Annotated in this window: 54 protein-coding genes and 1 tRNA gene (1 of these 55 cut by a window edge); 21 read left to right on the top strand and 34 right to left on the bottom strand. The window is 67.7% G+C overall.

Going from position 1 to position 55,848, the window contains the following annotated elements; all coding sequences use genetic code 11:
- The first annotated feature begins 80 nt into the window (after window positions 1-80).
- Window positions 81-1,334: a DNA polymerase IV gene (locus PSV00_RS01800; RefSeq protein ID WP_300444068.1), complete on the top strand. Its 1,254-nt coding sequence runs from the start codon at window positions 81-83 to the stop codon at window positions 1,332-1,334.
- A 471-nt stretch (window positions 1,335-1,805) separates the two neighbouring features.
- On the opposite strand, the gene PSV00_RS01795 is transcribed toward PSV00_RS01800, so the two are convergent.
- Window positions 1,806-2,147, bottom strand: coding sequence for a hypothetical protein (locus PSV00_RS01795; protein WP_300444066.1), 342 nt, complete (start codon window positions 2,145-2,147; stop codon window positions 1,806-1,808).
- Between the two features lie 687 nt (window positions 2,148-2,834).
- Between PSV00_RS01795 and PSV00_RS01790 the strand changes: the two genes are divergently transcribed.
- Together PSV00_RS01790 and PSV00_RS01785 are read left to right on the top strand one after the other, a co-directional pair.
- Window positions 2,835-3,293, top strand: coding sequence for a RidA family protein (locus PSV00_RS01790; protein WP_300444064.1), 459 nt, complete (start codon window positions 2,835-2,837; stop codon window positions 3,291-3,293).
- Complete coding sequence (locus tag PSV00_RS01785) at window positions 3,290-4,435, top strand: GNAT family N-acetyltransferase (RefSeq protein ID WP_300444061.1); 1,146 nt, start codon at window positions 3,290-3,292, stop codon at window positions 4,433-4,435. Before PSV00_RS01790 ends, PSV00_RS01785 begins: the two co-directional genes overlap by 4 nt.
- Here the strand turns inward: PSV00_RS01785 and PSV00_RS01780 are convergent.
- Window positions 4,427-5,023 (bottom strand): DUF4287 domain-containing protein, encoded by a 597-nt coding sequence (locus PSV00_RS01780; protein ID WP_300444058.1) that lies wholly within the window; start codon window positions 5,021-5,023, stop codon window positions 4,427-4,429. The two genes, PSV00_RS01785 and PSV00_RS01780, sit on opposite strands and share 9 nt — an antisense overlap.
- A 153-nt stretch (window positions 5,024-5,176) precedes the next feature.
- On the opposite strand from PSV00_RS01780, the gene PSV00_RS01775 reads away from it, so the two are divergent.
- Window positions 5,177-5,482 (top strand): CsbD family protein, encoded by a 306-nt coding sequence (locus tag PSV00_RS01775; RefSeq protein WP_300444056.1) that lies wholly within the window; start codon window positions 5,177-5,179, stop codon window positions 5,480-5,482.
- 71 nt (window positions 5,483-5,553) lie between these two features.
- Here PSV00_RS01775 and clpA read toward each other — a convergent pair whose 3' ends face one another.
- Together clpA and clpS are read right to left on the bottom strand one after the other, a co-directional pair.
- Complete coding sequence (clpA, locus tag PSV00_RS01770) at window positions 5,554-7,860, bottom strand: ATP-dependent Clp protease ATP-binding subunit ClpA (protein ID WP_300444055.1); 2,307 nt, start codon at window positions 7,858-7,860, stop codon at window positions 5,554-5,556.
- Between the two features lie 12 nt (window positions 7,861-7,872).
- On the bottom strand, window positions 7,873-8,205 hold the full coding sequence (gene clpS / locus PSV00_RS01765) for an ATP-dependent Clp protease adapter ClpS (RefSeq protein WP_300444052.1): 333 nt from the start codon (window positions 8,203-8,205) through the stop codon (window positions 7,873-7,875).
- Window positions 8,206-8,377: 172 nt separating this feature from the next.
- Between clpS and PSV00_RS01760 the strand changes: the two genes are divergently transcribed.
- The gene (locus PSV00_RS01760) at window positions 8,378-8,866 is read left to right on the top strand and encodes a nuclear transport factor 2 family protein (protein ID WP_300444050.1); all 489 of its coding nucleotides are present in this window, start codon (window positions 8,378-8,380) and stop codon (window positions 8,864-8,866) included.
- A gap of 64 nt (window positions 8,867-8,930) precedes the next feature.
- Here the strand turns inward: PSV00_RS01760 and phaP are convergent, their stop codons facing one another.
- On the bottom strand, window positions 8,931-9,422 hold the full coding sequence (gene phaP / locus PSV00_RS01755) for a phasin family protein (RefSeq protein WP_300444048.1): 492 nt from the start codon (window positions 9,420-9,422) through the stop codon (window positions 8,931-8,933).
- Between the two features lie 274 nt (window positions 9,423-9,696).
- On the opposite strand from phaP, the gene PSV00_RS01750 reads away from it, so the two are divergent.
- The gene (locus PSV00_RS01750) at window positions 9,697-11,082 is read left to right on the top strand and encodes a D-alanyl-D-alanine carboxypeptidase family protein (RefSeq protein WP_300444046.1); all 1,386 of its coding nucleotides are present in this window, start codon (window positions 9,697-9,699) and stop codon (window positions 11,080-11,082) included.
- A gap of 5 nt (window positions 11,083-11,087) precedes the next feature.
- Here the strand turns inward: PSV00_RS01750 and PSV00_RS01745 are convergent, their stop codons facing one another.
- The 7 genes from PSV00_RS01745 to gor all read right to left on the bottom strand — a co-directional run bounded on the left by PSV00_RS01745 (window position 11,088) and on the right by gor (window position 18,258).
- Window positions 11,088-11,507: a molecular chaperone DnaJ gene (locus PSV00_RS01745; RefSeq protein ID WP_300444045.1), complete on the bottom strand. Its 420-nt coding sequence runs from the start codon at window positions 11,505-11,507 to the stop codon at window positions 11,088-11,090.
- Between the two features lie 4 nt (window positions 11,508-11,511).
- On the bottom strand, window positions 11,512-12,339 hold the full coding sequence (locus tag PSV00_RS01740; protein WP_300444043.1) for a division plane positioning ATPase MipZ: 828 nt from the start codon (window positions 12,337-12,339) through the stop codon (window positions 11,512-11,514).
- 117 nt (window positions 12,340-12,456) lie between these two features.
- Window positions 12,457-13,092, bottom strand: coding sequence for an SPOR domain-containing protein (locus PSV00_RS01735; RefSeq protein ID WP_300444040.1), 636 nt, complete (start codon window positions 13,090-13,092; stop codon window positions 12,457-12,459).
- A 101-nt stretch (window positions 13,093-13,193) separates the two neighbouring features.
- Window positions 13,194-13,964, bottom strand: coding sequence for a chorismate mutase (locus PSV00_RS01730; protein WP_300444037.1), 771 nt, complete (start codon window positions 13,962-13,964; stop codon window positions 13,194-13,196).
- A 236-nt stretch (window positions 13,965-14,200) separates the two neighbouring features.
- On the bottom strand, window positions 14,201-14,782 hold the full coding sequence (locus PSV00_RS01725) for a prephenate dehydratase domain-containing protein (protein ID WP_300444035.1): 582 nt from the start codon (window positions 14,780-14,782) through the stop codon (window positions 14,201-14,203).
- Between the two features lie 2 nt (window positions 14,783-14,784).
- The gene (locus PSV00_RS01720; RefSeq protein WP_300444033.1) at window positions 14,785-16,155 is read right to left on the bottom strand and encodes a class II 3-deoxy-7-phosphoheptulonate synthase; all 1,371 of its coding nucleotides are present in this window, start codon (window positions 16,153-16,155) and stop codon (window positions 14,785-14,787) included.
- Window positions 16,156-16,860: 705 nt separating this feature from the next.
- Entirely contained in the window at window positions 16,861-18,258 is a 1,398-nt protein-coding gene (gene gor / locus PSV00_RS01715) for a glutathione-disulfide reductase (protein WP_300444031.1), read from the bottom strand.
- 260 nt (window positions 18,259-18,518) lie between these two features.
- Between gor and PSV00_RS01710 the strand changes: the two genes are divergently transcribed.
- A complete protein-coding gene (locus PSV00_RS01710) occupies window positions 18,519-19,475 on the top strand; it encodes a hypothetical protein (protein ID WP_300444030.1) in 957 nt (318 codons plus the stop codon).
- A 13-nt stretch (window positions 19,476-19,488) separates the two neighbouring features.
- On the opposite strand, the gene rpiA is transcribed toward PSV00_RS01710, so the two are convergent.
- A complete protein-coding gene (gene rpiA, locus PSV00_RS01705) occupies window positions 19,489-20,175 on the bottom strand; it encodes a ribose-5-phosphate isomerase RpiA (protein ID WP_300444029.1) in 687 nt (228 codons plus the stop codon).
- Entirely contained in the window at window positions 20,172-21,548 is a 1,377-nt protein-coding gene (gene glmU / locus PSV00_RS01700; RefSeq protein ID WP_300444288.1) for a bifunctional UDP-N-acetylglucosamine diphosphorylase/glucosamine-1-phosphate N-acetyltransferase GlmU, read from the bottom strand. Before glmU ends, rpiA begins: the two co-directional genes overlap by 4 nt.
- Window positions 21,549-21,603: 55 nt before the next feature.
- On the opposite strand from glmU, the gene PSV00_RS01695 reads away from it, so the two are divergent.
- The 6 genes from PSV00_RS01695 to PSV00_RS01670 all read left to right on the top strand — a co-directional run bounded on the left by PSV00_RS01695 (window position 21,604) and on the right by PSV00_RS01670 (window position 26,477).
- Window positions 21,604-22,317, top strand: coding sequence for an HAD-IA family hydrolase (locus PSV00_RS01695; protein ID WP_300444027.1), 714 nt, complete (start codon window positions 21,604-21,606; stop codon window positions 22,315-22,317).
- Window positions 22,318-22,384: 67 nt separating this feature from the next.
- Window positions 22,385-22,459, top strand: a tRNA-Val gene (locus PSV00_RS01690).
- A gap of 272 nt (window positions 22,460-22,731) precedes the next feature.
- On the top strand, window positions 22,732-22,959 hold the full coding sequence (locus PSV00_RS01685) for a hypothetical protein (protein ID WP_298748091.1): 228 nt from the start codon (window positions 22,732-22,734) through the stop codon (window positions 22,957-22,959).
- A 15-nt stretch (window positions 22,960-22,974) separates the two neighbouring features.
- Window positions 22,975-23,976 carry an endonuclease/exonuclease/phosphatase family protein gene (locus PSV00_RS01680; protein WP_300444025.1) on the top strand — a complete coding sequence of 334 codons (1,002 nt, stop codon included), beginning with the start codon at window positions 22,975-22,977 and terminating at the stop codon, window positions 23,974-23,976.
- Window positions 23,977-24,526: 550 nt separating this feature from the next.
- Window positions 24,527-24,739, top strand: coding sequence for a hypothetical protein (locus PSV00_RS01675; RefSeq protein ID WP_300444023.1), 213 nt, complete (start codon window positions 24,527-24,529; stop codon window positions 24,737-24,739).
- Between the two features lie 244 nt (window positions 24,740-24,983).
- Window positions 24,984-26,477, top strand: coding sequence for a Fic family protein (locus tag PSV00_RS01670; RefSeq protein WP_300444021.1), 1,494 nt, complete (start codon window positions 24,984-24,986; stop codon window positions 26,475-26,477).
- Window positions 26,478-26,535: 58 nt separating this feature from the next.
- Here the strand turns inward: PSV00_RS01670 and PSV00_RS01665 are convergent, their stop codons facing one another.
- The 12 genes from PSV00_RS01665 to PSV00_RS01610 form a co-directional block, all read right to left on the bottom strand.
- Window positions 26,536-26,961, bottom strand: a complete 426-nt coding sequence (locus PSV00_RS01665) for an AlpA family transcriptional regulator (protein WP_300444019.1) — start codon at window positions 26,959-26,961, stop codon at window positions 26,536-26,538.
- A 189-nt stretch (window positions 26,962-27,150) separates the two neighbouring features.
- Window positions 27,151-27,432, bottom strand: coding sequence for a hypothetical protein (locus tag PSV00_RS01660; protein ID WP_298748079.1), 282 nt, complete (start codon window positions 27,430-27,432; stop codon window positions 27,151-27,153).
- The gene (locus PSV00_RS01655) at window positions 27,429-28,040 is read right to left on the bottom strand and encodes a lytic transglycosylase domain-containing protein (RefSeq protein WP_300444015.1); all 612 of its coding nucleotides are present in this window, start codon (window positions 28,038-28,040) and stop codon (window positions 27,429-27,431) included. The genes PSV00_RS01660 and PSV00_RS01655 overlap by 4 nt, the downstream gene beginning before the upstream one ends.
- Entirely contained in the window at window positions 28,034-28,546 is a 513-nt protein-coding gene (locus PSV00_RS01650) for a S26 family signal peptidase (RefSeq protein ID WP_300444013.1), read from the bottom strand. Before PSV00_RS01650 ends, PSV00_RS01655 begins: the two co-directional genes overlap by 7 nt.
- Window positions 28,543-29,706 carry a TrbI/VirB10 family protein gene (locus PSV00_RS01645; protein ID WP_300444011.1) on the bottom strand — a complete coding sequence of 388 codons (1,164 nt, stop codon included), beginning with the start codon at window positions 29,704-29,706 and terminating at the stop codon, window positions 28,543-28,545. Before PSV00_RS01645 ends, PSV00_RS01650 begins: the two co-directional genes overlap by 4 nt.
- Window positions 29,703-30,773 (bottom strand): P-type conjugative transfer protein TrbG, encoded by a 1,071-nt coding sequence (trbG, locus tag PSV00_RS01640; protein ID WP_300444009.1) that lies wholly within the window; start codon window positions 30,771-30,773, stop codon window positions 29,703-29,705. Before trbG ends, PSV00_RS01645 begins: the two co-directional genes overlap by 4 nt.
- Window positions 30,752-31,435, bottom strand: coding sequence for a conjugal transfer protein TrbF (trbF, locus tag PSV00_RS01635; protein ID WP_298748064.1), 684 nt, complete (start codon window positions 31,433-31,435; stop codon window positions 30,752-30,754). The genes trbG and trbF overlap by 22 nt, the downstream gene beginning before the upstream one ends.
- 1 nt (window position 31,436) lies before the next feature.
- Window positions 31,437-32,855, bottom strand: coding sequence for a P-type conjugative transfer protein TrbL (gene trbL / locus PSV00_RS01630; RefSeq protein ID WP_300444007.1), 1,419 nt, complete (start codon window positions 32,853-32,855; stop codon window positions 31,437-31,439).
- A gap of 12 nt (window positions 32,856-32,867) precedes the next feature.
- A complete protein-coding gene (locus PSV00_RS01625) occupies window positions 32,868-33,614 on the bottom strand; it encodes a conjugal transfer protein TrbJ (protein WP_298746804.1) in 747 nt (248 codons plus the stop codon).
- Window positions 33,565-36,057, bottom strand: coding sequence for a conjugal transfer protein TrbE (trbE, locus tag PSV00_RS01620; protein ID WP_300444005.1), 2,493 nt, complete (start codon window positions 36,055-36,057; stop codon window positions 33,565-33,567). Before trbE ends, PSV00_RS01625 begins: the two co-directional genes overlap by 50 nt.
- A complete protein-coding gene (locus PSV00_RS01615) occupies window positions 36,011-36,274 on the bottom strand; it encodes a VirB3 family type IV secretion system protein (protein ID WP_292098465.1) in 264 nt (87 codons plus the stop codon). Before PSV00_RS01615 ends, trbE begins: the two co-directional genes overlap by 47 nt.
- Window positions 36,274-36,594: a TrbC/VirB2 family protein gene (locus PSV00_RS01610; protein WP_292098464.1), complete on the bottom strand. Its 321-nt coding sequence runs from the start codon at window positions 36,592-36,594 to the stop codon at window positions 36,274-36,276. Before PSV00_RS01610 ends, PSV00_RS01615 begins: the two co-directional genes overlap by 1 nt.
- Before the next feature lie 456 nt (window positions 36,595-37,050).
- Between PSV00_RS01610 and PSV00_RS01605 the strand changes: the two genes are divergently transcribed.
- Together PSV00_RS01605 and PSV00_RS01600 are read left to right on the top strand one after the other, a co-directional pair.
- The gene (locus tag PSV00_RS01605) at window positions 37,051-37,875 is read left to right on the top strand and encodes a type IV toxin-antitoxin system AbiEi family antitoxin domain-containing protein (RefSeq protein ID WP_300444003.1); all 825 of its coding nucleotides are present in this window, start codon (window positions 37,051-37,053) and stop codon (window positions 37,873-37,875) included.
- The gene (locus tag PSV00_RS01600) at window positions 37,862-38,779 is read left to right on the top strand and encodes a nucleotidyl transferase AbiEii/AbiGii toxin family protein (RefSeq protein WP_300444002.1); all 918 of its coding nucleotides are present in this window, start codon (window positions 37,862-37,864) and stop codon (window positions 38,777-38,779) included. Before PSV00_RS01605 ends, PSV00_RS01600 begins: the two co-directional genes overlap by 14 nt.
- Before the next feature lie 184 nt (window positions 38,780-38,963).
- Here the strand turns inward: PSV00_RS01600 and trbB are convergent, their stop codons facing one another.
- From trbB to PSV00_RS01580, 4 genes are read right to left on the bottom strand one after another with little or no spacing between them, the layout of a single operon-like run.
- Window positions 38,964-39,920, bottom strand: coding sequence for a P-type conjugative transfer ATPase TrbB (gene trbB / locus PSV00_RS01595; protein ID WP_300444000.1), 957 nt, complete (start codon window positions 39,918-39,920; stop codon window positions 38,964-38,966).
- On the bottom strand, window positions 39,920-40,360 hold the full coding sequence (locus PSV00_RS01590) for a hypothetical protein (protein WP_300443997.1): 441 nt from the start codon (window positions 40,358-40,360) through the stop codon (window positions 39,920-39,922). Before PSV00_RS01590 ends, trbB begins: the two co-directional genes overlap by 1 nt.
- Window positions 40,347-42,224, bottom strand: coding sequence for a type IV secretory system conjugative DNA transfer family protein (locus PSV00_RS01585; RefSeq protein ID WP_300443994.1), 1,878 nt, complete (start codon window positions 42,222-42,224; stop codon window positions 40,347-40,349). Before PSV00_RS01585 ends, PSV00_RS01590 begins: the two co-directional genes overlap by 14 nt.
- Window positions 42,225-42,854 carry a GntR family transcriptional regulator gene (locus tag PSV00_RS01580; protein WP_300443992.1) on the bottom strand — a complete coding sequence of 210 codons (630 nt, stop codon included), beginning with the start codon at window positions 42,852-42,854 and terminating at the stop codon, window positions 42,225-42,227.
- Between the two features lie 232 nt (window positions 42,855-43,086).
- Here PSV00_RS01580 and PSV00_RS01575 point away from each other — a divergent pair, with 232 nt between their 5' ends.
- From PSV00_RS01575 to PSV00_RS01565, 3 genes are all read left to right on the top strand, one after another.
- Window positions 43,087-43,572: a helix-turn-helix transcriptional regulator gene (locus tag PSV00_RS01575; RefSeq protein WP_300443990.1), complete on the top strand. Its 486-nt coding sequence runs from the start codon at window positions 43,087-43,089 to the stop codon at window positions 43,570-43,572.
- 736 nt (window positions 43,573-44,308) lie between these two features.
- Window positions 44,309-44,950, top strand: a complete 642-nt coding sequence (locus PSV00_RS01570) for a lasso peptide biosynthesis B2 protein (RefSeq protein ID WP_300443988.1) — start codon at window positions 44,309-44,311, stop codon at window positions 44,948-44,950.
- A gap of 1 nt (window position 44,951) precedes the next feature.
- Window positions 44,952-46,682 carry an asparagine synthase C-terminal domain-containing protein gene (locus tag PSV00_RS01565; RefSeq protein WP_300443986.1) on the top strand — a complete coding sequence of 577 codons (1,731 nt, stop codon included), beginning with the start codon at window positions 44,952-44,954 and terminating at the stop codon, window positions 46,680-46,682.
- Here the strand turns inward: PSV00_RS01565 and PSV00_RS01560 are convergent.
- The 4 genes from PSV00_RS01560 to PSV00_RS01545 all read right to left on the bottom strand — a co-directional run bounded on the left by PSV00_RS01560 (window position 46,618) and on the right by PSV00_RS01545 (window position 53,643).
- Window positions 46,618-49,122, bottom strand: a complete 2,505-nt coding sequence (locus PSV00_RS01560; protein ID WP_300443985.1) for a prolyl oligopeptidase family serine peptidase — start codon at window positions 49,120-49,122, stop codon at window positions 46,618-46,620. The genes PSV00_RS01565 and PSV00_RS01560 overlap by 65 nt on opposite strands.
- A 6-nt stretch (window positions 49,123-49,128) precedes the next feature.
- Window positions 49,129-52,068 (bottom strand): TonB-dependent receptor, encoded by a 2,940-nt coding sequence (locus PSV00_RS01555; RefSeq protein WP_300443983.1) that lies wholly within the window; start codon window positions 52,066-52,068, stop codon window positions 49,129-49,131.
- Window positions 52,069-52,144: 76 nt separating this feature from the next.
- Window positions 52,145-53,125, bottom strand: coding sequence for a FecR domain-containing protein (locus tag PSV00_RS01550; protein ID WP_300443981.1), 981 nt, complete (start codon window positions 53,123-53,125; stop codon window positions 52,145-52,147).
- Between the two features lie 14 nt (window positions 53,126-53,139).
- Window positions 53,140-53,643 (bottom strand): RNA polymerase sigma factor, encoded by a 504-nt coding sequence (locus PSV00_RS01545; RefSeq protein ID WP_300443979.1) that lies wholly within the window; start codon window positions 53,641-53,643, stop codon window positions 53,140-53,142.
- Window positions 53,644-53,739: 96 nt separating this feature from the next.
- Here PSV00_RS01545 and PSV00_RS01540 point away from each other — a divergent pair, with 96 nt between their 5' ends.
- The 3 genes from PSV00_RS01540 to PSV00_RS01530 form a co-directional block, all read left to right on the top strand.
- Entirely contained in the window at window positions 53,740-53,970 is a 231-nt protein-coding gene (locus tag PSV00_RS01540; protein ID WP_300443977.1) for a helix-turn-helix transcriptional regulator, read from the top strand.
- Between the two features lie 63 nt (window positions 53,971-54,033).
- Window positions 54,034-54,285 (top strand): helix-turn-helix transcriptional regulator, encoded by a 252-nt coding sequence (locus tag PSV00_RS01535; protein WP_300444285.1) that lies wholly within the window; start codon window positions 54,034-54,036, stop codon window positions 54,283-54,285.
- A gap of 164 nt (window positions 54,286-54,449) precedes the next feature.
- Window positions 54,450-55,848, top strand: partial view of a TM0106 family RecB-like putative nuclease gene (locus PSV00_RS01530; protein WP_300443975.1) — the beginning only. 1,991 nt of this gene lie beyond the right edge of the window; the window shows 1,399 of its 3,390 coding nt (coding positions 1-1,399); it begins with the start codon at window positions 54,450-54,452; its stop codon lies beyond the right edge, outside the window.

Genomic DNA, 55,848 nt, shown 5'->3' with positions numbered 1-55,848 from the left:
AGGCTTTGCGCCTTCTTCGCGTGCACTCTGATCCGTCCAGTCTTAAGTTGACGTGAAAGCTGGACCGGAGATCCGCCGTCGTGACCCTGCGGGCCATCTGCCGCGACTGCCTGTGGACCGGGGACCGGCACACCGTGCGCTGCCCGGCGTGCGATTCCCGGCGCGTCATCAGCCACGACCAGCTGGCCGACCTGACCATCGCCCACCTCGACTGCGACGCCTTCTACGCCTCGGTCGAGAAGCGGGATCGTCCCGAACTGCGCGACCGGCCGGTAATCATCGGCGGGGGGCGGCGCGGCGTGGCCTCGACCTGCTGCTATATCGCCCGCCAGTACGGCGTCCATTCCGCCATGCCCATGTTCAAGGCGCTGAAGGCCTGCCCCGAGGCCGTGGTGATCAAGCCCGACTTCAGCAAATACGTCTTCGAGAGCCAACGCATCTTCGACGCCATCGGCCGACTGACGCCCCTGGTCCAGACGCTGTCGCTGGACGAGGCCTGGATCGATCTGTCGGGCACGGAACGATTGAATGGCGGTCCGCCGGCGCTGCAGTTGATCCGTCTGCAAAAATGGATCGAGGACGAGATCGGCCTGTCCGTGTCGATCGGCCTCGCCTCCAATCGTTTCCTGGCCAAGATCGCCTCCGAACTGGACAAGCCGCGCGGGTTTTCCGTCCTCGGCACCGAGGCCCCGGCCCTGCTGGCCCCGAAGCCGGTCAGCATCCTCCCGGGCGTGGGGCCTGTCTTTTCGAAGACACTGCGCAGTGACGGCTATGCCACGATCGGCGATCTGGCCGCCGCCGATCCGCGGGACCTGATCAAACGCTATGGCGAAGGCGGCCTGCGTCTGTATGAGCTCGCCCACGGTCGCGACGCGCGCGCCGTCAATCCGGTCCACGACCGCAAGGGCATGAGCGCCGAGACCACCTTCAACGAGGACCTGATCACCGCTGCGGGCCTGGAGACCGAACTCTGGCCACTGTGCGAGAAGCTGGCGTCCAAGGCCCGTCGCGACGGCGTGGCCAGCCGGGTCATCGTGCTCAAGCTGCGCCGCACCGATTTCCGCATTGTCACCCGTCGGCTCAGCCTGGCCGAGCCGGTGCAGACGGCCCGGGCCCTGTTCGCCGCCGGTCGCGCCCTGCTGACCCCGGAACTGGGCATCCCGTACCGGCTGATCGGCATCGGCCTGGGCGACCTGGTCGAGGCGGCCGAGGTGCCGTCAGTCCTGTTCGAAAGCGCCGAGTCGCGGATGCTGAAGACCGAAACGGCGATCGACCTCCTGCGGGCCAAATTCGGCAAGAATGCCGTGGTCGCGGGCCGGTCCCTGAAGCGCTGAGCCTGTCGTCCAGCGCCGCGGCCTAATGGCCCGGCAACCTGTTATTGCAGGCATTCGAAATCAGCAGCCGCCGGGTCTCTCGGACAGCCTCCTCCTCCATATCGCGCCAGGCACGACGGGTGTCACACACCTGACGACTCGTCGGCAGGCGACTGGCCGCTCGCCCCACGGGCCGGAAAACGACCTGGTCCAGACAGGCCTTCTCCTCCGGAGACTCAGCGTTGGCAGACGCGCCCCCGACATCAGATGCGGTCGCCGCGCCAGTCGATGGTCCTGCTGGTGCCTGCGGCGTCAGCTGCGGTGCCGCCAGGACACCACCGGTCCAAGAGAATGATGCCGCATCATGGCGGCCAAACACCAGTCACGAGCCACCCATCCACTCCGGCATGAGCAGTCAGAACACCACCGTTCCTCCGAATCCGCCAACGCTACAAGCCAGCTCGGGCCCGATCCACGCGTCGGTGCCGGTGACTACTGGGGCCGATTCGCTGAGGGACAGGGCGGGTTGAATCGGTCGCGGTTCTGGGTGCGAGCGGCGGCTGCCGCCTGCTCGTCATCCACGACACGCCATTCGCGACGCGTCTTGCAGACACGGGCGCGGGACTGGAGACGGCTCGCGGCCCGCCCCTGGGCCCGGCAGACAACCTCGTCGAGGGTGGCCGTCTGCTCCGCCGTCTCGGCGACCTCGACGGATTCCGTTACAGCGGTCGCAGCGCCCTGCACCTGAGGCTGGTCCGCTGTCTGCGCCTGGGCGGCGGCGGCAAGGAACAGCGGCACAGCCACGACGGCGGCGGCAAGACGAAAAACACGCATTCATGATCTCCAAAAGTCCCCGCAACCCTAACAGCGAATTCCGGATCGACAACTGCGCATGACCCGCACCTGTCCGTATTTGTACGGTGTGATTTCCCCGTTCGGATCCAATTGCGGCGTCGCCAGCGAACGCCCCCCTCAGGAACGACCGCCGGACTGGCTGGAACCTGGTGTCTCAGGGTCGATTCCGCCGCGTCCCTCACTCCGGCCGGCCAAGCGGATCCTCGCGCGGACCATCCTGGCCCATGTTCTGCAATCGCCTCGTCTCAGCGGCTGCTGCTTCGTCAAGGTCACGCCAGGCGCGTCGGGGTCGCATACTCGCGCCCGGCTCCGCAGGCGACTGGCGGCCCGTGGCGCTGCCCGACAGACGACCCGATCCAGAAATGCCGTCTCCTCGGCCGTTTCAGGAACGGCCGCCGGCTCGGTCGCCTGGGGGGCGGCGGCAGCCGCGACCGCCGTACCGGGATCCTGAACCCGGGCGGCGACAGCTGGACTGCCCTGCGCCGCCGGGATCAGCGAAGCCGTGAACACGCCAGATACCAAGAACCAGTGACGCATGGCCGTCTCTTGGTGACAAGAAATCAGCCCGGCACACAACCTGGCTATTTCGGGATACCAGACCGGAAGCGCACCTTCCCTCGCTCCGTCCGAAGGGCTAAGTCGGGCCCACAGACACGGAGCCCTGCCATGACCGTCGCCACCCGCCTCGCCGACCTCGGTATCAGCCTGCCGGAACCCGCCAAGGCGGTCGCCAACTACGTCCCCTATGTCCAGACCGGCAATCTGGTGCACATCTCCGGCCAGCTGTCGAACGACGCCTCGGGCGGCATCAAGGGCACGGTCGGCGACGACGTCTCGCCCGAACAGGCCCAGGCAGCCGCCCGCATGTGCGGCGTCAATCTTCTGGCCCAGATCTCGGCCGCCCTGGACGGCGATCTGGAACGCGTCGTCCGCATCGTCAAACTGGGCGGCTTCGTCCAGGCTGCCGGGGATTTCACCGCCATTCCCGCCGTCATTAACGGCTGTTCCGACCTGATGGTCGAGGTGTTCGCCGACAAGGGTCGCCACGCCCGGTCGGCCGTCGGCGTCTATCGCCTGCCGCTCGGCTTCGCCGTCGAGGTGGACGCCATCGTCGAGGTGAAGTGAGCGTCACGCTAACGGTTCACGACGGGATCGCCGATATCGGCGCGGCCGCCTGGGACGCCTGTGCGGGCCCGACCGGCGATCCCTTCGTCTCCTACGACTTCCTGCACGCCTGCGAGGCGTCAGGCAGCGCGACCCCGGCCACGGGCTGGGCCCCGCGCCATCTGGCCTTACGGAATGAAACGGGGACAGTCCTCGGCGTCATGCCCCTCTATCTGAAGGGCGACAGCCAGGGCGAATATGTCTTCGACCACAGCTGGGCCGACGCCTTCGAACGCGCCGGCGGCCGCTACTATCCCAAACTGCTGGGCGCTGTGCCCTTCACCCCCGCCACGGGCCCGCGCTTCCTCAGCCACTCCGACGCCGACGCCACCACGGTGCGTGAGGCGCTACTGCAGGGAGCCCTGGCCCTGGTCGAGCGGCTGGGGGTGTCGTCGCTGCACGTCAATTTTCCGACCGGGGCGGACTGGCGGGCCATGGGCGCGGCCGGCCTGCTGCAGCGGCAGGATATGCAGTTCATCTGGCGCAATGCCGGCTATGCGACCTTTGACGACTTCCTCGCCGCCCTGTCGTCCAACCGGCGCAAGACCATCCGTCGAGAGCGACGCGAGGCTGCGGCCGGGCTCGACATCCGTGTCCTGACCGGCGCGGACCTGACCGAGGCGCACTGGGATGCCTTTTTCGCCTTCTATCTGGACACCGGCTCACGCAAATGGGGCCGCCCCTATCTGACCCGGGACTTCTTCAGCCGGATCGGGTCGACGATGGCCGACCGCATTGCCCTGGTCATGGCCTTCCGCGACGGGCAGCCGATTGCCGGGGCCCTGAACCTGATCGGGCGCGACGCCCTGTACGGCCGCCAGTGGGGAGCGCTGGAAGAGGTGCCCTTCCTGCATTTCGAGCTTTGCTATTATCAGGCCATCGAATTCGCCATCAGCCGCGGTCTGGCGCGGGTCGAGGCCGGGGCCCAGGGCGAGCACAAGATCGCGCGCGGATACCTGCCCTCCCCCGTCTGGTCCGCCCACCACATCGTCCATCCGGGCCTGCGCGAAGCCGTGGCCCACTATCTGGAAGGCGAGCGCCCGGCCGTGGCCGCCGGCATCGCCGAACTGACCGCCGACCAGTCGCCCTATCGTTCAGTCTGAGCCTGCCGTCCGGCCATTTTCGGCGGCGCGGGCAAACCAGCCGGCCAACTCGGCATTGACCGCGCCGGGGCCGTCCAGGTCGACCACCGCCGTCAGACGTTCGGACCAGCTCTCGGTCCAGGTCGGGGATTGCAGCCGCCCGCCCCCGTCGGGATCCAGCTTCAGTCCCAGCAGGGCCCCGCCCCCCTTCAAGGGGCGCATCGCCGCAAACTGCACCACCCGCGAGAAGGCCGTATAGCCCTTGCGCTGGGCGACAATGACGCCCTCCAGGTCGGCGGCGATCCGTTCGACCGCCTCGAGCGCGGCCAGCGACCGCGGCTCCGCCCACAGGGCCGAGCGCAGACCCTCGGCGTCACTCCAGCCCAGGGAATCCGCCGGACGGGCCGCGTCGAGAATCAAGGCCGCGTGGTTGGCACCGATGCCGTGGGTCGCGTTCAGCCAGGCCGCCTGCGCCCTGGGTCGGGTCTCGGGACAGCCCTTCAGAATATCGACCCAGACCGCCAGCGGTCGACCCGTCCTGTCCTCCAGATTGGCCTGCACCGTGGCGAACCATTTCTTCTGTCGCTCGGTCATCGCCGGGTCGGTCATCGGTCTCTCCAGTTCGGTCGGATTGTCGCGCGTTTCAGTCTGCGGCAAAAGGCCCAGATGCGCCGCCACCGGGGAACCGGGCCCGCCCTCATGCGCTCAATTGTCAGCCTCCCCGGCCGTCTTCCATTCTTCTTCCAATTCAGGGACACATCCATGACCGACCAACGTATCGAAGGCATCGCCACCGAAATCGGCGGCACGGCCCAGACCGGCCTCGGCAAGCTGACTGACAATCCCAAGCTGGAGCTCAAGGGCCGACTGAATCAGGCCAAGGGCAAGGCCCAGGACCTGTACGGCCAGGCCATCGACAGCCTGGACCGCCTGGTTGAACGGGCCCCGGCCGACCTGCAGGACCCGGCCCGAACCGGCCTGGACTTCGCCCGCCGCAAGCCCCTGCTCACCACGGCCATCGTCGCCGGTCTGGGTCTGCTGCTGGCCGGAGCCGGTCGCCGCCGCTAGGTCGCTTCAGCGCCGCACAAAAAAGAGCCCGGACGTCGCCGTCCGGGCTCTTGTCGTTTCCGATGGCGGGCTCAGCCCGCCGTTTCGTCCGCCGGCTCCTTGACAGGCGCACCCGACGGGCCGCTGACGTCGAAGACGATCTTGCCGTCCTTCAGCGCCACCTTCACATGGCCGCCGCGCGTCAGGCGACCGAACAGGATGTCGTCGGCCAGCGGCTTCTTGATATGTTCCTGGATGACCCGCGCCAGCGGGCGCGCGCCATACAGTTCGTCGAAGCCGTTCTTGGCCAGCCAGTCGGCCGCGTCGTCGGCCAGTTCGATGGTGATGTTGCGATCCGCCAGCTGGGCTTCCAGCTGCAGGATGAATTTGGTCACCACCAGCCGGATGGTCTCGGCCCCCAGAGGCTTGAAGCTGACGATGGCATCGAGACGATTGCGGAACTCCGGCGCGAACAGACGCTGGATGGCCTTGTCGTCCTCACCCTCGACCTTGCCGCGACCGAAGCCGATCGAGGCCCGGGCGTTGTCCGCGGCCCCGGCATTGGTCGTCATGATCAGGACCACATTGCGGAAATCGACCTTCTTGCCGACCGCATCGGTCAGCATGCCGTTGTCCATCACCTGCAACAGGATGTTGTAGACGTCGGGGTGGGCCTTCTCGATCTCGTCCAGCAGGACCACGGCGTGGGGATGCTGGTCGACGGCATCGGTCAGCAGGCCACCCTGGTCATGGCCGACATAGCCCGGAGGGGCCCCGATGAGCCGGCTGACCGTGTGCCGCTCCATATATTCCGACATGTCGAAGCGCAGCATCTCGATGCCGAGGGTCGAGGCCAGCTGTTTGGCCACCTCGGTCTTGCCCACACCGGTCGGTCCGGCGAACAGGAAGGAGCCGATCGGCTTCTGCGGATCGCGCAGGCCGGCGCGGGCCAGCTTCATCGCCGCCGCCACCTGTTCGATGGCCGCGGACTGGCCGAACACCGCCCGGTTCAGATCGGTCTCGAGCTTCTTCAGCCCCTCGGTGTCGGACTTGGACACCGACTTGGCGGGGATACGGGCCATCTTGGCGATGACGGCCTCGACCTCCTTCTGACCGATGACCTTCTTGCGCTTGGATTCCGGCAACAGCATCTGGCTGGCCCCGGCCTCGTCGATCACGTCGATCGCCTTGTCCGGCAATTTGCGGTCGGTCATGTAGCGCGCCGACAGTTCGACCGCCGAACGTACCGCCGCCTCGGTGTAGCGCAGCTTGTGGTGCGCTTCGTAATAGCTCTTCAGGCCGCGCAGGATCTTGATCGAATCCTCGACCGTCGGCTCGTTGACGTCGATCTTCTGGAAGCGCCGGACCAGGGCCCGGTCCTTCTCGAAATGCTGGCGGTATTCCTTATAGGTGGTCGAGCCCATGCAGCGCAGGCTGCCCGAGGCCAGGGCCGGCTTCAGCAGGTTGGACGCGTCCATCGCCCCGCCCGATGTGGCCCCGGCACCGATCACCGTATGAATCTCGTCGATGAACAGAATGGCGTTCTCGTGGTTCTCGAGTTCCTTGACGACCTGTTTCAGCCGCTCCTCGAAATCACCGCGGTAGCGGGTGCCGGCCAGCAGCGCCCCCATGTCGAGCGAATAGATGGTCGCGCCTTCCAGCACCTCCGGGACCTCGTGGTTGACGATCTTGCGCGCCAGCCCCTCGGCGATGGCCGTCTTGCCGACGCCCGGTTCGCCGACCAGCAGCGGATTGTTCTTGGTGCGGCGGCACAGGATCTGGATCGAGCGATCGACCTCGGCCTGACGGCCGATCAACGGATCGACCTTTCCCTGGCGCGACTTCTCGTTGAGGTCGACGCAATAGGCTTCCAGCGCCTCGCCGCCCGACTTGACGGTAGCCGCGTCCTCGGAGTCCTCGGGACTGTCGCCCTTGCCGGTGCGGACTTCCGAGGCCCCGGCCTTCTTGGCAATGCCGTGGGCGATGAAGTTCACGGCATCGTAGCGGGTCATGTCCTGCTCCTGCAGGAAATAGGCGGCGTGGCTTTCGCGCTCGCTGAAGATGGCAACCAGCACATTGGCCCCGGTCACCTCTTCCCGGCCCGAGCTCTGCACGTGGATCACCGCGCGCTGGATCACCCGCTGGAAGCCGGCTGTGGGTTTGGCCTCTTCACCGTCCGACGTCGCCAGGGCGGCCAGGTCAGTGTCGACATACAGGGTCAGGGCGGTCTTGAGGGCCACGAGGTCAACGTTGCAGGCGGTCATCACCCCGGTGGCGTCGGGGTCGTCGATCAGGGCCAGCAACAGATGCTCGAGCGTGGCGTACTCATGCCGCCGTTCGTTGGCGTAACTGACCGCGCGGTGCAGCGTTTCTTCGAGAGGACGCGAAAATGAGGGCATGAGGGTATCCTCTCAGTCTTTTTCCATCGTGCATTGCAGCGGGTGCTGGTGACGGCGCGCCGTCTCGATCACCTGGGCGACCTTGGTTTCGGCCACCTCGTAGGTGAAGACGCCGCACACCCCGACACCATGCTGATGCACATGCAGCATGATGCGAGTCGCGGCCTCGCGGTCCTTCTGGAAGAACCGTTCCAGCACATAGACGACGAATTCCATCGGCGTGTAATCGTCGTTCAGGATCAGCACCCGGTAGAGCGAGGGCTTTTGGAGCTTGGGCTTTGTTTCGGTGACGGTGGCGGAGCCGAAGCCATCGCCCTGTCGTTCACCTGGCCGCTTGGAAGGCATTCGTGTTCCGTATCGGGGAGTTGATAGCTCAGATAAGCAATGATGGCCTGAATTGAAGATGCGTCCAGTCACAGCTTGCGTGACAAATGCGTCATGACCGAAGTTTCACGGGTTCCGCCACCTCCGGCCCGATACGCTCCGCCCAGCCGCATTGTCGTCGGCGGAGGTTTCCATGCCCTTTACCGCCCTGTTCGCCGCCCTGTTGCTGGGTCAGACCCAGCCCGTCGACCTGCTTGACGGACCCGAACTGACAGCGGCCATCGCCGCCCGCGATGCTGAATTGTTTCACGTCATGTTCGACCTGTGCGATCCGGCCGCCCTGTCCGATCTCGTCACCGATGATCTGGAATTCTATCACGACCGGGGCGGGCTGACGGCGACGGGGGCGACCTTCGTCACGGAGTATGGCGAGAGGTGCGGGGGCCCACAGGGTCCGGACACCTTCCACTCGCGCCGGGAACTCGTGCCGGATTCGCTCCGGGTCTATGCCATCCCGGGCGTCGGGGCCGTCGAGGAAGGCAGCCACCTGTTCTACGAACGTCAGGGGGACGGACCGGAACATCTGGTCGGGCGGGCACGCTTTTCCGTGCTGTGGCGGCTCGAGGACGGTGACTGGCGTCTGGCGCGGGCCTTCAGCATCGATCACGCCGCCATCGAATAGCGAAAAGGCCCCCCGGATTTCTCCGGAGGGCCTCTCGAAACGCTGACGTGAAGCGCAGGTCGCCTTAGCGGGCAGCCTGGAACTTCTCGACCGAAGCGCTGACGCGCTCGTTGATCGGCTTGAAGCTGTCCTTGACCGAGGCGGTAAGAACGTCCGTCATCTTGGTCATTTCAGCCATATAGGTCTCCATCGCCGTTTTGGCGAAGGACGTCTGCAGCTCGACCAGTTCCTGGACCGAACGGGCCTTGGAGAGGCTCTGGGCGGCGGCGACGCCGGTTTCCCAGGACTTCTTGCCATAGGCCAGAGACTGCGAGGACAGGGCCTCGACGCCACGCTGGGCGACGGTGGCCGACTCGACGACCGCGTCCAGGTTCTTCTTGCTCTGGGCGTTGAGCTCGGTCAGCGAAGCGACCGACTTGTCGATGCCTTCACGGAAAGCCTGGGCACCGGCGGCCTGGGCCTGCTTGGCACCAGCCTGAACCTTCTCGGCCTGGGCCTTGACGGTCGCGGTGGCGGTTTCGACGGTTTTTTTCACGGTTTCGGCGCTGTCGGCCATGGGGAAGTCTCCTGAAGCTGATCGCGGCGGGGCCGCCTGTTGTGACTCGGTGACCGGTCGTCGCGATCACCACAGAGCTCATATGGTGCAAGTGCGAACGCACGTCAAGGCTCGTTGTGCAGCGCAACATTTTCGTGACGCCGCCCCCCGCCGGTCAAATCTGCGTTGACGCCTTGTTAACCGCCATGAAACCTCGAAGGCCTCATGTTAGCCTTCTGTCAGCGGCGCGTCCGGCGGTCGCGACCACGCCATAGTAATGAGGCATCGCTTGCCGATGATCGCAGTTTTCCGCCGTACCCTGATTGCCGTACTGGGCATCTCCGTCCTGACGCTGTCCCCGGTGACCGGTGCACCGCCGGTCGCGCAGTCGACCGAAAACGCCCGCTATGCCGCCATCGTCGTCGATGCGGCCACGGGCGAGGTCCTGTTCGCCCGCTATGCGGACAACCGTCGCTATCCGGCCTCCGTCACCAAGATGATGACCCTCTACATGGCCTTCGAGGCGCTGTCCGAGGGACGGGCCAAGCTGGACGACATTATCACCGTCTCGCCGCGCGCCGCCTCCCAGCCCCCGTCGAAACTGGGCCTCGCGGCGGGCCAGACCATCACCCTTGACGACGCCATGCATGCCACGGCCGTCCGCTCCGCCAATGACATGGCTGTGGCCATCGCCGAACATATCGGCGGCTCGGAGGCCCGGTTTACCGCGCTGATGACCCTGAAGGCCGAAGAACTCGGCATGACCCAGACCCGCTACGTCAACGCCAACGGCCTGCCGGACAGCCGGCAGCTGACCTCGGCCCGCGATCTGTCGATCCTGGCCCGGGCGGTGATGCGCGACTATCCGCAATACTACCGCTATTTCGGCTTCCACGACTGGAGCTACCAGGGCCGCCAGTACCGCAACACCAACGGGCTGCTGGCGACCGGTCAGGGCTATGACGGGATGAAGACCGGCTATACCAACGCCTCGGGCTACAATCTGGCGGCGTCCGCCGTGCGCGACGGCAAACGGCTGATCACCATCGTCCTGGGCGGCCGTTCCACAGCGTCGCGCAACGCCCACGTCGCCGAACTGATGGACACCGGCTTCGAACTGGAGCGGCTGCGCGGCTGTGGCCAGCCGATCCAGGTCGCCCAGGCCTTCTTCGAACAGCGCGGCTTCGGCGTCAGCACGGACAACTCCACGGCCCCCGTCGTCTATGCCTCCACTGACGATGACGGCGACGAGGATGGAGCCACCGCCGTGGCCTATACGGCTGCCCTGGCACCGCCGCCGGTCCTGGCCGCGCGCATGGCCGCGCCGGTGGTCCAGGCTGAACTGGCACCGGCTCCCGATCTGACCGCCACCCTCAATGGCGCGCGGCCGTCGCGTCGCACGACGACATCCACCCCGCCCCGCGCCACGCCGGCGGCACCGCCTGCCGGTCGCTGGGCGGTCCAGGTCGGGGCCTTCCGGGACGAGACGGTGGCCCGCGACTGGCTGGTCGAGGTCAATCGCCGCTTCCGAAGCCAGTTCGCCACCGCTGAACGGTCGGTGCAGACGGCCGCGGGCTGGTATCGCTCGCGCTTCACCGGTCTGACCGAGGACGGTGCCCAGGCGGCCTGTGCAGCCCTGGCCGAACGTCGGGTCACCTGTATGGTGGTGCGGCCGGAATAGGCGGCTCAGCGCTTCCGCAGCCGGTCCCGCGCCGCATTCAGGCGCGACGCCAGCCCTTCGGTCCCGCCCTGATCAGGGTGGGCGCGGGCCATCAGACGGCGCCAGGCGGCCTGGATCTGTTCGGGGGTGGCGTCGGTGCCGACTCCCAGAACCGATCGAGCCTCCGTATCGCTCATGGCTTCAGTGCGCCGCGCCACGGCCCGGATGCGCGAACTCAGGACCAGCCACAGGCCGGAGCCGAGCAGCCCTGCTGCAGCCAGCCAGGCCCCGTGCGAGGCGGCCAGCGCGCCACCGGCCAGCAGAACCGCACTCAGCAGGGTCGCCGCGACACGCCAGTGACCGCGCCGCGGCCCTTCGGTCTGTCGGCCCAGTCGTGCCAGCGCCCAGACGGCAATGGCCGCCAGCACCAGCCAGATCAGGCCCATGGCATCACGCCGCCGCGTCCAGCGCGGCGACCACCTGGTCCAGGCCTAGGGCCTTCATCAGATTGCGCATCTCCTGACGCGCCGCGATATGGGCCAGGGACACGGACACGGGCCGGATCTCGGCGGACAGGTCGGCCACGGTCAGGCCGAACGGGAACAACTCGCGATAGATGACCCGGTCTCGCAGGCCCGGCCCCATGCGAAAGCCGACCCGTTTGGCCAGTTTCTGCAGCTTGTCGGACAGGCGGCGACGGTTGCGGGCCTCGGCCACGGCGAGACGGTTGGTGACAACGATCCAGTCGATCGAGCCGCCGCGCTCGACGGCGCGCTGTTTGCGCGCCTCCCAGACGCTCTCGGAATAGATCGACGGCTTCTGCAGTTCGAGCGTCACCGGATCGACCTGACCCAGCAGGTCGAAATCGACGAAACTGTCATTCATCGGCGTGACGATCTGGTCGGCACGGGCATGGGCCGCACGCGACAGGGCGGTATCGCCGCCGGGGGTGTCGATCAGGATCACGTCGGCCAGGGCCCGGGCCTCGGCGAAAGCGCGGTCGAAACAGGCTATCTGTTCGTCCTCGGTGGCCCGGGCCAGCAATTTGCCGTCGCCCATGTCCGGCTCGATCGGCATCGGCAGAACCTGACCATTGGCGGCCATCCACGCCGCCCGGTTGCTGAAAAAGCGCGCCATCGAGCGCTGGCGCAGGTCCAGATCGATGATCGCGACCCGCCGCCCGGCGTGCAGCAGACCCGTAGCGATATGGATGGCCAGGGTGGACTTGCCCGCCCCGCCCTTTTCATTGCCGACGACGATGACCTGAGGGTCAGCCATTGCGTTCACGATCCCGATTGTGATCGCCGACTCAATATGAGGCGGTTCAGGGCCAGAGTCGCGGCGGGCGGGGTCGGCGTCAACGAAAGGTTAAGCACCGCTTGTGGATTGCCGCCCTCAGGTGTTGCGGCGACACCAGGGATCGTCGATCCGCGCAGCGGCGCAAACGGCGGCGGCGGCACCGGCGGGCGCGGCGACCTTGAGCCGGACCAGACGACGGCCGTCGATATTGACCCCTTCGAACACCGGGGCCAGGCCGGACAGGACACCGGAATCGGCCTTGGCGGTCAGACGGGCCCAGGCCATGCGGGCCGACTCCTCACTGGAATAGGCTCCCAGCTGGATCAGGCTGGTGCGCACCGGACGGGCGGCCGGCGCGGGCTTCAGGGCCGGACGCAGGCCGGCCTCGGCGGCGGTGGCGGCAACCCGGGTCGAGACCTGTTGCACCATGGCGCGGGCGACGACGGGGGCGGCCCGATCAACGAGGCCGTCGAGACCGCCGTCCCGGGCGTCCCACAGATCATGCGGATCCATGACCTCGACCCGCAGGGATGCCGGCTGGGCCGGCCTCAGGCCCAGGTCCCGGGCCGAGGCCACGGTCTTCGGGGTCCGCGCTCCGTCCAATGGAATGGCGGCGATACGATTGGCCAGGTTCTCGAAGCGATGGGGATCGCTTTCGACGGCACCACAGGCACTAAGCCCCGACACGAGGACGGCGGCCAGGGCGCAACGGAACAGGGGCACAGGGATCATGCCGCGACCCTTGCACGGCGGAATTTGAAACCCGGTTCACGAACAGACTTAAGGCCGAAGGTTAATGCGGTAACCATGGACGGGGCTTGCCGCACCGCGCATCAGCCGATCGCACCGACGCAGCCCTCGGCATCGCCCGGCGTCAGCAGGGCCTCGGTCAGGGACAGGCTCCAGCCGTGGTGGGTATGCAGGCCCCAGCGGCGGGCTCCGCCGCCGTCGCCGGCATCCCCACCGACGCTGACGACCACGCGACGCCCGGCCGGCAGGGCGGTCGGATCGACCTTGCCCACGGCCAGGGCGGTGGGGGTCAGCGGGCTGCCGAAGCCGTCGAACACGCTGAGTTCGGCCCATTCCCGACGCAGGCCGACCCACCAGGGGTTGTCGTTATTGATGGCCAGGACGGCGACCCCGCCCCCGGAGGCGGCGAAGGCCAGGGCGGCCTCGGGCTCACGCACCATGCGCAGGTCGGCGGCACGGCCGAAACGCAGCCGGGCCCCGTCGAAGGCCCGGGCCGGCTCGCTGGGCGACCAGACCTGGACCTGGAGGCGACCCTGACGGGCCAGACCCCAGCCGACGATCTCGCGCCACAGGCCGGCGACGGCCTCGCGGCTTTCGGGCCGGGCAGCTTCCAGCATGCGGGCCATCACCGCCTGTTCGCGGTCGGGGCGCAATTTGGTGTGCGGGCCGGTCGGGGCGTCCTTGGCCGCGCCGACGCGGGAGGCCAGGGCCAGGCGGCGTTCGAACAGGGCCAGGATATCGTCGTCGAGATGATCGATTTCGTGACGCAGGGCGGCCAGCGCCATCTGCTCGGGCGAGATCGGTGTGGCCGACGGGGCGGCCGGGCGGGGTTTCTGAAGTGTGGACTGGGGCACTGGGAGACTTTCAAACGGACGGATTCGACAGGTTGCGAGTGGAACCGCCGCCCCTTCAGGGACGGTCGCCGGCGAGGAGGTCAGGACTGCAAGGAGCCCGACGCCTCAGCCGGCGTATCGAAAGCCATAAAAGCCAAAATACAGGCCGTCGGCCGCGAGAACGCGGTCGAGAAAGGTCGCAGCGATGTCGTGCGAGGGGGCCATGCGCCCATCAAGCGCGCAAGATCCGTGCGCCGTCAACCGGTCTGGAGGCTCAACAGGACAAAACGCGTGCGATTATCTTCGCTATCCTGCAGATCGTTGCGCAAAATCGACAGTCCGTAGACTTCAGCCGCCCGGGCAGGGGCGGCTGCGGCGCGGGTGGGGTCGCCGGCCTCGGCCACGGTCCGGGCCGAGCCGGCGGTGTCGAATCCCTCGACCGCGCGCAGGCCCAGGCTCGCCAGGGTCCCGGTGCACTGGCGCAGGGCGATCGGATGGCTTTCAACCGTGCGAATATCCGACAGCCGGGCCCCGGGCACCGCCATCAGGGCCAGCCGGATCGGCCGCCAGACCTCGGCCACCACATCCATATCGGCCTCGGCGACCAGGGTGGCAGCGGGCTCGACCACGCCGATGATGGAATTCTCGACCGGGATCAGGGCACAGCCACAGTCGCCCGACCGGACCGCATCCAGGGCCTGGGCGAAGGTGTCGAAGGCCACGGCCTCGTCCCACGGGCGCAGATCGAGACAGGCTTCATGGCTGAAGGCTCCCGGCGCGCCCTGATAGGCGACCCGGCCCGGAACGGTACCGGTTCCGGCAAGGCCGTCGCCGGCCATGGTCAGGCGGCCGCCGAGCGGGACTGACGCCCGGACTTCAGCCGTTCGGCCACCAGGAAGGCCAGCTCCAGCGCCTGGTCGGCGTTCAGACGCGGGTCGCAATGGGTGTGGTAGCGGCTGGACAGTTCGTCCTCGGTCACGGCCTGGGCCCCGCCCAGACATTCGGTGACGTTCTGGCCGGTCATCTCCAGATGGACGCCGCCGGGATGGACCCCCTCGGACTCGGCCACATCGATGAAGGTGCGAACCTCGCCGAGGATGCGATCAAACGGCCGGGTCTTGAAGCCGTTGGCGGCCTTCAGCGTATTGCCGTGCATCGGATCGATCGACCAGACCACCCGCTTGCCGGCAGCCTTTACCGCCCGCATCAGGCCCGGCAGGCGCAGGCCGACCTTGTCGTGGCCGAAACGGCCGATCAGGGTCAGGCGGCCCGGGATATTGTCGGGATTGAGCACGTCGATCAGGGCCAGAAGATCGTCGGCCTCCATCGTCGGCCCGCATTTGACGCCGATCGGATTCTTGATGCCGCGCATGAATTCGACATGGGCCCCGTCCAGCTGACGGGTGCGTTCGCCGATCCACAGCATATGGGCCGAGGTATCGAACCATTCGCCGGAACCGCCGTCCAGACGGGTCAGGGCGCTCTCGACATTGAGCAGCAGGGATTCGTGGCTGGTGAAGACCTCGACCCGGCTCAGGTCCGGATGGCTTTCGGGCGTGACGCCGACGGCCTCCATGAAGGCCAGGGCCTCGGTGATCTTCTCGGCCAGTTCGCGGTATTTGTCCCCGGCCCCGTTGTCGGCAAAGCCCAGGGTCCAGCGATGGATGTTGTACAGGTCGGCATAGCCGCCGCCGGCGAAGGCGCGCAGCAGGTTCAGGGTCGAGGCCGACTGGTTGTAGGCCTTCATCAACCGCTGCGGGTCGGGGATCCGCTCTTCCGGGGTGAAGCCCATGCCGTTGATGATGTCGCCGCGATAGCTGGGCAGTTCGACGTCGCCGATCTGTTCCACGCCCGACGAGCGCGGCTTGGCGAACTGGCCGGCGATGCGACCGACCTTCACCACCGGCTTGCGCCCGGCGAAGGTCAGGACCACCGCCATCTGCAGGATCAGGCGGAAGGTGTCGCGGATGTTGTCGGTCGAGAATTCCTTGAAGCTCTCGGCGCAGTCACCGCCCTGCAGCAGGAAGGCCTCGCCGGCCTCGACCTGGGCCAGTTTCGACGTCAGGCGGCGCGCCTCCCCGGCGAAGACCAGCGGCGGCATCGCCCGAAGCTCGTCCTCCACCCGGTGAAGGGCGGCCATGTCCGGATAGTCCGTCGGCATCTGCACGACGGGCTTTGTTCTCCAGCTCTCGGGGGTCCAGCGTGTGGTCATGGGCTCAAGATAGGCGCGAGAGGGTTGCGGGACAATAAAGCCGTTGGCCCGGAGACGAATTGAGTCGTGACCGATCGCCGCGCCGATGTGGCGACGGTGATGGAAGGGCGGCGGAGCGCCGGGCCTTCGCCCGGTTGAACTCTGAAAAATACCGTTTCGACGAAGGCTGACGCTCCGCGTGGCGAGTTTTCAGGAGCTTGCGTCGGGTGGCGGTCTTATCGCCTTACCGCAGCGCCCCTGACGGGCGGGCCGTTCTTGCGACACGGTCCCCGGACCGGATGCGTATCCCCCGCATCCCTGACCCCGCTTCACCACTCCCGCCGCACACCGGGTCGCAGGCCAGGCGGCCCTTCCTTGCGACGGGACGGGGGGAGTGTGGGGCAGGTTGGGACCCGGGCGGGAAGACTGGGGGGCGGTGAGCGGTAAGGTGTTGATGGGGCGTGGTTTTGGGCAGCGCCGATAGGGGGGTTGTTGGCAAACACCTCGCATCCTACCGCTGTCGTCATCCTCCGGCGAGCGCCCGCGTCAGCGGGGGCGGGACCGGAGGACCCAGCGGCGCGCGAGCGTAGCGAGGGCGAAAGTGCCGCACCAATCGTGCCTGAACAGATCGCGCTCCGCGCGCCGCTGGGTTCTCCGGTCTGCGCCGCAAGCGGCTTGCCGCAGAATGACGACAGTTGGGGCGCGGGATGACCGGAGAGTTTCCCCCTACCCCACCGCCATACTGCCCGGCGTCTGTTTGTCCTTCATCGTCACCAGTTCCTCGGCCATGGTCGGGTGGACGGCGCAGGTGGCGTCCCACTGGGCCTTGGTCAGGCCGGCCTTCACGGCGATGGCGGCCAGCTGGATCATCTCGGGGGCCTCGGGGCCGACGATGTGAACGCCGACGACCTTCTGGCTCTTCGCCTCGACCACCAGCTTCATCAGCACCCGCTCGTCCGAGCCGGTGAAGGCGTATTTCATCGGCCGGAAGCGCGACAGATAGACATCGACCTCGCCGAGGGCCTGGCGGGCGTCATGCTCGGTCAGACCCACCACCCCGACCGGGGGCTGGCTGAACACGGCGCTGGCGACGCCCTCATGGTCGAAGCTTTGCGGATTGTCGCCATAGACGGTCTGGTGGAAGGCCACCGCCTCGCGAATGGCCACCGGGGTCAGGTTGATGCGGTCGGTGACGTCGCCGACGGCCCAGATGTTGTCGGCCGTGGTCTTGGAGAATTCATCGACCCTGATCGCGCCGCCGTCGGTCAGTTCGACGCCGGCGGTCTCCAGCCCCAGACCCTTGACGTGCGGCACCCGGCCCGTGGCGAACATCACCACATCGGTCTCGATCTCGTGGCCGTTCTCGAGCTTGTTCAGCAGGCCGGTTCCGGTCTTTTCGATCGCCGAATGCTGGCAGCCGAGGATGACCTTGATGCCGCGTTTCTCGATCTCGCCCGCGAGGTGAGAGCGCACGTCATCGTCGAAGCCGCGCAATATGTTGGGCCCGCGATAGATCAGGGTCGTCTCGACCCCGAGGCCGGCGAAGATGCCGGCGAACTCGACCGCGATATAGCCGCCGCCGGCGATCAGGATGCGTTTCGGCAGCTCGGGCAGGTGGAAGGCCTCTTCCGAGGTGATGGCGTGTTCGATGCCCGGAATGGTGTCGGGCTTCCACGGCCGGCCACCGGGGGCGACCAGGATGCGTTCGGCGGTGATGATGCGGTCGCCGCCACCGTCGCCCTTGCCGAGGATGGCCACCGTATGGGCGTCTTTCAGCACGGCGCGGCCGTGGACCAGGTCGACCCCGGCCTTGCCGAGGTTGGCAACATAGATGCCCGACAGCCGGGCGATCTCGACATCCTTGGACTCCAGGAATTTCGGCCAGTCGAACGTGGCCTTGTCGATGGTCCAGCCATAGCCCTCGGCGATCTCCAGCGCGTGGCTGACCTCGGAGGCCATGACCATGAATTTCTTGGGCACGCAGCCGCGGATGACGCAGGTGCCGCCGACGCGATGCTCTTCCGCGATGGCCACCTTCTTGCCGCCCAGGGCCGTCAGCCGGGCGGCGCGGACCCCGCCCGAACCGGCACCGATGACGAAGAGGTCGTAGTCGTAGGTGGTCATCGGGGATCCGGTCAAAAATTAGAGTCCACTGAGTCCACTGAGTCCGGACCGGACGTCCGGGGACGTGCGGGACTTAGGGAGCGAGGGCCGTGGGAGCAAGGCGGGGACACGATGTCCGGACCGGATCACGGCACCGGCGTCTCGACCCGGCTGTCGGCGTTGATCGCACCCTTGCCGTGGCCCGGCCACCCGGCAGATACTCATTGACGCCCCGGGGAGGCAGGTGATTAGCATCCCCGACAACCCTGAGGTCCCCGAAAATGCTCGCGTTCGTTGTTGCCGCCCTGCTCGGGTCCTCCCTCCCCCAGTCCGTACCCGCCTCCAGTCCTGCGAGCGATGTCACCCGGCAGGTGCCCGAAGACGCCCCGGCGGTAACCATCGGGGACGTCGAAATTATCGCGCGCCCGCAGGGGGCCATGGTCCGCGAGTTTGTGAATGAGGTCGCGGCCCCCAACCGGAACCGGGGCATCGCCCGCTGGGAGAAGGATGTCTGCATCGGGGTCGCCAACCTGCGCGGTGCCGCCGCCCAGTATATCGTCGACCGGATGTCGACCGTGGCCCTGGAGATCGGCCTGACCCCGGGCGAACCCGGCTGCGAAGCCAATGTCATCGTCATCGCCTCGGACGCTCCGGACCGTGTGGCCGAGGAACTGGTGAACGAACGGCTGAACGTCCTCATCATGGGCGGTTCGGGCATGGACCAGGGCCGCGCTGCGCTGAACGCCTTCGCCAGTTCGGACCGGCCGGTGCGCTGGTGGCAGATCAGCATGCCGATCGACAGTCAGACCGGCGCGGCCGCCATCAGACTTCCGGGAGAGTGTGGCGGGTCCTGCACCGGGGGGGCGGATTTCGGACCAAAGGTCCGACTCCCCACCAGCACGCGTCTGAGCAGCCCGATCGTCGACAGCCTGATCCGCACAGTGATCATCGTGGACCTGGAACAGGTGCGCGGCGTCACCGTCCAGCAACTGGCGGACTATCTGGCCATGGTCACCCTGGCGCAGATCGACCCCGACGCGGACACGCATGCCTTTCAGTCCGTGCTGAATGTGTTCGAAAATCCGGCCTCGGCGGACGGCCTGACCGAGTGGGACCAGACCTATCTCCAGGGCCTGTACCGGGCCAACCGCACGCGCAACATCGGCTCGGGCCTGCCTGAGCTGTCGGACTCGATCCGCCGCGTTCAGGCGCGCGAAGACGCCACCGCTCCGGACTGACCCCGCCATCCGGTCAGGGCGTCAGGGTCTCCACCCCGTCGTCGCGGCCGATGAGGGCCAGGTCGGCGAGGTCGAGGAACAGGCCGTGTTCGACCACGCCGGTGATCAGCTTCAGGTCCGAGGCCAGACGGGCCGGGTCGTGGATCACCCCGCAGGCGGCGTCATAGATGACATTGCCGCCGTCGGTGCGGACCACGCCGCGCTCGGCCTGACGCAGCCGGGCCGGCATGGCGATGTCGTGGTCGGCGAGGACGTCGGCGATGCGGTTGGCCGTGGTCTTGTGGCCGAAGGCGACGACCTCGATCGGCAGGGCGAACCTGCCCAGGGTCTTCACCACCTTGGCCGCGTCGGCGATGACGAGGCAGCGGTTCGAGGCCTCCCACACCAGTTTCTCGCGCAGCAGGGCCGCGCCGCCGCCCTTGATCAGGGCCAGGCCGGGTCCGACCTCGTCGGCGCCGTCGACGGTCAGGTCCAGACGCGGTGTGTCCTCCAGCGTCGACAGGGTCAGGCCCAGCTCACGCGCCAGATCGGCGGTGGCCTCGGACGTCGGCACGCAGCGCAGACCGGTCAGGTTGCGGGCCGCCAGCGCCTTGACGAACCAGGCGGCGGTGGAGCCGGTGCCGAGGCCGACGACCATGCCGGGTTCGACATGGGCGGCGGCGGCTTCGCCGGCGCGGCGTTTCTGGTCGTCAGCACTCATTGTTTCGCCGCCTTCTTGGCTCGCATGGAGTCCATGAACCGCCGGGCCCAGCCCGGCTTGGCCGTCTGTTCGCCGCGCCCCAGGGCCAGGTCGCCGGCGTCGACGTTCTTCGTGATGACCGAGCCCGAGCCGACCATGGCACCGGCCCCGATGGTGACCGGGGCCACCAGGGCGCTGTTGGAGCCGATGAAGGCCCCCTCGCCCACCGTGGTGCGGTGTTTGAAGAAGCCGTCATAGTTACAGAAGATGGTCCCGGCCCCGATATTGGCCCCGGCCCCGACCTCGCCGTCGCCGAGATAGGCCAGGTGGTTGGCCTTGGCCCCGGCCCCCATCTTGACGTTCTTCACTTCGACGAAATTGCCGACCTTGGCGTTCTCACCGAGATCCGCGCCGGGGCGCAGCCGGGCATAGGGGCCGACCTCGGCCCCGGCGGCAACGGTGGCCCCCTCGATGTGGCTGAAGGCGCGGATGCGGGCCCCGCCCGCGATCTTCGCCCCGGGGCCGAACACCACATAGGGCTCGATCGTCGTGCCGCCGCCGATCTGGGTGTCGTACGAGAAATGCACGGTGTCCGGCGCGCTCATCGTCACCCCGGCGGCGAGGAAGGTCTCGCGCTGGACGGTCTGGAACAGGGCCTCGGCCACGGCCAGTTCGGCCTGGGCATTGACGCCCATGACCGCGTCCTCGGGCGCATGGACCACCCGGGTCGCGGCACCACGCCGGCGGGCCAGTTCGACGACGTCGGTCAGATAGTATTCCCCCTTGGCATTGTCGTTCCTGACCTCGGCCAGCAGCTCAAACAGCAGGGCGGCGGGGGCGGCCATCACGCCGGAATTGCACAGGGTCAGGGCCAGGACCTCGGCCGAGGCCTCCTTGGCCTCGGTGATCGCGGCCAGGGTGTCACCCTTCATGACAAGCCGGCCATAGGCCCCGGGATCGCGGGCCTCGAAGCCAATCACGGTGATTCCGTCCTCTCCCGCATCGGGGCCACCGAACACCGGCTCGATGTCGGCGGCGGTCAGCAGGGGCACGTCGCCATAGGTGACGACGACATCGCCCTCGAACCCGGCCAGCGCCGCCTCGGCCGCCCGCACCGCATGGCCGGTGCCGATCGGCGGGTCCTGGACGGCGATGGCCGCCTCACCCAGCCGTTTGACCACATGGGCACGGACCGACGGGGAATGGTCGCCGACCACCACCACGATCCGCTCGCAGCCCAGGGCCTCGGCCGCGTCAATGGCGTGGTCCAGCATGGCGCGGCCGCCGACCGGGTGCAGCACCTTGGGCAGGGGCGACTTCATGCGCGTGCCCTGGCCGGCGGCGAGGATGATGGCGGCCCGGGGCCGGTGTGCTCTGGTCATGAATCGGTCCAGTCCTTAGTCGTCCCCGGGGTCTAGCCCATCGGGCGGACAAACGGGAGACGGCGGCATGAACGATCCGGCACGCGACCTCGAGGGCTGGACCGTGGCCTTCGATCTGGACGGCACCCTGGTCGAGACCGCGCCGGACCTGATCGGCACCCTGAACCGGATGCTGGCGGCGCGCGACATCCCGCTGATGCCGGTCGCGGCGGCCCAGCACCTGGTCGGCCACGGGGCGCTGGCCCTGCTGCGGCACGGCTTTCTGGAGGCGGGCGCGCCGTGGGATGAGGCCGAGGCCCAGACCCTGCTCGAGGAATTCCTCGCCGACTATATCCAGAACATCGCCGAGTTCAGCCGGCCCTATGACGGGGTGATTGCGACGCTGGAGCGGCTGGCGGCGCGCGGCGCGATCCTGTGCGTGGCCACCAACAAACGCACCGACCTGTCCGTGGCCCTGATCGCGGCGCTGGACATGACCCGGCATTTCGCCGTCATCTGTGGCCCCGACCTGGTCTCGGCGCGCAAGCCCGACGGAGCCCATATCCGCGAGGCGGTACAGATGTCGGGCGGCGACCCGGCCCGCACCATCATGATCGGCGACGGCGCGCCGGATGTGCAGGCGGCCAGGAGCGCCGGCGTGCCCAGTGTGGTCGTCAGCTTCGGCTACACCCCCATCCCGGCGAAGGATCTGGGCGGGGATGTGCTGGTCGACCATTTCGACCAGGTCGAGGCGGCAATCAACGGCCTGATCGGCGATGCGCGCGGGCGTCAGGCCATCTGACATCTTGCCAGCACGGGACGCCCGGGCTATGTCGCCGCCTCCCCCGTCCTGACGGGGCCCGATTGATGGATGCGTAGCTCAGCGGGAGAGCACCTCGTTCACACCGAGGGGGTCACAGGTTCAATCCCTGTCGCATCCACCACTTTTACCATTTAAAAGCAGCAACTTACCAGACCCACTCTCTCCGTCCACGGAGGGTTTTTCGTGAATATTCGCGTTTGTGGGGCAGTAGTGGGGCAGTCGATGCGTAAGATCCTTGCGCGGGACGTGACAACATCCCCTGAAATGCGTTGATGCGGGCCTGTTTGCGGCCTGATTCGACCTCACCGCCGCGCCAGCTTTTTGCAGGGCGTTTCATCGGGGCAGGCCCGACCTCTCCGGATCCGTCGCGATCGCTCATTTTAAGGAAACCCGATGGCATCCATTCCGGACCACCCCAACGATGCTGGAGCCTGGACGCGCCTGGAAGGCCGCGAGGGGTTCGCCCTGTGGCGCCGCGAGCGCCAGGAACTGGCTCCCGTGACGATGTACTATGTCGTCGCACCGCCTCGTCAGAGCGAAATTCTCTATGACGAAGCCACGGCGCGCGCTCGCTTCAACGACCTCGCCGGCGTCTCCGACGCGGACGGCGTCATCTCGTAAGGGAACGCCACGCACTTGCGCGCCGCCCCCCGGGCGGGGCCTTCAGCATCACCCGAACCGGTGTCGAGGTCATGTCTGTGGCGGGCGATAGGCATCGCCGACGCCTTCTGCTCTATTCGCCGCATGAAGCCCGCAACCATCTTCGTCGCCCTGGGGCTGTTCGCCGCCGCCTGCACGGCGACCGGCTCGAGCAACAGCCCCCATTCCGGTCCGGTCATCAAGCTGGCCAGTTGGAATATGGAGCATCTCGCGGAGCGGAATAACTCCGGATGCCGCCCTCGCACCGACGCCGATTATGCGGCGATGCGGGCCTATGTGGACGACCTCGGCGCCGACGTCATTGCCATTCAGGAGGTCGAGACAAAAGCCGCCGCGGAACGGGTGTTCAACCCTGCGATCTATACTGTGGTGATCGAGGACCGGATCGGCACGGATCGCGGCGGAGCGTGTCGAGGACGCGACGGGCTGACGATCAATGCCCAGCGCACCGGGTTCGCGGTTCGCAACGGTCTGGCATTCGAACGACATCCCGACGTCACCAACATTCAGGTGAGCAATCCCGACCTTCGCTCAGGCGTCGACCTTATGGTTCGGCCCCGGGGCGGTGCGCCTATCCGGGTGCTTTCGGTGCATCTGAAGTCGGGGTGTTCGTCCGGAGACCGGAACGACGCCTGTCCGGTCCTGTTCGAGCAGGTTCCGGCCATGGAACGCTGGATCGATGACAGAGCCGTGGAGGGGGTGCGTTTCGCAGTGCTGGGGGATTTCAACCGGCGCATGGGCATGGCCAATGACGCCGTCTGGGCCGAATGGGACGATTCATCTCCGCCGAACTCGGACCTCGCCCTTGCGTCGGGCGACGAGTCCGCAGGATGCAATCCTCGCTACCGGGACTTTATCGACTTCATCGTCCTTGATCGGCGGGCAACCGCCAACCTGAGAAGCTTTGAGGAACGGACGTTCGGTGGCCAGGCTCTGAGCGATCATTGCGCGATTTCGGCCACCCTGAGCCTTCGCTGATGCTCGATCCGGGTCCCTTGCAGCGAGGGTGGTCCCGGTTGCGAACGGCGTGGTCGCGCAATGATGGAAAGCCCCGCGAGGAATGGGCTCGTGGACCCGACCTCAAGGAAACGGTGTTGATCGGCGCGCTGCTGGTCGTCATGGTCCTGACCGGGCTGGCGACCTGCAGCGCCATGGGGTCAATCTAGACCGCGTCGCGAGCGTCCGGCAGACGATCGGTCTCTGCCATTTATCCCCCGCCTGCCGTTGGCGCGGACTCTCGCAGAGGGCATAAGCGCGCGCCAAGATCGTGATGACCGCGCCCACTGTTTCCTCCGAGCGGGCCTCGCTCATAGGTGGGCGGAATTCGGGTGACTTACGAAAATGGAGGACCGGTTCCGCCATGGGAGCGCGGACCGGTGAGCTTGCGTGAAACTGTCTGAAGGTGATCTCGCAAGGAGCCGGCCGGGATAAAAATGTCCGTAGCGGTCTCCTAACCAGCCCCTATGTCCGTCAAGCTCTCCTAGTGAGCCGGAAAACGGTGGCAAGGACGTAGGGGCTAGATATCAAGGTGTCCCTGCTCCCGCTCGATCAGGTGCCCCGGGCACTGGCGGCGCGCGACACGCGCGGGCTCATCAAACTGGTCGCGGACAACGCTACGGACAGTCTCCTCGGCGGGCAGATCATGGCTCCCGAAGGCGAGGACGCGCTTCAGACGATGGTGCTGGCGATCAAATACGGCGTGACGGCGCCGAGGTGGGGGCGACGATCTTCCCTTACCTGACCAAGGTCGAAGGCCTGAAGCTCGCGGCACAAACCTTCGACGTGGATGGCTCGAAGCTCTCCTGCTGCTCGGGGTAAAGCCAGCTGATGGCCGTCGGCCGAGTCAGTAGCACGCTCAGTGGCATGGACCTCCGGGAACCCTCGGCCCTGTCCTCGCCTAGACGCAGCCCTTAAACCCCGAAAGCTTTCATAATTGCGCGCCTAAGTCCCATTTTCTTGCTAAACAGGGATGGAGGAGCCGCTTAATGCCCAAGTCCCCCGTGCAAGACTTTCCGGAAATCTTCGTCTCCACCAGTGAGACGGCGACCGCGGTGTCGCGCGCGGTCAGCCAGGGCGAGCTCCGGCAGATCGGGTCCAAGCTGTATACCCGCAATCTCGTGGACCCGCCCGAGCAAATTGTCGGGCGGCATCTATGGACCCTTGTCGGCGCCTATATCCCCGGCGCGCTGATCGCCGACCGAACCGCGATCGAGAACAAGCCGGCGGCCGACGGCTCGGTCTTCGTCGTTTCCGATCGCAAGCGCGACATCGAATTGCCGGGCGTGACGATCCGGACCCGCCGAGGGGCGCCCCCTCAGCCCACCGACCTTCCGTTCGTCGGCAATCTCTTCCTCTCCTCGACCGCGAGGGCCTATCTCGACAACATGGCCCCCTCCCGTCGGCGCGGTGGAGACGTACCGCGCACCCTGACGCGCAGTGAGATCGAAACCCATCTCGACACCCTCATTCGTCGCGGGGGCGATGAAGCGGCCGACAGGCTCAGGGACGAGGCGCGCCGGATCGCGCCCATGATCGGGCGCGACGTGGAGTGCGAAACCCTGGAAAGACTGATTGGAGCCCTTCTCGGCACGCGCGATGAGCCCCTGGTCACGGACGGAGCCCAGGCGCGCCGTTCCGGCTTTCCCTTCGATCCTGAACGGCTCGCGCGTTTCGAACTTCTGCATCGGGAACTGAGAGCAACGGCGCCCGTCATCCGCCCCGCCGCCGAACGTCCGGCGGAAGGACGGTCAAGCCTGTCCTTTTTTGAGGCCTATTTTTCCAACTTCATCGAAGGCACGGAGTTCGAGGTCAGCGAAGCCGCCGACATCGTGTTTCGCAACGTCATCCCCCGTGACCGTCCTTCCGACGCTCACGACATCCTCGGCACCTGGAGGCTGGTTTCAGATCCTGTCGAAATGGCCAGGACGCCGCGCGACGCTCCCGAGTTCTTCGATATTCTCAAACGTCGGCATGCCGCGCTTATGGCCGGCCGGCCGGACAAGAATCCGGGAGCCTTCAAGCAGGAGGCCAATCGGGCGGGACAGACCACATTCGTGGACCCCGCTCACGTCGAAGGCACACTGACCCGCGGGCTTGAACTCTATCACAGTCTGGAAACACCCTTCGCCCGGGCCGTCTACATGATGTTCCTGGTGTCGGAGGTTCACCCCTTCACGGACGGCAACGGCCGGATCGGCCGGATCATGATGAACGCCGAACTCGTCGCCGCCGACGAAGAGCGCATCATCATTCCGACCATCTTCCGCAGCAACTACCTGACAGGACTGAAGGTGCTTTCAAACAGCGACAATCCAAACACCCTGATCCGCAGCCTGGATTTTGCTCAGAAATGGGTGGCGGCAGTTCCCTGGACCGAAATCAGCGCCACGCAGGACGTCCTGGACAGCTGCAACGCCTTCATGGACCCGGCCGAGGCCGACGAACGCGGCATAAGACTACGCCTGCCCCAGACCTTCTAGACGGGGATTGTCGACCTACCCGGCCTGGCTCCGTGGCATCGCACCTGGCCGTGCCACGCTAGAACCCGAAATCGATCTGGTCGGCGCAGGCCGGTCGCTTGCGTCGCCGGGGCGCCGACGCCGGCGCGGCCGGCCCAGCAGGCTCCGGCGAGACCCCGCCCGTCGCCACGACCGCCGGCTTCTCGGGCTTGCGACGCGGCGAACGCGGGGTCTGGATCAACTTCGGCTCCCGGGGTCGGGCCAACGGCTTGGGATGCGGCAGGCCCCGGACCGTCCGGGTCGCCTTCCACGCCGTCAGCTCGCTTTCCCACCAGCCCACCCGGTTGGGGGAAATCCGCACGGGTTCGGGAAAATCCCCGACCTGCTGCAGGCGCCATGCGGTCGACCGGCTGAGGCCGGTGACATCCCGGACCCGATCCCACGGCAACAGCCGGTCCTCCGGCCCGCCCGTCTCGATTGGTTCGCCTTCGGGTTCGAACGTCATGACACGCCTCCAAACATCTGGTCAGCAACCGCTTCGAAGACGGTGCAAAGCGTTCGAGCGTCGACCGCGGCATCGACGCAATCGCGCCTCGCCCATCGCCGGGCCACCGCCTTGACCGTGAAACTGGCGGCAGGGTCCGCCAACAGAGCCGCGATCGTCGGGGCCGTCGCGGCATCCCGGCTCAACCGGTCAGCCACGACGGCGCCCCCTCGCCGCGGGCGGCGCGGCGGTGCGGATGTCCGAAATCTGCGACCGCGCCCAGTCCCGCAACAGGTCTTGCGGATAGAAGGGCCTGGACCGGATGTGACGGCACGGGGGACCATTCCCGCCCGTGGACCACAGCCGCGCCAGGGTGGCCGGTTTCAGTCGAATCCCGAACGAGCCCAGGAAGATCGAGGCCTCCGCCCGCGTCAGCAGCGGCTCGTCGATCGCCGGAGCGATCTCCACCCCATCCTCCGCCTCCCCGGTCATTGCCCGGCTCCGCGGGGACGGCACTGCCGGGCATTGACGACGCCCTGGCCCGCCGTCAGCGCCAGATAACAATCCACCACAGTCGCAACATAGGCCTGGGTCTCGGCTATGTCCGGAACCCGACCCAGTCTCGCCACGCGCGCCGGGCCGGCGTTGTACGCCGCCAGCGCCAGCCTCAGATCGCCGAAGCGCAGGATCTGTCGCGCCAGATAGTCGGCCCCTCCCCTGAGGTTTTCGACGGGGTCGAACCGGTCGACCACGCCCAGCTCCCGGGCTGTGTCCGGCATCAGCTGGGTCAGGCCGCCCGCCCCGACGGGGGAGCGCGCATCCACCCTGTAGCCACTTTCCGTGATGACCAGGGCGTGAAGCAGCTTGGGGTCCAGTCCGTGCGCCAGGGCGGCGGCCTCGATGGCGTCGCGAAAGGGTTGGTCCAGAACCGCCAGCCGGGGAACCTCCAGACTGTCCAGGGCGTCCGTGACGGCGGGCTCGACCGCCGGCGTCCCGAACAGACTTCCTCCGGCCCCGGCCCAGTCCACCTGCTGGGCCGTAGCCGAAGCCGGCGCAGTGATCGCCAGGGCGGCTGTCGCGATCCAGAGCCTTCTCACCATGTCAGCATCTCCCGATAGACGCCGGTCACCCGCGAGCGAGCGACCGGACCAAAATAGCGGCTGTCGAAGCTCGACGGCGTGTCGCCGAGCAGGAACAGTTCTTCCTCGCCGAGCCGGCGGCACCCGCGCCATGTCGGCAGGGCGACGCCGCCCCGGTCCCGGTCCTGGACGACCAGTGTGCGCCCAGGCGTGACCAGCTGGTCGTCCCGCCGGCAGACGGTGTCGCCGCCGACGGCGGCGACCCGTTTGATCAGCAGCAGGTCGTCGGGCATGCCGAGCCGCTCCAGATAGGCGCGGACGGCTGACGGTTGCGGGACGGCGACGACCGCGCCGTGCCCGGGAGCGGCTCCCGGCAGGCGAACGTAGACGCCCCGCGGCAGGCTGGCGCTTTCATTGATCAGCACCGGCGCCGGTCTGTGATCCGCAACCAGAGCCAAACCGGTCAGGGCGACCAACGCCAACCCCGGCGCGATCCAGTGCTTGCTGTTGGTCCGGGAGGCGGTCATGGCCGATAGGGCTCCAGGATCAGGTCCCGGGTGATCATGACCCGGACGAGTGCCCCTGCCCGGAGCCGGATCGAAGGCCGGACCTCCAGTTCGCGGTCCACCAGTCGCCCGCCGACCTGGGACCCCTCGATCGCCGCCGCGTCCCCGGCGTCGCCCAACAGGCCTCCGGATCCACCGCCGTCGTCATCCCGGGCGATCTGTCCCAGGGTGGTGATGGCACCGGCGAACAGCGTCCCCACCAGCAAGGGCCACAGCCGGCGATCCACCTGGCCGCGGACGCCGACCGCGCCCTGCGCGTCCACGCCCGGCTCACTGGTCAGGATCAGACTCTTGCCATTGGGCAGGATCAGCCGTTCCCAGGTGAGGAAGGCCCGGCGGTCGCCATAGGCGCTCCGTCCCTCCGACGACCCGATCAGCCGCGTGCCCTGCGGCAACAGCAGATGGCGACCGCTCACGGAGTCATAGACATTCTGGGTGACGGTCGCGATCACGGGGCCCGCGCGCGAGGTGTCCACGGCCGTCAGAAGCGCTGCGGGAACGATCGCGCCGGCCTTCAGCTCGAACGGCGACAGCGGCGCCACCAGCACATGGCCATTGTACATCGCGTCATGATCCGGACTGACGACGGGCGATCGACCCGCGCCGGACACTTGCGGGCCCGCCCTTGAGCCCGCGGGCGAAGCTCCCGTGTCTGCGAAAAACAGGCCGGAGCGGGCCGCCTGTTCACGCGGGCTCGGTCCCTGATCGCGCGCGGCCGCCGCCGGCCGATAGGCGGGCTGATAGGACCCTGCGGTCCGCACAGTCGGCTCGTTCGCCCCGGCCGGTTCAGTCTGTCTGTCCGCGATGCGCGGATCAGGCAGACGATCATAACTGGCCGGCTGGTCGGTGACCGCCTCGGTGGGCCGGACGACACCGCGCGTCTGCTCCTCGCGCGCTTCGGCCTGCCGCGCCCGGGCGCTGTCGCGCAGCTCCGGCTGGACCACGAAGGCCCAGGCCAGGGAGCCCGAGACCAGGACGGCGCCGCCGATGACCAGAACCTGGACCACGGATTTACGCAGGCGCACGGCATGAGGCGGCGCCGCCCGGGCGGTCAGGCCCGGCGCGGGCTCCTTGGGCGGGAGAGACCCCGGGGCGGACTGAAGGGGATCGACGTCGGTCATGAACGGGCTCCTGCAAGGCGACGGATACGGACGACCTGGGGCCGCCGGTCGCCCAGACGCAGTTCGGCCCGGTCGAACACCCGGTCGACGACGTACAGGCCGCCGACCTGCCGATAGTTGACCATCTGGGCCTCCCCGTCCGGGGCGATGACGAACAGGACCGGCGCCTCATCGACCTGCAGGTCCGCATCGAAGGTGATGAAGGTCCGCCGGCCGTCATTGAACACCGAGGTCGGGGTCCAGCGCGGACGCCGGCCCCGGGACTCGATCCGGTAGCGGGCGTCGAGCTCGCCCTGCGGCATCACAACGGACTCGCGGACGGGCGCAGCCGCACCGGCGTCCACCGGCGCGCCAACGGCCAGGATCGAGTCCGCGTCCCAGGCCACGGCGGCGTTGAAGGCGTCGACCCCGCCGCTTTTCAGATCAATGAGATACACCCGCCTGTTCGTTGTCAGGATGAGGTTGGTTTCCAGACCTCGCTCAAGAGGTTTGAGGAGCACATGGGTCCGCTGACCCGCGCCTTCGCCGGACACCGCCTCGCCGATCTGCCAGCGCACGGTGTCGCCCGCCGCCTTGGCCACCAGGGTCTCGCCCGGGGCCAGGGTCAGGGTGGTGACCCGAAGCGGGGCGGTCCAGACCTCGAAGACCCGGCCCGGCGACCAGGTGAAGACCTGGACCCCGCCGACGAAGGCGTCCTCCCGCGACGGGGCCCGCGCCGTCGCATTGGCCGCGGCGATGGCCCGCCGCCCGGTTGCGCCGGCCGGCGCGTCCGCGGTCGGTGTGTCCCCGGCCCGCAGCGGCACCGACGACGTGACGGTCGTCGCGCGAGCCGGCGCCGCCTCGTAGGACTGTTCCGTCGGCGAGAGCGCATGAGGACCCTCGACGCCTGCGGCGGCCGGTTCGGCGCCGTCGGTCGATGTCGACGTCGACGTCGACACCTCTATTGGAACAGTGGCGGCCAATTGGGCCGACCAGGGCACCGCGGGTGCCGGGTCGTGGCGGAAAACCGCGCAGCCTGACAGCGACAGGCCCAGAGCGGTCAGGATCAAGAGGCGTCGGGGGTCCATGATACATCCTCGATTTTCAGTCCAAGGGGGTTCTTCATCAGCTCGGCCTCCGTGCGGGGCGGCTGGACGGTCGTGGTGATCAGGGCTCGCCAGCGCTCGGTCCCCGCCGACTGGCCATTGACGAAGCGGGTTTCGCGCCATTGCAGGTCGAACGTGCGATCCGTGCGGCGCACCACGTTCAGAATCTCGACATTGACCGCCTCGCGCCCGACCTCGGCGAACGGGTCGTGAGCCTGGGCCCAGGCGTTCAGGAAGGCTGCCGCCTTCGGCGTCATCAGGTCATAGGCCCGCAGCCAGTTCTGGCGGATGACGATGGGATCGATCGACTTGGAACGGACGTCGCGGACCCATCCCGCGAGGGCATGACCGATCTGGGCCTCATTGGGCTCATAGCGCCCGCCGATGGCGGTGATGCGCTGGGTCTCGCCCCAGTCGGAGACCTCGACCACGAAGGGCTTCACCACGGCCCGGTCCGCCTGCACCCACCAGCCTGCGCCGAGGAAGCCGGCCAGCACCAGATTGGCCAGGGCGATACGGCGCCAGTTGCGGGCGTGGGCCAGAGACAGGCCCATGCGGTCGTCCCAGACCTGGCCGGCCCTCTGGTAAGGGGTTTGCTCAGGCGCGGAGGCCAGGGCCCGCCTGGGCCGGAAGAATGGGTGCATCTCAGGACTCCTCGGTCTTCAGATTGGGCGACAGGACGCCGCTGGTTTCGCCGGACGGGAGCAACCCGCGCCCGGCGTTGGCGACAAAGAAGGCCTGCAGGGCCGCGGACCGTCCCCGCAGATTTGATCCAGCGGCAGTGGCCGGTCGTGACGCGGCCCGATGAAAGTCCGCCCGGGCGGTCCGGGCCTCCGCCGCGATCGCTCCGGGCGAGCGACCGCCGCCGCTGGATGATCCCTCCGCGCCGGACCACGGGGTCGCCTCCGCCGCCGGTTCACCCGCCCCGCCGTCGGCCGCTGCGCCGTGCGGCCGCCAGGCCGCGGCAGGCTCATTGACGCCGCTCGCGCCTGACGGCGGAGGCGGGGTCATGGCTCCGCCCGAGGGACGGCGTGGCCCGGACGGCGGTGGATTGTCGTTCGAAGGCGTCCCGGTCGATGAGGGGCCCGGCGGGTTCGGCGGCAGGGGCGGTCGTCCCGAACTCGCGCCCGCCGCCGCGCGCGCCGGCCCGGCCAGACGAGCCGCGCCGCCGGCCGCCATGGCGCCGGCGCCGGCGATCCCCGCGCCTGCCAGGGCTCCCGCTCCGCCGACAGCCAGGGCGCCGGTCAAGGCCGCACCCGCGCCCAGCGCCGGGCCGCCCGTCACCAGGGCCGAAGCCAGGTTGGGGATGAACAGGGCCAGCATGGCCAGCAGGATGGCCGCGACCAGTATGGTCAGGGCCTCGTAGATGTCGGGATTGGCCGAGGGCTGGAGCTGGTCGAAGATCGCCCGCGCGCCCGAGACCACGATGGCCAAAGCCAACACCTTCAGCCCGGACGAGACGACATAGCCCAGCGGCCGCTCGGCCAGGAAGGCGGACTTGTTCCAGATCCCGAAGGGCAGGAGCACGAAGCCGCCCAAGGTGACGATCTTGAACTCCAGCAGGGAGACGATGATCTGCAGGGCCAGCACGGCGAAGGCCAGCATGATGCCGATCATGGCCAGGCCCAGGATCAGGGCGTCGGCCATGTTGCCGACGATATCCAGGGGATTGTCGACGGGTGCCGGCGTCTCGCCGAGCGCCTTCACGATCTCCCAGCCCTGGGCCAGGATGGCCCCGGGATTGAGGAATTCCTCGCGGCTCAGCGAGCCGCCACCGGCCGTCAGCCCCAGCTCCAGAAAGCCGGCGTAGACGGTCTCGGACAGCTGCTGCCAGTCGTTGATCAGCCAGGCGAAGGTGCCGATCAGCAACACCTTGCCGAAGCCGGAGGCCAGGACCTCCCGGTTCGGGGACAGCGCCCACTGAATGCCGGTCAGGGCGACGACGAGCACGATCAGCAGGCCGAACACCCCGTTGACCGACCCCTGGAGGGCGTCGAACCCGGCCGAGATGGTGTTGGAGAACACCACCATCAGCTCATTGGGCGTTTCAACTCCGACCGTCATCGCCAGACTCCCTCAGTCCTGGGCATGGGACAGGGGATTGAAGCGCGGCGCCGTCGGTGCCCCGGCCTGACGGCCCCAGCGCTGGCGACGGGCGGCGTCGCCGGAGGCCCGGTCCGCCGCATCACGCGCCGTGGCCTCGGCCAGCAGGCGGGATTGGGCCAGCATGATGGTGCGCAGCGCCGCCAGGTCCTCGGCCAGGACCGCCAGAAGCTGGTTGGACGATTGCACCGCCGCCGTCTGGCCGGTCGCCGCCTGACTGGCCGACAGGGCGCCGGCCAGGCGTTGCGACCGCCCCTGCCCCATCCGCTCCAGTTCCGCGGCCGTCCGGGCCACATCCTCGGCCGTGCGGCGGGCATTGGCGGTCCTGGCCTGGCCCTGCTCCAGCAGGCTCAGCATGTCGGAACCCGACAGGTCCTCGGGATACAGGTTCCGGAACTGCTGCTCCAGGCCGCTGACCGAGCCGGCGATCCCGCGCGCGGTCCGCGCCAGTTCGGCCATGTCTCGCAGCGACTGGCTCGACTGGGTCAGGTGGCTGTAGGGCGAGGCGGCCAAGCTGCGCGCCTCATTGGCCAGGCTCTCCAGCTGACGCGCCGCCTGCAGCGCGTTCTCGATGTGATTGCGTGGGTCGAACACGACCTGTTGGGCCGGGGCCGGCGACGATGCCAGCAGACTGACCGCCGCGAGGCCGGTCCCCAGGATCGAGGCCAGCCTATTCGGCCGCGAGCGGGCCGGCGAAGGCGTCGAGAACGGAATCCACATTTTGCACTCCCTTGGCTTTGAGGAATTCACGGGCGAAGCTGCCCGGTCGGCGGTCGTCAGATCCGGATCGCTCCAGAATGTCGTCGATCAAGGTCTGGTCTTCCGGCGCGCTCGAGCCGCACAGGGCGAGCGCCACGCCGGTCAGTCTCAGGTCGAACAGCCGTCGCCCGCGCGGCTGGCGCCAGTAGTAGGCCCGCTTGGGGGTGGCGAAGGCGATCAGCTCCAGCTGACGCCGGTTCAGGCCAAATCCGCGGTAGAGCTCGGCGGAGGCTGGCTCGAGGGCGCGGGGATTGGGTAGAAAGACCTGGGTCGGGCAGCTCTCGATCAGGCTGGCGGCGATCGGGGAAGCCGCCACATCGTCGAGACTCTGGGTGGCGAAGACCACGCAGACCCGCTTCTTGCGCAGGGTCTTGAGCCATTCCCGGATCCGGGCGGCGAAGGCGGTCTCGCCCAGGAACAGCCAGGCCTCGTCCAGCACCAGCAGTGTGGGCCGGCCGTCGAAACTCTGTTCGAGATGATGAAACAGGGCCGAGAGCACCGGCGCCACCGCCGACGGCGTCCCCATCAAACTCTCCAGTTCAAAGGTGTCGAACCGGGTCGGCGTCAGGGCTTCCCCCTCCCCGTCGAGCAGCGCGCCGTGTGGCCCCTTCAGGGTCAGCGGCTCCAGGGCGGCGGCGACTGCCTTGTCCTGGACCAGGGCGCAGAACACCGTCAGCGTCCGCTGCGACACCGGCGCCTCGGACAGGGCGGACAAGGCCAGCCAGATCTCCTCCCGCACTCTCGGAGCCGGCTCCAGCCCCGCCAGCCGCACGGTCTCGGCGATCCATTCCGACGCCCAGGCCCGCTCATCCTCCCGGTCGATCCCGGCCAGGGGCTGGAGCGAGACCCTGGCGCCCGGCTCCAGCGCCTGCCATCGCCCTCCGGCCGCGAGTGTCGCGGCCCGCGCCGACCGGCCCTTGTCGAAGAACACGACCCTGGCCTGCGGATAACGGAACCACTGCAGGGCCAGGAAGGACAGCAGGGCGCTCTTGCCCGATCCGGTCGGGCCCACGACCATGGCGTGGCCGACGTCGCCCACATGCAGCACCAGCCGGAACGGCGTCGCGCCGGTCGTGCGCGCCGTCGCCAGCGGCGGCCCCTGCAGATTGGCGTCCTCGGCCGGCCCCGCCCAGACGGCGGAGACCGGCAGCAGATCGGCCAGGTTCAGGGTCGAGACCAGAGGCCGGCGCACATCGGCATAGGGTTCGCCGGGCAACGAGCCTAGCCAGGCTTCGACCGCATTGAGATCCTCGATCCGGGCCACCAGCCCCTGGGCGTTGAGCGCCGCCTCGATCGCCCTGGCCTTGGCCGCGGCCCCCGTCTCGCTGGCGTCCAGCACGGTGACGGTCACGGTCAGGTAGCCGAAGGCGCAGCTCTCGGCCCCCAGGGCAGCCAGTGCGCCGTCGCATTCCTCGGTCTTGGATGCCGCGTCCGTATCCAGGAGCGGCACCTCCTCCTTGGTGATGGCCTCGCGCAGCAGGACGCCGACGCCCTTGCGCTTGGCGAACCAGCGCTTCCTCAGCTTGACGATCTCCCGCTCGGCCTCGGGCTTGTCCAGGCCGATCCAGCGCGCCGTCCAGCGGTATTCGAACGGCAGGGCCCCCAGCGCGTCGAGCAGCCCGGGCCGGGTCACCGACGGCAGGCCCCGCACCGAGACCACCTTGAGCCAGCGGTCGCCCAGCCGGGGCGCCACCCCGCCAGTCAGGCCGGCGTCGGCGAGCCAGGCGTCGAGGAACATCGGCGTCTCGGGCGGCCGCACCGCGAAGGGTTTGGGCGAGACGCTGTCGTGAAGCCAGGTCAGGAGGTCCGCGTCGTCGAGCCGCGTGATCTCCGGCAGGGCATCGGACAACAGGTCGAGCGTCGTATCGGCCTCGCGGCCGAAGGTCGCAAGCGAGAGCCGCCAGTCGTGGCCGCCCTTGGCCAGCCCGTCGAACAGCCACCGCTCCATGCGGCGGGTCTCGTCGGCCGGCGGCAGCCAGGTCAGGGCCAGGCGAAAATCCGTCTCGAAGGCCGGATCGGCATCCTCGAAGCGGATGCGGCGCTCGGAATCGAGCAGCCAGGCCACATCGAGGTCAAAGGCGCTCTCCGGATAGGCCGTGGCCGGACGACGGCGCGCCTCCATATGCAGGCACCAGCCGGACCCGAGCCGTTTCAGCGCGTTATTGAGCCGGGCCCGCACCGCCATCAGTTCGTCCTCGGTCGAGGATTCCAGGTCGGGTCCCCGAAACCGGAACCCGGCCATGAACGAGCCGTCCTTGTTGAGGACCACGCCGGGCGCGACGAGGGCGGCCCAGGGCAGATGGTCAGCCAGGGCGGCCGGACGCCTGCGATGCTCGTCGAGGAACCGCATCGCGCCCTCACCCGTCCAGATGGCCGGGCAGCGCCAGATGACGGCGCAGCACATCGAAGAAGCGCCGGTCGGACCGGGCGGCCCACAGGCCGATCGCATGGGCGACCGCCCACCAGAGCAGGCCCAGCCACCAGATCCGCAGGGCCAGCCCCAGCACCAGGGCGATCGTGCCCATGGCGATGGCGTAGCCGCGCGGCATGCCGGCCATCAGCACCGGCTCGGCCAGGGCCTGGGCCACCGGCAGTTCCCATCCGTCCGGCCGCGGGTCCATCACCCGATCTCCACGCCGCCGGCGAAGCCGAAGAAGTCCAGGAAGAAGGTCGAGGCGGCGAAGGCGATCGACAGGCCGAACATGATGCCCAGTCCCCGGCGCATCGACGAGCCGTTCTCGCTCATAGCGATGCCGGCTCCAAAGACGACCACGGCCACGACCGCGGCGGCCTGAACGACCGGTCCCGTGATCGACTGCACCACCTGCTGCAGCGGCCCTTCCCAGGGCATGCCCGAGCCTCCGGCGAGGGCCGGTCCGGCCAGCATCAGGCCACACGTCATCGCTGCGCCGAACAGGCGGCGCCCCAGTCTCCGTTGCATGATCTGCTTCCCTTGTTTCAGCGCAGGTCACCGCGCGGCGACTCATTGCAAGCAAATAATCCCGCGGACTGTCAATCATTTTATGTAAGTAAATTCAGTGACTTGCCGACGACTTGTTGACGACTTGCATCAACTCTGGAAACAACTTGGACTACGTCGGTCCCGACGACCCATTCCCAACTCGCCGGATGAGTTGCGACGACTGGCGGTCGGTCTCCTCGTGACGCAGCGCTCTCGGTCACTCGCGGGGTGTGCAGCCGCAGGCTGCTGATGGCGATGCCCGCCTTGCACCAGAACGACCGGGCTTTCGCCTTCGCCCTTCTCCCCAGACCCGGCCAGGAGTCCAGGATTAGCCGTTTTATAGTACGAGAGTTTGATCACTCCGGGTGCTCAAACAGAGCGTCCGGATGATCCAACATTTGACATTTCTTCACTTTGAGCACCATAAGTGCTCAAATGTCAGGTAAGCTAAACAAGCTGGAGCGGCTGTTGCCGGAGGGGCTGGTGGTGGACTCCGCCTGGCTCAACGAGCACGGCTACTACAATTCGCTCCGCGCCAAATACGTCGCCGCCGGCTGGCTCGAGCAACCCGCCCGCCGCGTCTATCGCCGCCCGCGCGGCACGCTTGACTGGCGCCTTGTCGTCCTGTCGCTGCAAACGCTGCTCGACTACCAACTTGTCGTAGGCGGCCGCACCGCGCTCGAACTCCAGGGGTTCGGCCACTATTTGAGCCGCGAGGTCCAGGAGGTTCATCTGTACGGCCTGACCCGGCCGCCGACCTGGCTGAACGACCTCAAGCTCGGCGTCGCCTTCCTTTATCACAATCCGGCCAGGCTGTTTGGCCACGCCGCCTGGTTCGGACTCCGGGGCGAGGAGCCTTCCGGGCCGGCGGATCCCTTTGCCTGGGGCCAGGCAGGCGTGGCCGAAATGCCCATAGGGCACTGGAAATGGCCGATGCTCGTGTCGACGCCCGAACGCGCCCTGCTTGAACTGCTCGACGAACTTCCCGACCGCGAGACGTTCGATCAGGTCGACGCCCTGGTGGAGGGCCTGGCCAATCTCAGCCCGCGTCGCCTGCAACTGCTCCTCGACGATTGCCGGAGTATCAAGGTCAAACGCCTGTTCTTCTTCTTCGCCGATCGACACGGCCACGGGTGGCTGAAGCGGCTGGACCGAACCTCGATCAACCTCGGCAGCGGCAACCGCATGCTGGCCAAGGGGGGCCGGCTTGACCCGACCTACCGCATCACCGTGCCGGAGGATTTCAATGCCGTTCGGTGATCTCTACGAGCGCCAGGTCCGGCTGTTGATCCGCACTCTGCCGTTCGTTCTGGCCGAGACCGAATTCGCCCTGAAGGGCGGCACGGCCATCAATCTGTTCGTCCGCAATCTCCCGCGCCTTTCGGTCGATATCGATCTGACCTATCTGCCCGTCCACGAACGGGCCGAGTCCCTGGCCGCGATCGACGCCGGCCTGAGGCGGATCGCGGCCTCCATGGCCGAACGACTGCCCCGCGTCGTGGTGACGCCTGGCCAGGCGCGGCCCGAAGGCACGATCGACAAACTTCTCGTCGCCGCGGACGGAGTCCAGATCAAGATCGAGGTCACGCCCGTATTGCGCGGCACGGTGTTCGCCGCAGAACTGCGGGACGTCGCGCCGGCTGTGGAGGACCGGTTCGGCTTCGCCGAAGCCCGGATGGTCTCGCTCCCCGACCTCTATGCCGGAAAGATCACCGCCGCCCTGGACCGCCAGCACCCGCGCGATCTGTTCGACGTGCGCGACCTCCTGGCCAATGAAGGCGTGGACGATCAACTGCGGCAGGCCTTCATCGCCTATCTGATCAGCCACCCTCGCCCGATGGCCGAAGTGCTGCGCCCGCGCCGCAAGGATATCGCCGGGGAGTTTCAGCGAGGCTTCGTCGGCATGACGCTGGAGCCGGTCATCCTCGACGAACTGATCGCCGCGCGCGAAGCCCTCACCACGATCGTCGTCGATGATATGCCGACCGCGCATCGCGAATTCCTGATCGGCTTCAAAAGCGGCGAACCGGATTGGTCCCTCATAGGCCTGCCGGGCATCGCCGACCTGCCGGCGGTCCGCTGGAAGCAACGGAATCTGGACCAGCTCGCGCCCGGCCGGCGGGACCTGCTGGTGGAAGGGCTGCGCGCCGTCTGGCCGTCGTAAAGCGGCGCCGTAACCGGAACGATCGCGCCCGGACATCGCCTTCCTGGCCGGACTGACCGGACCTGCGCATGGCCGCGCCGCCGGCCGAGCCCACATCAACAGGCCGCGGCGGCGAAGCGCTTCTCCAGGCGTCGCGATGTCAGCGATCCACCCGGAAGCCGCATAGCGCCGGCGCGCTTTGTCCTCACGCGAGCGGCGTCAGCCGGTAACGATCCGCCTCAAGCCCTTCGACGGCGAGCACGGCCTCCACCCGTCGGCCCTCGACCGTGCGCCGGATATGGACGATCCGGTCGACCGCCTGGGCGATCGCGCGCCGGGGCGGCCGGGCGACCACTTCGATGATCAGATCCTCGACGCGACGCAGCACGTCTTCGGCGGAGTTGGCGTGGATCGTCGACAGACCACCGGGATGCCCGGTGTTCCAGCTCTTCAAGGTCTCAAGCGCGGCGGCCCCGTCGCGCATTTCGCCGACCACGATCCGGTCCGGACGCATCCGCAGCGCGTCCCTCACCAGATCGACCACCCCGATGACGACCGGCACCCGCCGGGTCAGCACCGCGACCACGTCCCAGGCCGAGCATTGCAGCTCCGGCGTATCCTCGATCAGGAAGACCCGGTCCCCGGCGAAGGCGGGTTCGGCCAGCACCGCATTGGCCAGGGTGGTCTTGCCCGAGCCGGTCCCGCCGGAGATGAGGATGTTGCGGCGTTCGGCCGCCGCCTGTCGCAGCGCGTCCGCCTGGGCCTGCGTCATCACGCCGCCGCGAACATAGTCGGCCAGCCCCCAGATCACCGCGGGGCGTTTGCGGATCGAGAAGGCCGGCGCCGCGACGATCGGGGGCAGCAGTCCCTGGAACCGTTCGCCCGTTCCCGGCAGGACGCCGGACAGACGCGGGTCCTCGCGCGCCACCGTCTCCCCGACATAGTCGGCGATGAGTTTGATGGCGCGCTCGCGCGCCTCCGGCGACAGGGTCTGGCCGGTGTCACGTCGCCCCTCCCCGCTCCGGTCGAGCACCAGCCGTCCGTCCGGGTTGGCGAGGATCTCCACGACAGCGGACTCTTCCAGGGCGGCGAGAACCGTCGGTCCGAGCGCGTGCCGTAGGGCCTCCAGCTTGCGTTCCGCGACGATCGGATGGACCGCCATCAGGGCTGAGGGTCAAAGGAGCGGGGTTCCCCGGCGACCGTGTCGGTCGCGGTTCGGCCCGCGACGATCCGTGCGGCCGTGGCGTCGAGCAGCCGTTCGATCCGCCGGTCCACGGCCGCCTGGACGGTCGGATCCTGATCGACGACGGCGTCCGGCAGCCGCAGGAAGAAGGCCCGCGCCACCTCGATCAGGAGTTCCTGAACGATCTGCATGTCCCGCGCCGTCGACCGCATATGGTCCCTCAGCGAGCGTTCGAGCTGCAGCAGCCGATCCTCGGGATCAGCTTGGGGCGATTTCTGCAGCCCCCGCGAGATCGCCCGCCCGGCGGCCTGGCTGAGCGGCATCCGGCCTGCCCGCGCCTCGCGATTAAGCGCCGTCGCGAGCTTGGGATCGGTGAGATAGACCTGCACGCGGGCGGTCTGGGGGTTAGTCCTGGGCATTTCCTGGTCCTTGCAACTGATCGAGGACCGCCTGTTGTGCGGCCATCTCCTGCGCCACCCGCCCGTAGATATCGGCCGCCCTGGCGGCGACCTTCTTGTCGTCCATGGCCGCCGCCACCTCCTTGAACAGAGGCAGGCTCGCCTCAGCGTCCTCCCCGAGGCTGCGGCGCCCCGCCCACGGATTAGGGGCGCGGGGCGGTACGTCGAGCTGCCGGCCCTGATCGGGCGGGGTTTCCCCCGCGCGGCTCCGGAAAGGTTCGCGCCGGTCATAGAGCAGCTTTTCGGTTCGCAGCGGCCGATGTCCCGCCACGAACACCAGCTGCTGATCGTCCGGCAGCGACCGAATCTCGCCCGGCTCCAGCAAGGGCCGTTCGATCTCCGCGCGGGACACCGAACTGCGGCCCGTCCCCAGTCCCGCGGGCCCACTGCGGCTGGTGCGGGTTTCCGTCACCGACCCCGTCAGCTTCGAGACCTTGTCCTGGGTCAGCGGATCGAGCGCCGAAAATGCGGTGTAGACCGCGCAGTTGTCGAGGATGGTGTTGTGTTGGCCGTAGGTCTCGACGATGTCATTGAGCGACTGGGCCACGAACATCGCCTTGACCCCGTAACCACTCATCAGGCGCAGCGACTTCTCGAAGAAGGCCAGCCGCCCCAGGAGCGGAAACTCGTCCATGACCATCAGAAGCTTGTGGTGTTTCTCCCGGCCGGTCGCGTCCCTGGTCTCCTCCGCCGTCAGGGCCTGGGCGGCGGAATAGAACATCAACCGCACGAGCGGCCGCAGCGCAGCGGCGTCCGCCGGGGCCACCTGGACATAGAGCGACACCGGCGCCTCGGCGCACATCAGATCGCCCATGGCGAAGTCGGACGCCGACAGCGCCCGCTCCACATCCTCGCCGGCCAACCATTTCAGATAGGACCGCGCCGTCCCCTGCACCGAGGTCCGGAACCGGTCGTGCATTGCGGCATAGCCCTTGACCGCGGTCTGGATGAACGGATGGGTCTCGGGCTTCCCGCCCGCCCCCGACCGGTGAAGGGTCTTCATCATCCCGTCGGCGGCATCGTCGAGATCGGCCAGAAGCTCGCGCACCCTGAGCAGGGTCTTGTCGGCGTCCTCGGCGGTGTAGAGGACGTGCAAAATCACCGCTTCGAGGATTTCCGAGGCGGCCTTGTCCCAGATCGCCTCGTCGTCCCGAACCCCACCGGGATCGGACAGGATGGCCACCAGACGCTGGACCTGCGCCAGTTCGCCCGGTCCCGGCTGGATCTCCGCCAGCGGATTCCAGCGCGCGGACGCCGGATCCCGCGGCGCGAAATAGAAGGCATGAGAGAACCGCGCCCGCCAGCCGGCGGTGATCCGCCACAGTTCGCGCTTGGGATCGTGGACCAGGACGCTCGGCGTCCACGACAGCAGCGTCGGGATGACGTGGCCTCGTCCCTTGCCGCTGCGGGTCCCGCCGGTCACCAGCGTCGGTCGCAGGTCCGCTGTCGCCAGCAGCCGCCCCCTGAATACCCCCAGCACCGCGCCGGCCGGACTGAGCAGACCCGCGCCGCGAGCCTCGGCCCAGCCGCCCCACCCCCGGATCCGGCGCGCCGTCCGTTCCCCGAGAAGCGAACCCAGCCCCAGGCCGCTCGCCGCACCCAACAGGATCAGCGGCGCGCTACGTGAGACCGCTGTCCGGGCTTCGTCGCCGAACTCCCCGCGCCAGGCCAGGATCGCCCAGGGCGGATAGAGCGCCAGGTCAGGATGAACCCGTATCGCCGGGCCAAGCGCCGGGGCCCAGTGATAGGTCCAGGCGAACAATTGCGTCGCCGCCTGCAATCCCAGCAGCAGGCCCAGACCGAGGCACGCCAGCCGCACCGGCACCTAGACCGCCTCACCGGGAGGACCCCGCCGCTCTCCGGAGACGTCGAGGACCAGCACCGGCGCGGCGTCCATCCGGCGCTGGTGATAGGCGACCAGGGCCTGCCGGAGCGCCGGGATCGTGCCGGCGTCGGCCAGTTGAAGGATAGAGACGGCCTCGGCTTCACGATCATGCAGGATCCGCTGCTCCGCCTGGGCCAGCGGCAGGAGCTGGCGACCGACCCGTTCGAAGGCTTCCGCGAGGACCTGATTGCCCGCGCCCCGGACGATGCGGTCGAGACGTTCGGCCAGCCGTTTTTCCGGTGCGGCGGACGACGGAACGGGTTCATCACGGTCCTGCACGGCCTCGGCCAGGTTCAGACTTGTCGTCAGGCAATGAAGCCGAAAGGCGAACCGGTCCCGAACCAGGGCCGCGTCGATCCGCGAGGCCAGATAGCCGCCGAAGGGCGCCCGTTCGATCAAGCCCTCGCCGCACAGCCAGGCGAGAGCTTCGCGCACCGGCGTGGTCGACAGCCGCAGGCGCCGGGCCTCCTCGATGATCACGATCGGCGTCCCGGGCGCATAGGCCCCCTGCTCGGACAGATGGCGAATGCTCTCCAGGGCAAGGAGGAAGGGATCGCGCTTTCGGGTCACGGTCGTCTCCAGGAAGGGAGCCAGGGTTTCTGGCGCGGATCGACCGGCTCGCCAATGAGTTGCATCCCCGAATTGCCAAAAGCGCCATAAAACGTCGAAATATCCGCCATGCGTCGTCGGTTCCCCCGCCGCTTTGTGGCGGAGGAGCACCGGTTGTGTACGGAAACGAAAGGATGAGCGTTGCCCACTGAAGCGTCCCGTCGCACCATCCCGTGTTTGAGAGGTTTCGCCGATGAGTGGAGTCCCGCCTGACCTGCCCCGTGACGGCGAGTTGCTTTCCGCGGCGGTCAAGGCGGTGCGCAGACATCGCGGCATGACCACGGCCGATGTCGCCAGCGCCATGAACATGGCGCTCAGAACCTACGAACGCTTCGAGTCGGGCGCTACCCGCCTCAACCTGGACCATATCCATCGGTTCGCCACGGCGACCAACAGCGATCCCTATGCGCTCATCCTGTCGGTCGTGATCGGATCGTCCGACCTGGCCCGGCGCTGCGCCGACAACAAGATGGCGACCATCCTCACGGTAGCGATCCAGCGCTTCGACCAGGCCATCCAGGATCGTCTCATGGACCTGGACGCCCGAACCCTGATCACCGCGATCACCGGAATGTTCGACACCCTGCTGGACGGCGATGAAACCAGCGAACAGGCCCAGGCCTGGCTGCAGACGGGCGCGGCGGAGCTGCTTTCCAAACGTCCCAAACCGGGGCGCTGACCCCTCAATATACTCCAGATATAGCTTTTCAGACGGTCGAGCCGCGCGCTCACTCCTTGCGCCACATCCGTGGCGACCAACCCAAGGAGAAACCGTGATGACAACCCCCCAACTGCGCCTCGTCAGCCTCGGGAGCGCCAAGGCGCTTACCCGGGATGGCGAGGAAGGACCGTACCTCGAACTGATGTTCGTGAAGAGCCGCACGCCGGCCTGAAGGTTGAGTGGTCGCCCCCAAAGGGGCGGCCACGGAGGCCAAGACTGAAGCCTCATGAAGGCCATCCCTGCCCGGAAGCCCTCGCGTCCGAGACCATCCGTCGACGCTCTTTGCGGCCCATCCGAAATCGCGAAACGAGTTCACTCTCCCTAGCCCGCTGGCCATCCAAAGCACCGCGTCCAGCCCGTTCGCGGCTTGGCGGTGCGCAGGTCGCTCACAACCAAAATCTGAATGTGCGCGGTCGGGAGTGTGCCGTTGAATATACTCCAGATATAGCTTTTCTGCTGGCCACACAGCGCGCTCACTGGGGCTGCCACACCCGTGGCGATCAACCCAAGGAGACTGTGATGACCACGCCCAAACTCCGCCTCGTCAGCTTCGGCAGCGCCAAGGCGCTCACCCAGGACGGCGAAATCGGACCGTACTTCGAACTGCTGATCGTCCAGAGCCGCACCCCGGCCTGAACGAAAGGGCGGTCGTCCTTGTGGCGACCGCCCCGAGGCCCGTCATCAGGAGGACCCCATGGCACGCCAGGTGACCCTTGCAGCCGGTCTGCATATGGTTCGGATCCGTGACGACGTGGTCATTCTCGACGTCGGCGCCGACCGGTATTCATGTCTCGTTGGCGGCGGAAATCAGCTCACGCCCGTCGGATCAGGGGCGGTCTCCGCAGACGACGACGTCCTGCAAGAACTTCAGTCAGCCGGCCTCCTCGCCCCCGATCCAGGAGCGCCGACCTGCCGCACGCCGGTGACGCCGCGAGGCGAACTGACCGCCGATGAATACCCGGGGCGGATCGCGTGCCTGGACACGGCAATCCGGACTCTGGCGGCGACCGCGGCGTTCCGGGGTCAATCACTGGCGCAACTGGTCGACGCCGCAGAGCCCCGGAGCAGCCGGCCGACGCCGTTCGACTGTCGGCGGTTTTCGGCCCGGGTGTCCGCCTATCGCACGGTCCTGCCCTTCATCCCGTTCGAGGGACTCTGTCTTCAACGCGCCTATCAGCTGCGGCGCGTCCTCGCATCCGACGGCCAGCGCGTGGACTGGGTCTTCGGGGTCAAGACCTGGCCCTTCTTCGCTCACTGCTGGCTCCAGATCGACGACCTCGTGATCGGCGACCGGTTCGACCGCGTCCGCTCCTTCACCCCCATCGCCGTTTTCTGAGGTGGGCGACTATCTGATCGTGTCCAGGGGACCGGCGTCGGCGGCGAGCGCACGCGCCGACACCTTGCGATCCCAGGCGATCACCGCCGGTATGACCGTTTCTGACCTGAGCGCCCGTGCCTGGCTGGCGGTCGAGGGACCATCACCTCCCGCCACCCTGCTCGTGGGTGCCTGGCGTTTGATTGGCCAGGTCTTTCACCGGGAGCATCGGATCGTAAGGCCAGACACGGACCAGGAGCCCTGGAGCTACGAACGCAAGCTGCTGGCGCGCTTCTGGGGCCGGTTCGTGGGCGTTCGGATATCGGGCGAAGGCGAGGTGGCGGAGATCCTGCGTGATCCTTGCGGCGGCCTGGACTGCATCGCATGGGAGGATGACGGTCTGACGATCGTTGCATCCGAGGTGCCGGCCTGGCTGCCGGTTCCGCGGTCCTGGAGCATCGCATTCGATCGCGTCGCCCAGGCGCTGCATGACCCCTTGCTCGTGTGGGAGGACCTGCTGCTCGACGGTCCGGTCGCCATCCTTCCCGGAACCGTCCAACCGGCCCCCCTGAAGACCCTTCCGACCGCGCTTTGGACGCCCGCAGCCATCGTCCGGCGCGGCGCGACGCAGCCCGTCAGCGACGCCGAAGCCGCTGCGGCGCTGACCCTGGCGCTCGACGACGCCGTGCGGGCCCTCGCCCTCGATTCTGGCCCGCTCGCCGCGGAGGTGTCGGGTGGCCTTGATTCCAGCCTCGTGGCCGCCAGCCTCATCCGCGCGCGCAAGGACGTAGCCCCATGGATCAATCTCTATGGAGCGGAGGCCCAGTCCGATGAACGTCCCTATGCCACCGCCCTCGGAGCCGCGCTCGGTATCGATATCGTCAGCGTGCCCCATGCCAGCGGGCCGTTGAACGAGGCCGATTTCGAATCCATTTCCCTTGGCGTCCGTCCGGGACTCGCCGGGATCGACATGCACCACGACCGCGACTGGGCCGGTCGCCTCCATGCCGCGGGTGCGACGGCGATCATGACCGGCCGGGGTGGGGATTCCATCCTGCTGCAGGGTGCGACGGCTGACGTGTTCACGGATCTCTGGCGCGCCCGCGGCCGGAGAGCGCTGACCTCCCCCGCCCTCCCGGGGCTCGCCAGGCTCAATGATCGATCGATCTGGTCTCTTATCGCAGGCGCGCGAAAACTGACCGAAGCCCGCCCTGCGCGACGCAACGAGATGATCACACCAATCGGGCACCCGACGATTCCCCACTGGCTTGGCGACTGCGCCGATCTCGGGCCTGCGAAGATCCTGCAGATCGCCGGCCTGATCGACGGGATCGGCCGCCAATCCCCCTCCTTGCAGACCCGGGTCGTCAATGTGCTGACACCCCTGCTGTCGCAACCGGTCGTCGAGACCTGCCTGGCCCTGCCCGCCACACAGCTCGTCCTCGGTCAGCGTGACCGGGGGCTGGCGCGCTCCGCGTTCCGCGATCGTCTGCCCCCGATCATCACCGAGCGCCGTACCAAGGGCGAGATGTCCGCCATCTATGGCCGCATGGTCGCCGACAACCTCGACTTCCTCCGGCCGTGGCTGCTCGAAGGTCGGCTGGCGGAGGCCGGCCTGATCAATCGGGCGGCCGCGGAAACCATGCTCTCGCGAGACAATCTGATCTGGCGCGGAACCTATGGGGAAATCATGACGGCCGCGGCGGTAGAGGGGTGGGTACGAGCGTGGAGTCGGTGTCTGAGCTCACGGTAGCGACCGGGACCTCGCCCAGGGTCTCCTCCAGCCAACGAAGCATCTGGTCATAGACATCGAGGATATTGGCCGGGCTGATGTTGACGTGTCCCTCGCCCCAATAGGTGATGAGGCGGGCCCGGCCACCCTGGCGATTGATCACGCTGAACACCCGCTCCGCCTGGGACATCGGCACATAGTCCCGATCCGCAGTGATCAGCAGGATGGGCGCCGTGATCCGGTTCGCTGTCAGATAAGGGCTGGCTTCAAGGTAGCGCTCGCTCGCCGTCCACGGCGGCCCCGGCATTCCGCCCTGGTTGGCCTCGACCCAACCCGTCTGCTGTCGCAGGGTGAGGCCTTCTTCCGGCATGGCGCGGCTAGCCGGGGTGAACTCACCCCAGAGGCCCAGCAGGTCGGTGGCCGGAGCCCAGGCGATGTAGGTCTGGTACCGCGTCGATCGGCCCGCCGCGGCAACTGCGAGATATCCGCCGAAGCTGTGCCCCAGAAAGGCTGTCCGGTCTCGCGGGAGCCTGGGCCAGGCCGCCCACAGAGCGTCGACCGCCAGATCCGTATCGGTCAGGAAGCTCGCGATACTTCCGCTCCCTGATGCGGCGACCGGAATCGAGGGCGAGAGGACGGCATAGCCCTCCGAGGCGAGCAGGGCGGCCCGCGGCCCGTAGAGCAGGTTCGGCGGGCTCAGGAAGCGCCCGTCATCGACTGCCCCGGGATAGGCGAGAACCACCACGCCCCTGGCCTCTTCCGGCGGCCGACCCGGCGGCAGGAAGAGCCAGCTTGTCGTCGGCCGCCCCGAGGCGTCCAGGTGCGGCACGGGCACAGGCCGGGACAGGGAGAGGTCCGCAAACCCCGCATTGACCCGGTCCAGTTTGCGGTCCTCGCCCGGGACCGCCAGCCTGAGGGTCTCCATTCCGCGATCGCGGGTGATCACGAGCGCCGCTCCAGCCGTGGCGGACAGCACCGTTGTTTCACCGGAGGGATCCGGCACCCCCAGCGGAACCGGGCGTGCTTCAGCCTGCAAGATAGCCATGCCTCCGGCGCCGTCGATCGCCAGCGCCCAATCCCGGCGCGGCGGCGCGTTGACGCGCAGGCGAACCGGCTTCATCCGATCGGCGGTCTGGGCATCGGACCAAGCGGCCTCAGCGGCGCTACGGCGCGCCACCCCGCCTGCCCCGATCTCCCACAGGCCGCCGCCCGCAAAGATGAGCGCCGTTTCGTCGCCAATGGCCGATAGTCGGCCCGGCGCCTGGCTCAGGTCCGCCGTCAGCTCGCGTGGCGGTTCTCCAGGAGCCAGGGCCTGCCAATCAAACCGGGAGGCCTCTCGCCGCCGGGCGTAGAGAACAGGCGTCTGGCCGATCCAGTCCGCGCGCACGCCGGCGAGTTGGTCGATGTCGCCACCCGGCGGGAACGGGTCGAGGCCGTGACGATCAATACGGACGAGCGCGCCGTCTCGCTCCACGCGCGCCAGATCGCCGCCAGCCCAGGGTTCTCCATCTCGCCGAACCCAGACCAGCAAGGCGTCGGAGGCGGATGTCCACCGCAGCAGGTGCGGTGCCACATCCAGACCGGCGGGCAGCGAGGTCGCCCGTCCGCTTGCCACCTCGATCAATTCCAGCCGCCCCCGCTCGGGGTTGCCGAACTGACGCACGCCGTCGGGACTGATCGGCACCGGAGAACCGGCGCGCAGCACCGCGATGGCGCCACCATCCGGGGAGACGGCCCAATCCCGAATCAGACCGGACGTCAGGGGGCGGACCTCCCGGCGAGCGATATCAAGCAGGACCAGCGACCGGTCGCGCGCGGGAGTTTGCGTCGTGGCCGCGCCGCCGAGCGTGTCGACCACGGTCCGGCTCGGTTCGCGCCCTCGGGCCTGGGCCGACCACTGGCGCGCGATCTCGGCCTGGGCTCCCCCTGCATAGCGAAAGAGCCATGGCAGCCGCGCGTCCTGAAGCACCGTCAGTCCAAGCCGGTCATCATCAAGCCAGGCGGCGGTCGAACCCGTAAACGGGGCATCCGGCGTCAGGCCGGTCCACCAGACAGTCCGATCGGACATCTCGACCACGCCCGCCTCGAACCGATCGTCTCTGAGCCTGTAGATCAGCAGCCGCCGCCCTGACGGCGACCAGTCCCTGAGGAGCAGGCCGAGGCCCTCCGAAGCCGGCAAGAGACGCTCCGGCGACTTCCCGCCGCCGGTCTCCGCGATCCAGAGTTCGCTGAGGGTCCATACCGACCGGTGATCGAGATCGAAGGCCGGGGCGGCGGCGTATGCCGCTCGCCGTTCGTAGACGGCCCATCGCCCGCCCGGATCCAGTGAAGCCGCGCCGAAGGACGACATTGAGACGACATCCCGGATCGTCATGGGGCGACCCTGAGCGTGGGCGGCGGACGACAGGCAGGCAAGCGTCAGCGCGACCGCCGCGAGGCGACGCAGGAGGACGATCATCATGGTGCCCTACCAACGCTTGATCATCTGCAGGGCGACGGTGCGCCCCAGGACGCTGGCCTGGGCGGCGTCGAACCCGTACCCCGCCGGCGAGTCGTAGAAGGGTGGATCCTCGTCCGTCAGGTTCTGGACAGAAAGCGCCAGCTGCAGACCGGCGAAAGGCCCCGACGCCGCCGACCACGACGCGCGTACGTCAATCGTGTTCCAGGCCGCGATCTCCTGCCCGGCCAGGCCCTCATAGGCCGACACATGGTTCCAGTGAGCGTCAAATCCCCAGCTTCCGTACGACCAGAGAGCGCCGGCGCGGGACCGAAGGCGGGCCGGATATCCGACAAGGCCCAGGACGTCGCGCACATCGGCGGTCGGCGTGGGCTGGATGTCATAGTCGATCAACCAGGAGGCGGAGGCGTCAAGCGAGAGCGCATGGCTCCCCGTCAGCAGCGGGTAGCGCGCCGACAGATCCAGACCCCGAACCGACACGGCGCCGGTATTGACCCAACGCCCGTCGAGGATGGCCCCGTAGGCTGTCGGCGGGAACAGGCTCCCGCCGGCGAAGTCCGGACGGTTCAAGTAGCTGTTGACCAGAGCGAGGTCGGCCGGGTTGTTGGCCGGATCGACGAGCGTCACGAAGGGTTGGAGCGACGGGTCGGTCAACGCGCGGGCGATGTTGGCGGCCACGGGTTGGGCGATGCGGTCGCTGAACTCGGTGCTGAACAGGCTCGCGCTCAGAGTGCCGCCGCCGACCGGTCGGTAATCAAAGCCGAGTGTAAAGGTCTCTGCGGTCTCCGGCTCGAGGTCCGGATTGCCGCCATAGAGATACAGGGAAAGGACGTTCGCGCCCGCCCGCGGCAGGGAGGTCACCGAGATGGCCGAGGCGTCGTGGAGTTGTGGCAGGCCGGGCGCCCTGAAGGATGTGCCCCAGGAGGCCCGGACCGACACGGTCTCGAGCGGCGACCAGATCACTCCCAGTTTCGGATTCGCCGTGGAGCCGAAGTCGTCGTACTCCTCGAACCGCCCCGCGAGCGAAAGCTCCAGACGCTGGACCCCGGCTCGGGCATTCCCCTCCCCCACCAGCGGCACGCGCACCTCACCGAAGATGGCGCTGATCTTGCGATCCTGCTCGGGCGTGATTGTCAGCACCGGCGCCACGGTCGAGCCGAGACTCTCGACCTGGGTATTGAAGCCCTCGCGCCGGAACTGCAGACCAACCGCCGCCTGCACCGGCCCCGCGGGAAGGTTGAAGAGCGGGCCGGAGAGCAGCAGGTTGGCCGAACTGGCCCGGCTCCGATCGTGGGCCCGGGTGTAGCCGCTGCTGATGAAGTCCAGGACCGCCCGACCGTTCGCGGTCCCGTCTCCGAACGGGTTGAAATAGCCGTCCACCGCCGCCCGATAAGGAGTCGCCGGATCATCCGGAATATTGCCGAGCGCCTCGTTCAGGAATCGCGAGTTGACCCGCCCTTCCGTCCCGGACGAGCCCCGTTCCTCTGCATGAGCCAGATAGGCCTCCAGCGACCAATCCTGGCCGAGATCCAGAGCACCGCCGGCGGTGACGCCGAGACTTCGCGAGGAACCGAACCGGTGCGGCGGTCCCAGGTCCCGGTAGAACGAATAACCGATCGTGTGGGACGCCGCCCCGGACGGCGACACGAACCAGGGATTGGCGCTCGTGACGTTGAACACGGCCGGCGTCGTCGCCCCTGCGATGCTGTAGTCCCTTTGGCTGAAGCGCAGGTCGGCCGTGAGTTCCAGGCGCTCGCCGAGGCTCTGCCGGATACGGCCGTAGACGCTGCTGCGTTCGGTTTCGGGCGAGAGATCCTGCCCCTGGGCCGTCGCCTGCAGGTTGGCCTCCCCTGCCGCGAAATCAGCCGGGGTCGTGGCGGTGTCCGAGGGACCGGGCCGTATCGCCCAGCGGGAGACGTAGCCCCTGGCCACCGGGTCGAAGGCGACGATGTTGCCGGGCGAGGCGAACGGCGTCCGGTGATCCGTACCGCCGAAAGGTCTGAGGTCCCCGTCCGCGGTCCAGGGCCGGTCCAGAGAACTGAATGCGTTCACCTGCTGGTATTCGTACGACAGCAGGGCTGACCCGGTCTCCCAGGAGGTTCCGGCGAGATGCGATACCATCAGGTCCTCGGCCCCGCCTTCGGCGGCGCCAATCCGAAGCCGGGATTCCTGGCCATTGAAGGCCCGGCGCATGATCACATTGACCACGCCGGCCACCGCATCGGCGCCGTAAAGGGCGGAGGCCCCGTCGAGCAGAATATCGATACGTTCGACCGCGGCGGATGGCAGGGCCGATACGTCGGCGAACTCGCCCCGGTAACCCGTGCCCGCGAGCCGGCGGCCATTGACCAGGACCAGGGTGGCGTCGGGCCCGAGACCGCGCAGGTTCACGCCGGTGGCGAACACCGAGTTGGACCCGGCTCCATCGACCCCGGCCAGGGTCGCCGTGGGATTGGCCGAGCCGGCGTAGTTCTGGGGCAGATCCTTCAGGATCTCGGCCACCGTGGCGGGCCCACGGCGATCCAGATCGTCACGATTCAGGACGACGACGGGCGAGGCGAGTTCGCCAGACGTCTTCAGCAGGGTGCCCGTGACGATGACCTCGTCCAGCAGGACGGGGCCTTTCGCCGCCTCGGACGGCCCGCTTCGGCGCAGGAAAATGACCCCCGGACGCGTCTGGGACCAGGACAGGCCCGACCCTCGCAAGAGAGTGTTCAATGCCTCCGGCGGCGCATGGCGCCCTCTCAGTCCCGGTGTCCGCAAACCGGCGACCAGATCCCCGGTGAAAAATATCTGCTGGTCCGACTGGGTCGCGAACAGATTCAGCGCGTCTCCCAGCGACCCGGCCGGGATGTTGAAGTCGCGCGCCTCCTGGGCGCAGGCCGTCGTGCTGACGGCGAGAACACAGGCGACCAGCGCACTGCAGGACAAAAAACTCGAGCGACTCATATTCATGGCTCCCCTCCCCGCCACATGGCGTCAGAGAAGAGACGGTTCAGACCCCGGGTAACCCCGGAGAGGTTTCTCAATTATTTTTTCGCTCCGAGAGGCGGACGGTTCCATCCGGCCCCGGAGTGACTTCAAGTTCGAATACCTGCGAGGCCGTGGAGACGAAGGCCTCCCGGTCTCCTGTCCTGAACACCCCGTTGACCGGCACGGCGTCCAGTGAGGTAGCCTCCAGTTCGATCTTCGCCGTCAGATACCGGTTCACTTCGGCCACGGCCAACCGCAGAGGTGTGTCGCGGAAGACGATCCGCCCGTCCGTCCAGCTGGTCTCGGCCTGCACATCGACTGAACGGACGGCGACCTCTCTGGCGGTGACGCGGGTATGTTGGCCAGCCACCATCCGCTGCACCGCCCTGCCCTCCCCCGCCGGCGCCACATCGACGACGCCGGACACCAGGGTCACGCTGACGGCGGCGGCGTCACGGCGAACATCGAACACTGTGCCGACCGCCGTCACCTGTGTCCCACCGGCCTGGACGACGAACGGTCTCGCCCGGTCGTGGGCCACGGTAAATAGCGCCTGTCCGCGCTCAAGATCCACGAGGCGCTGGTCGCCCGCGAACCGAACCCTGACCCGCGAGCCCGTATCCAGCCGGATCGACGACCCGTCGGCCAACTGCACGACGCGCTGCTCGCCCACGCCTGTGACGAAGACCGTCCTGCTCTGCATCCACGCCCAACCGCCCATCGCCAGCGCCGCCGCCGCGCCGACCGCAGCCAGTCCCAAAAGGCCCCGCGGGACAGCACGGGACCGACCCGTGCCGGCCTTGCGCGACATCGCCGCATCAAGGGCCTCCAGGATGGCGGGGTCGTCCGCCAGCTTGCCCGTATCGGCCCAGACCTTCTCGACGCGGCGATAGGCCTCGGCGTTCGCCGGCACCGCGCGCCAGGCGAAGAATTCCTCAATCGTGCCGGTGCTGACGTTACGCGCGCCCAGACGGGCGTGCCAGGCGGCCGCCTCTGTCTCCGCGGTTTCAACCCGGATCGTCGGGCCGGTCATGGTGCGCCCCATCTCTAGCGCCGAAGCTGGGCTGCGCAGTGAGCCAGGGCCTTGGTCATGCGCCACTCAACGGTTTTGGGAGAAATCCCGAGCTGCTCTCCGATCTGAGCGTTCGTCAGACCGCCGAACCGGGATAGCACAAAGACATCGCGTAGGGGCACAGGCAAGCTGAGGACAAGCTGTTTCGCCAGTACCTCGTCCGTCTGAGCGGGCATCTCAACGCCCCACCCGTCCAGTTGACCGACTTCACGGGCGCAACGAGCCCGACGATCTCGTCCGGCATAAAGGTCCGCCGCCAGATTTGAAGCGATGCGCAGCAAGAGCGCTTTGGGATGCCGGACGCCCTGAGCGACTTGATACGGGCCGACCCGCAACCAAGTTTCCTGCAGAAGATCTTCAGCGTCTTGCGCCCCGTAGCGCCTCACAAGTCGGGCCCGGAACCAGTTAGAATAACGGTTGTAAATGTCAGACAGAGACGCCTGGCTTTCCTCATTCATCCGATCGAAGCCCTCCGCCACGGCTGGATCCCCAACAAGCAGACAAATCACCCAAGGCGTCGAAAATGACACGTTTAGGGGACAGCGCCTATCGCGCTCTTCCGCCCAAGTGCGGGAATGGACGTCGTCTCCCAGCTTGGAAGGAACGTGAGGACCATCCGGCTCGGGGCTGGGCTTTCTCAGGAGGAACTAGCGTTCCGGGCAGGCCTTAAGCGTAGCTATTTGAGCGATCTAGAACGCGGTACACGGAACCCAACGGTGCGTGCACTTGGACGCATTGCAGATGCACTCGGTGTAACGCCAAGTCGGCTGCTTAGAGACCCGGAGGAACCGGGTACTCAGGATTGAAGATGGACGAAATGACACGACTGGTGGGCGGCGCTCGGGAACAAGTTTGGGCCATCTGTCGTGATGGACGTTGTGGCCCTCTTCGGGAAAAACGTGCGAACGCTTCGGGATCGAGAAGGGTTGTCGCAAGAAGAGTTGGCTTTCAGGGCCGGCATGAAGCGGAGCTATCTAAGCGATCTTGAGCGTGGCACCAGAAATCCCTCTGTGCGCGCGCTAGGACGATTAGCGGAGGCGTTGAGGGTTGCTCCATCTCGTCTTCTTGAAGACCCAAGGCCCTCAGAGACAGATTCGAATGCCGTCGTGAGGTCCCGCTAACATATCCGCAACTGTGATGTTTGATCAGCGCCAGCAGCGGACTTTAGCGGATTGCCGAACTCCGGACATTCCGCAACGGCGCTTGGGGGGAGTCCGAGCGGGACTCGCCACCGACAAAATCGGCGGTTGTTGACGCGCACAAGCTCAACTGTACCTACTGGCGCATGAAATGCGATGGCGACGACCTCCGGCTCAGCGCCACCGATCTGGTCGGGCATCTGAATTGCCGCCACCTCACCGAGTTGGACAGGTCCGTCGCCAGCGGGAGCCTGCCGGAGCCCAAGGTTTGGGATCCGGCGTTGGAGGCTCTCTGGGAGCGCGGCAAGCAGCATGAGGCGAGCTACGTCGACCACCTCACAGATCAGGGTCTCAAGATCGTCACCATCGACGGTGTCGATATCACCCCAGAGGCCGTCGCCGACACCACAGCGGCGATGCGGTCGGGCAAGCCCATCATCCTTCAAGGTGCCCTGCGGACGGGCGCTTGGGCTGGTCGGACGGATGTGCTGCGCCGCATCGAAACGCCGAGCGCGCTCGGCGACTGGTCCTATGAGGTAGAGGATACGAAGCTCGCCCGTGAAACCAAGGGCACCACCGTCCTGCAGATCAGCCTCTACTCGGATCTGCTCGCGGACGTGCAGGGTCGTTCCCCCGAGTTGATGCACGTCGTCGCCCCCTACACCGACTTTACGCCCGAGACGTTTCGCACAGCGGACTTCGCCGCCTACTATCGCGTCGTAAGGCGCAGCCTGGAAGCGGCGGTCGCCAACCCGGCCGTTGGCCAGACTTATCCCGAGCCCAACCCGTTCTGTGAAATCTGTCGCTGGCGCGACAGCTGCGATCAACGGCGACGGGCTGACGATCATCTCAGCCTGGTGGCTGGTATTTCCAAGAACCAGAGGGTTGAACTCGTCAATCAGGCCATCACCACCACAGCCGCGCTGGCCGCGATGCAGGTGCCGATCTCCTGGAAGCCCGAACGCGGCGCAGCCAGTTCCTACGTCCGGGTGCGGGAGCAGGCGCGGGTGCAGGTGCAGGCGCGCGAGACGGGCGCGAACGTCTTCGAGCTGCTCGACCACCAGGAGGGGTTTGGTCTGTCGCGCCTGCCCGCCCCCTCCTCCGGGGACGTCTTCCTGGACTTCGAGTCGGACCCCTTCGTGGGTGAGCATGGGCTTGAATATCTGCTCGGCTACGAGCACCAGGCCGACGACGGTGAATGGATCTACACGCCGCTCTGGGCCCTGACACGCGCGGATGAGAAGGCCGCTTTCGAGCAATTCATCGACTTCATGATGACGCGCTGGATTCGGTTTCCCGATCTGCACATCTATCACTTCGGCGGCTATGAGACGGGCGCACTCAAGCGGCTGATGGGCCGCTACGCCACGCGGGAAGACGACCTCGATCGCATCCTTCGCGGCTTCCTGCCTGTCGATCTTCTCAGCGTCACCCGCCAGAGCCTCCGCGCCGGCGTCGAGAGCTACTCCCTGAAGAAGCTCGAACCATTGTATGGCTTCGTGCGCGACACCAGTCTGCCCGACGCCCGGCTGGCGCTCACCCGTC

The sequence above is a fragment of the Brevundimonas sp. genome, assembly GCF_029945885.1.
Taxonomy (GTDB): Bacteria; Pseudomonadota; Alphaproteobacteria; order Caulobacterales; family Caulobacteraceae; genus Brevundimonas.
Note: the sequence above shows the minus strand (reverse complement) of the source record. Positions and strands in the feature narration are given on the sequence as shown.

Excerpts from the sequence above, each read along its gene's own strand:
- PSV00_RS01795 (WP_300444066.1), bottom strand. The coding sequence starts at position 2,147 with ATGCGTGTTTTTCGTCTTGCCGCCGCCGTCGTGGCTGTGCCGCTGTTC.
- PSV00_RS01790 (WP_300444064.1), top strand. The coding sequence starts at position 2,835 with ATGACCGTCGCCACCCGCCTCGCCGACCTCGGTATCAGCCTGCCGGAA.
- PSV00_RS01780 (WP_300444058.1), bottom strand. The coding sequence starts at position 5,023 with ATGACCGACCCGGCGATGACCGAGCGACAGAAGAAATGGTTCGCCACG.
- PSV00_RS01775 (WP_300444056.1), top strand. The coding sequence starts at position 5,177 with ATGACCGACCAACGTATCGAAGGCATCGCCACCGAAATCGGCGGCACG.
- clpA (WP_300444055.1), bottom strand. The coding sequence starts at position 7,860 with ATGCCCTCATTTTCGCGTCCTCTCGAAGAAACGCTGCACCGCGCGGTC.
- clpS (WP_300444052.1), bottom strand. The coding sequence starts at position 8,205 with ATGCCTTCCAAGCGGCCAGGTGAACGACAGGGCGATGGCTTCGGCTCC.
- PSV00_RS01760 (WP_300444050.1), top strand. The coding sequence starts at position 8,378 with ATGCCCTTTACCGCCCTGTTCGCCGCCCTGTTGCTGGGTCAGACCCAG.
- phaP (WP_300444048.1), bottom strand. The coding sequence starts at position 9,422 with ATGGCCGACAGCGCCGAAACCGTGAAAAAAACCGTCGAAACCGCCACC.
- PSV00_RS01750 (WP_300444046.1), top strand. The coding sequence starts at position 9,697 with ATGATCGCAGTTTTCCGCCGTACCCTGATTGCCGTACTGGGCATCTCC.
- PSV00_RS01745 (WP_300444045.1), bottom strand. The coding sequence starts at position 11,507 with ATGGGCCTGATCTGGCTGGTGCTGGCGGCCATTGCCGTCTGGGCGCTG.
- PSV00_RS01740 (WP_300444043.1), bottom strand. The coding sequence starts at position 12,339 with ATGGCTGACCCTCAGGTCATCGTCGTCGGCAATGAAAAGGGCGGGGCG.
- PSV00_RS01735 (WP_300444040.1), bottom strand. The coding sequence starts at position 13,092 with ATGATCCCTGTGCCCCTGTTCCGTTGCGCCCTGGCCGCCGTCCTCGTG.
- PSV00_RS01725 (WP_300444035.1), bottom strand. The coding sequence starts at position 14,782 with ATGGCCGGCGACGGCCTTGCCGGAACCGGTACCGTTCCGGGCCGGGTC.
- PSV00_RS01720 (WP_300444033.1), bottom strand. The coding sequence starts at position 16,155 with ATGACCACACGCTGGACCCCCGAGAGCTGGAGAACAAAGCCCGTCGTG.
- gor (WP_300444031.1), bottom strand. The coding sequence starts at position 18,258 with ATGACCACCTACGACTACGACCTCTTCGTCATCGGTGCCGGTTCGGGC.
- PSV00_RS01710 (WP_300444030.1), top strand. The coding sequence starts at position 18,519 with ATGCTCGCGTTCGTTGTTGCCGCCCTGCTCGGGTCCTCCCTCCCCCAG.
- rpiA (WP_300444029.1), bottom strand. The coding sequence starts at position 20,175 with ATGAGTGCTGACGACCAGAAACGCCGCGCCGGCGAAGCCGCCGCCGCC.
- PSV00_RS01695 (WP_300444027.1), top strand. The coding sequence starts at position 21,604 with ATGAACGATCCGGCACGCGACCTCGAGGGCTGGACCGTGGCCTTCGAT.
- PSV00_RS01685 (WP_298748091.1), top strand. The coding sequence starts at position 22,732 with ATGGCATCCATTCCGGACCACCCCAACGATGCTGGAGCCTGGACGCGC.
- PSV00_RS01670 (WP_300444021.1), top strand. The coding sequence starts at position 24,984 with ATGCCCAAGTCCCCCGTGCAAGACTTTCCGGAAATCTTCGTCTCCACC.
- PSV00_RS01665 (WP_300444019.1), bottom strand. The coding sequence starts at position 26,961 with ATGACGTTCGAACCCGAAGGCGAACCAATCGAGACGGGCGGGCCGGAG.
- PSV00_RS01660 (WP_298748079.1), bottom strand. The coding sequence starts at position 27,432 with ATGACCGGGGAGGCGGAGGATGGGGTGGAGATCGCTCCGGCGATCGAC.
- PSV00_RS01655 (WP_300444015.1), bottom strand. The coding sequence starts at position 28,040 with ATGGTGAGAAGGCTCTGGATCGCGACAGCCGCCCTGGCGATCACTGCG.
- PSV00_RS01650 (WP_300444013.1), bottom strand. The coding sequence starts at position 28,546 with ATGACCGCCTCCCGGACCAACAGCAAGCACTGGATCGCGCCGGGGTTG.
- PSV00_RS01645 (WP_300444011.1), bottom strand. The coding sequence starts at position 29,706 with ATGACCGACGTCGATCCCCTTCAGTCCGCCCCGGGGTCTCTCCCGCCC.
- trbG (WP_300444009.1), bottom strand. The coding sequence starts at position 30,773 with ATGGACCCCCGACGCCTCTTGATCCTGACCGCTCTGGGCCTGTCGCTG.
- trbF (WP_298748064.1), bottom strand. The coding sequence starts at position 31,435 with ATGCACCCATTCTTCCGGCCCAGGCGGGCCCTGGCCTCCGCGCCTGAG.
- trbL (WP_300444007.1), bottom strand. The coding sequence starts at position 32,855 with ATGACGGTCGGAGTTGAAACGCCCAATGAGCTGATGGTGGTGTTCTCC.
- PSV00_RS01625 (WP_298746804.1), bottom strand. The coding sequence starts at position 33,614 with ATGTGGATTCCGTTCTCGACGCCTTCGCCGGCCCGCTCGCGGCCGAAT.
- trbE (WP_300444005.1), bottom strand. The coding sequence starts at position 36,057 with ATGTGCTGCGCCGTCATCTGGCGCTGCCCGGCCATCTGGACGGGTGAG.
- PSV00_RS01615 (WP_292098465.1), bottom strand. The coding sequence starts at position 36,274 with ATGGACCCGCGGCCGGACGGATGGGAACTGCCGGTGGCCCAGGCCCTG.
- PSV00_RS01610 (WP_292098464.1), bottom strand. The coding sequence starts at position 36,594 with ATGCAACGGAGACTGGGGCGCCGCCTGTTCGGCGCAGCGATGACGTGT.
- PSV00_RS01605 (WP_300444003.1), top strand. The coding sequence starts at position 37,051 with ATGTCAGGTAAGCTAAACAAGCTGGAGCGGCTGTTGCCGGAGGGGCTG.
- PSV00_RS01600 (WP_300444002.1), top strand. The coding sequence starts at position 37,862 with ATGCCGTTCGGTGATCTCTACGAGCGCCAGGTCCGGCTGTTGATCCGC.
- trbB (WP_300444000.1), bottom strand. The coding sequence starts at position 39,920 with ATGGCGGTCCATCCGATCGTCGCGGAACGCAAGCTGGAGGCCCTACGG.
- PSV00_RS01590 (WP_300443997.1), bottom strand. The coding sequence starts at position 40,360 with ATGCCCAGGACTAACCCCCAGACCGCCCGCGTGCAGGTCTATCTCACC.
- PSV00_RS01575 (WP_300443990.1), top strand. The coding sequence starts at position 43,087 with ATGAGTGGAGTCCCGCCTGACCTGCCCCGTGACGGCGAGTTGCTTTCC.
- PSV00_RS01570 (WP_300443988.1), top strand. The coding sequence starts at position 44,309 with ATGGCACGCCAGGTGACCCTTGCAGCCGGTCTGCATATGGTTCGGATC.
- PSV00_RS01560 (WP_300443985.1), bottom strand. The coding sequence starts at position 49,122 with ATGATGATCGTCCTCCTGCGTCGCCTCGCGGCGGTCGCGCTGACGCTT.
- PSV00_RS01555 (WP_300443983.1), bottom strand. The coding sequence starts at position 52,068 with ATGAGTCGCTCGAGTTTTTTGTCCTGCAGTGCGCTGGTCGCCTGTGTT.
- PSV00_RS01550 (WP_300443981.1), bottom strand. The coding sequence starts at position 53,125 with ATGACCGGCCCGACGATCCGGGTTGAAACCGCGGAGACAGAGGCGGCC.
- PSV00_RS01540 (WP_300443977.1), top strand. The coding sequence starts at position 53,740 with ATGGACGTCGTCTCCCAGCTTGGAAGGAACGTGAGGACCATCCGGCTC.
- PSV00_RS01535 (WP_300444285.1), top strand. The coding sequence starts at position 54,034 with ATGGACGTTGTGGCCCTCTTCGGGAAAAACGTGCGAACGCTTCGGGAT.